This window comes from Dyadobacter endophyticus (genome assembly GCF_014641595.1).
In the GTDB taxonomy this organism is placed as follows: Bacteria; Bacteroidota; Bacteroidia; order Cytophagales; family Spirosomataceae; genus Dyadobacter; species Dyadobacter endophyticus.
Window position 1 is genome coordinate 1499459 of the sequence record NZ_BMIA01000002.1, and the last position, 57671, is coordinate 1557129.

At 49.5% G+C, this 57671-nt stretch carries 46 protein-coding genes (2 of these 46 running past the window's edge); 26 read left to right on the plus strand and 20 right to left on the minus strand.

What is annotated here, in order from left to right; all coding sequences use genetic code 11:
* The 12 genes from IEY24_RS18315 to IEY24_RS18370 form a co-directional block, all read left to right on the plus strand.
* Positions 1 to 50, plus strand: the end of a protein-coding gene (locus IEY24_RS18315) for a LacI family DNA-binding transcriptional regulator (protein ID WP_188934669.1). Its footprint begins 1009 nt before the window's first position; 50 of the gene's 1059 nt are visible here — the last part of the coding sequence; its start codon lies beyond the left edge, outside the window; its stop codon occupies positions 48 to 50.
* A gap of 295 nt (positions 51 to 345) precedes the next feature.
* Positions 346 to 1284, plus strand: coding sequence for a Gfo/Idh/MocA family protein (locus IEY24_RS18320; RefSeq protein WP_229222716.1), 939 nt, complete (start codon positions 346 to 348; stop codon positions 1282 to 1284).
* A 33-nt stretch (positions 1285 to 1317) separates the two neighbouring features.
* Positions 1318 to 2709, plus strand: coding sequence for a DegT/DnrJ/EryC1/StrS family aminotransferase (locus IEY24_RS18325; RefSeq protein ID WP_188934673.1), 1392 nt, complete (start codon positions 1318 to 1320; stop codon positions 2707 to 2709).
* On the plus strand, positions 2706 to 4073 hold the full coding sequence (locus tag IEY24_RS18330) for a neutral/alkaline non-lysosomal ceramidase N-terminal domain-containing protein (RefSeq protein WP_188934676.1): 1368 nt from the start codon (positions 2706 to 2708) through the stop codon (positions 4071 to 4073). The genes IEY24_RS18325 and IEY24_RS18330 overlap by 4 nt, the downstream gene beginning before the upstream one ends.
* A gap of 47 nt (positions 4074 to 4120) precedes the next feature.
* Positions 4121 to 5419: a hypothetical protein gene (locus IEY24_RS18335; RefSeq protein WP_188935255.1), complete on the plus strand. Its 1299-nt coding sequence runs from the start codon at positions 4121 to 4123 to the stop codon at positions 5417 to 5419.
* Between the two features lie 22 nt (positions 5420 to 5441).
* Positions 5442 to 6815, plus strand: coding sequence for a Gfo/Idh/MocA family protein (locus IEY24_RS18340; protein ID WP_188934678.1), 1374 nt, complete (start codon positions 5442 to 5444; stop codon positions 6813 to 6815).
* Positions 6816 to 6986: 171 nt separating this feature from the next.
* Positions 6987 to 8309, plus strand: a complete 1323-nt coding sequence (locus tag IEY24_RS18345; RefSeq protein WP_188934680.1) for a sugar MFS transporter — start codon at positions 6987 to 6989, stop codon at positions 8307 to 8309.
* A gap of 254 nt (positions 8310 to 8563) precedes the next feature.
* Positions 8564 to 9754: an N-acetylglucosamine-6-phosphate deacetylase gene (nagA, locus tag IEY24_RS18350; RefSeq protein WP_188934682.1), complete on the plus strand. Its 1191-nt coding sequence runs from the start codon at positions 8564 to 8566 to the stop codon at positions 9752 to 9754.
* Positions 9755 to 9764: 10 nt separating this feature from the next.
* Positions 9765 to 10541, plus strand: a complete 777-nt coding sequence (locus IEY24_RS18355; RefSeq protein WP_188934684.1) for a glucosamine-6-phosphate deaminase — start codon at positions 9765 to 9767, stop codon at positions 10539 to 10541.
* A 46-nt stretch (positions 10542 to 10587) separates the two neighbouring features.
* Positions 10588 to 11973 carry a putative oxidoreductase C-terminal domain-containing protein gene (locus IEY24_RS18360; protein WP_188934686.1) on the plus strand — a complete coding sequence of 462 codons (1386 nt, stop codon included), beginning with the start codon at positions 10588 to 10590 and terminating at the stop codon, positions 11971 to 11973.
* Positions 11974 to 12028: 55 nt separating this feature from the next.
* Positions 12029 to 12334, plus strand: coding sequence for a hypothetical protein (locus tag IEY24_RS18365; protein WP_188934688.1), 306 nt, complete (start codon positions 12029 to 12031; stop codon positions 12332 to 12334).
* A gap of 43 nt (positions 12335 to 12377) precedes the next feature.
* The gene (locus IEY24_RS18370) at positions 12378 to 12896 is read left to right on the plus strand and encodes a hypothetical protein (RefSeq protein ID WP_188934689.1); all 519 of its coding nucleotides are present in this window, start codon (positions 12378 to 12380) and stop codon (positions 12894 to 12896) included.
* A 19-nt stretch (positions 12897 to 12915) separates the two neighbouring features.
* Here the strand turns inward: IEY24_RS18370 and IEY24_RS18375 are convergent, their stop codons facing one another.
* On the minus strand, positions 12916 to 13062 hold the full coding sequence (locus IEY24_RS18375) for a hypothetical protein (RefSeq protein WP_188934691.1): 147 nt from the start codon (positions 13060 to 13062) through the stop codon (positions 12916 to 12918).
* 202 nt (positions 13063 to 13264) lie between these two features.
* On the opposite strand from IEY24_RS18375, the gene IEY24_RS18380 reads away from it, so the two are divergent.
* The 3 genes from IEY24_RS18380 to IEY24_RS18390 all read left to right on the plus strand — a co-directional run bounded on the left by IEY24_RS18380 (position 13265) and on the right by IEY24_RS18390 (position 14115).
* The gene (locus IEY24_RS18380; RefSeq protein ID WP_229222596.1) at positions 13265 to 13579 is read left to right on the plus strand and encodes a HigA family addiction module antitoxin; all 315 of its coding nucleotides are present in this window, start codon (positions 13265 to 13267) and stop codon (positions 13577 to 13579) included.
* A gap of 28 nt (positions 13580 to 13607) precedes the next feature.
* On the plus strand, positions 13608 to 13760 hold the full coding sequence (locus tag IEY24_RS18385; RefSeq protein WP_188934695.1) for a DUF8506 family protein: 153 nt from the start codon (positions 13608 to 13610) through the stop codon (positions 13758 to 13760).
* A 61-nt stretch (positions 13761 to 13821) separates the two neighbouring features.
* On the plus strand, positions 13822 to 14115 hold the full coding sequence (locus IEY24_RS18390; RefSeq protein WP_188934697.1) for a DUF2695 domain-containing protein: 294 nt from the start codon (positions 13822 to 13824) through the stop codon (positions 14113 to 14115).
* A gap of 22 nt (positions 14116 to 14137) precedes the next feature.
* On the opposite strand, the gene IEY24_RS18395 is transcribed toward IEY24_RS18390, so the two are convergent.
* Complete coding sequence (locus IEY24_RS18395; protein ID WP_229222598.1) at positions 14138 to 14404, minus strand: hypothetical protein; 267 nt, start codon at positions 14402 to 14404, stop codon at positions 14138 to 14140.
* 177 nt (positions 14405 to 14581) lie between these two features.
* Here IEY24_RS18395 and IEY24_RS18400 point away from each other — a divergent pair, with 177 nt between their 5' ends.
* Positions 14582 to 15004: a helix-turn-helix domain-containing protein gene (locus tag IEY24_RS18400; protein ID WP_188934702.1), complete on the plus strand. Its 423-nt coding sequence runs from the start codon at positions 14582 to 14584 to the stop codon at positions 15002 to 15004.
* Positions 15005 to 15020: 16 nt separating this feature from the next.
* Here IEY24_RS18400 and IEY24_RS18405 read toward each other — a convergent pair whose 3' ends face one another.
* The 16 genes from IEY24_RS18405 to IEY24_RS18480 form a co-directional block, all read right to left on the minus strand.
* The gene (locus IEY24_RS18405) at positions 15021 to 15806 is read right to left on the minus strand and encodes a DUF2290 domain-containing protein (protein WP_188934704.1); all 786 of its coding nucleotides are present in this window, start codon (positions 15804 to 15806) and stop codon (positions 15021 to 15023) included.
* Entirely contained in the window at positions 15796 to 18066 is a 2271-nt protein-coding gene (locus tag IEY24_RS18410) for a DEAD/DEAH box helicase (RefSeq protein ID WP_188934706.1), read from the minus strand. The genes IEY24_RS18405 and IEY24_RS18410 overlap by 11 nt, the downstream gene beginning before the upstream one ends.
* A 214-nt stretch (positions 18067 to 18280) precedes the next feature.
* Positions 18281 to 19993, minus strand: a complete 1713-nt coding sequence (locus IEY24_RS18415; protein WP_188934708.1) for an FAD-dependent oxidoreductase — start codon at positions 19991 to 19993, stop codon at positions 18281 to 18283.
* Positions 19994 to 20086: 93 nt separating this feature from the next.
* Positions 20087 to 20983 carry an anti-sigma factor gene (locus IEY24_RS18420; protein WP_188934710.1) on the minus strand — a complete coding sequence of 299 codons (897 nt, stop codon included), beginning with the start codon at positions 20981 to 20983 and terminating at the stop codon, positions 20087 to 20089.
* The gene (locus IEY24_RS18425; protein ID WP_026350556.1) at positions 20980 to 21525 is read right to left on the minus strand and encodes an RNA polymerase sigma factor; all 546 of its coding nucleotides are present in this window, start codon (positions 21523 to 21525) and stop codon (positions 20980 to 20982) included. The genes IEY24_RS18420 and IEY24_RS18425 overlap by 4 nt, the downstream gene beginning before the upstream one ends.
* Positions 21526 to 21767: 242 nt before the next feature.
* The gene (gldF, locus tag IEY24_RS18430; protein WP_188934715.1) at positions 21768 to 22496 is read right to left on the minus strand and encodes a gliding motility-associated ABC transporter permease subunit GldF; all 729 of its coding nucleotides are present in this window, start codon (positions 22494 to 22496) and stop codon (positions 21768 to 21770) included.
* 31 nt (positions 22497 to 22527) lie between these two features.
* Positions 22528 to 23043 carry a DUF4199 domain-containing protein gene (locus IEY24_RS18435; RefSeq protein WP_188934717.1) on the minus strand — a complete coding sequence of 172 codons (516 nt, stop codon included), beginning with the start codon at positions 23041 to 23043 and terminating at the stop codon, positions 22528 to 22530.
* An 8-nt stretch (positions 23044 to 23051) separates the two neighbouring features.
* The gene (locus IEY24_RS18440; protein ID WP_188934719.1) at positions 23052 to 23615 is read right to left on the minus strand and encodes a DUF4199 domain-containing protein; all 564 of its coding nucleotides are present in this window, start codon (positions 23613 to 23615) and stop codon (positions 23052 to 23054) included.
* Positions 23612 to 24895 (minus strand): dihydroorotase, encoded by a 1284-nt coding sequence (locus IEY24_RS18445; RefSeq protein ID WP_188934721.1) that lies wholly within the window; start codon positions 24893 to 24895, stop codon positions 23612 to 23614. Before IEY24_RS18445 ends, IEY24_RS18440 begins: the two co-directional genes overlap by 4 nt.
* An 81-nt stretch (positions 24896 to 24976) precedes the next feature.
* Positions 24977 to 25357 (minus strand): glycine cleavage system protein GcvH, encoded by a 381-nt coding sequence (gcvH, locus tag IEY24_RS18450; RefSeq protein WP_188934723.1) that lies wholly within the window; start codon positions 25355 to 25357, stop codon positions 24977 to 24979.
* A 76-nt stretch (positions 25358 to 25433) separates the two neighbouring features.
* Positions 25434 to 32630, minus strand: coding sequence for a T9SS outer membrane translocon Sov/SprA (gene sov / locus IEY24_RS18455; RefSeq protein ID WP_188934725.1), 7197 nt, complete (start codon positions 32628 to 32630; stop codon positions 25434 to 25436).
* Positions 32631 to 32729: 99 nt separating this feature from the next.
* Positions 32730 to 33320: a Holliday junction branch migration protein RuvA gene (gene ruvA, locus IEY24_RS18460; RefSeq protein WP_188934727.1), complete on the minus strand. Its 591-nt coding sequence runs from the start codon at positions 33318 to 33320 to the stop codon at positions 32730 to 32732.
* Positions 33321 to 33353: 33 nt separating this feature from the next.
* Positions 33354 to 34925: a lytic transglycosylase domain-containing protein gene (locus IEY24_RS18465; RefSeq protein WP_229222607.1), complete on the minus strand. Its 1572-nt coding sequence runs from the start codon at positions 34923 to 34925 to the stop codon at positions 33354 to 33356.
* A 316-nt stretch (positions 34926 to 35241) separates the two neighbouring features.
* Positions 35242 to 36666: an Asp-tRNA(Asn)/Glu-tRNA(Gln) amidotransferase subunit GatA gene (gatA, locus tag IEY24_RS18470; protein WP_188934729.1), complete on the minus strand. Its 1425-nt coding sequence runs from the start codon at positions 36664 to 36666 to the stop codon at positions 35242 to 35244.
* A gap of 92 nt (positions 36667 to 36758) precedes the next feature.
* Positions 36759 to 36959: a Sec-independent protein translocase subunit TatA/TatB gene (locus tag IEY24_RS18475; protein ID WP_015813903.1), complete on the minus strand. Its 201-nt coding sequence runs from the start codon at positions 36957 to 36959 to the stop codon at positions 36759 to 36761.
* Between the two features lie 70 nt (positions 36960 to 37029).
* On the minus strand, positions 37030 to 37446 hold the full coding sequence (locus IEY24_RS18480; RefSeq protein WP_188935257.1) for a YkvA family protein: 417 nt from the start codon (positions 37444 to 37446) through the stop codon (positions 37030 to 37032).
* Between the two features lie 208 nt (positions 37447 to 37654).
* On the opposite strand from IEY24_RS18480, the gene mdh reads away from it, so the two are divergent.
* Both mdh and IEY24_RS18490 read left to right on the plus strand, forming a co-directional pair.
* Entirely contained in the window at positions 37655 to 38581 is a 927-nt protein-coding gene (gene mdh / locus IEY24_RS18485; protein ID WP_188934731.1) for a malate dehydrogenase, read from the plus strand.
* A 172-nt stretch (positions 38582 to 38753) separates the two neighbouring features.
* Positions 38754 to 41546 (plus strand): TonB-dependent receptor, encoded by a 2793-nt coding sequence (locus IEY24_RS18490; protein WP_188934733.1) that lies wholly within the window; start codon positions 38754 to 38756, stop codon positions 41544 to 41546.
* Between the two features lie 40 nt (positions 41547 to 41586).
* On the opposite strand, the gene IEY24_RS18495 is transcribed toward IEY24_RS18490, so the two are convergent.
* A complete protein-coding gene (locus IEY24_RS18495) occupies positions 41587 to 42963 on the minus strand; it encodes a hypothetical protein (protein ID WP_188934735.1) in 1377 nt (458 codons plus the stop codon).
* 84 nt (positions 42964 to 43047) lie between these two features.
* On the opposite strand from IEY24_RS18495, the gene IEY24_RS18500 reads away from it, so the two are divergent.
* The 8 genes from IEY24_RS18500 to IEY24_RS18535 all read left to right on the plus strand — a co-directional run bounded on the left by IEY24_RS18500 (position 43048) and on the right by IEY24_RS18535 (position 57366).
* Positions 43048 to 45948, plus strand: coding sequence for a triple tyrosine motif-containing protein (locus IEY24_RS18500; protein ID WP_188934737.1), 2901 nt, complete (start codon positions 43048 to 43050; stop codon positions 45946 to 45948).
* 166 nt (positions 45949 to 46114) lie between these two features.
* Entirely contained in the window at positions 46115 to 49147 is a 3033-nt protein-coding gene (locus IEY24_RS18505) for a SusC/RagA family TonB-linked outer membrane protein (RefSeq protein ID WP_188934739.1), read from the plus strand.
* 13 nt (positions 49148 to 49160) lie between these two features.
* Positions 49161 to 50654 (plus strand): RagB/SusD family nutrient uptake outer membrane protein, encoded by a 1494-nt coding sequence (locus tag IEY24_RS18510; protein ID WP_188934741.1) that lies wholly within the window; start codon positions 49161 to 49163, stop codon positions 50652 to 50654.
* Between the two features lie 20 nt (positions 50655 to 50674).
* Positions 50675 to 51517, plus strand: coding sequence for a LamG domain-containing protein (locus IEY24_RS18515; RefSeq protein WP_188934743.1), 843 nt, complete (start codon positions 50675 to 50677; stop codon positions 51515 to 51517).
* A complete protein-coding gene (locus IEY24_RS18520; RefSeq protein ID WP_188934745.1) occupies positions 51517 to 53187 on the plus strand; it encodes a glucoamylase family protein in 1671 nt (556 codons plus the stop codon). The genes IEY24_RS18515 and IEY24_RS18520 overlap by 1 nt, the downstream gene beginning before the upstream one ends.
* 28 nt (positions 53188 to 53215) lie before the next feature.
* Positions 53216 to 54595 carry a glucoamylase family protein gene (locus IEY24_RS18525; RefSeq protein WP_188934747.1) on the plus strand — a complete coding sequence of 460 codons (1380 nt, stop codon included), beginning with the start codon at positions 53216 to 53218 and terminating at the stop codon, positions 54593 to 54595.
* 125 nt (positions 54596 to 54720) lie between these two features.
* Positions 54721 to 55701: a Kelch repeat-containing protein gene (locus tag IEY24_RS18530; RefSeq protein ID WP_188934750.1), complete on the plus strand. Its 981-nt coding sequence runs from the start codon at positions 54721 to 54723 to the stop codon at positions 55699 to 55701.
* Between the two features lie 21 nt (positions 55702 to 55722).
* On the plus strand, positions 55723 to 57366 hold the full coding sequence (locus tag IEY24_RS18535; RefSeq protein ID WP_188934752.1) for a M1 family metallopeptidase: 1644 nt from the start codon (positions 55723 to 55725) through the stop codon (positions 57364 to 57366).
* Here IEY24_RS18535 and IEY24_RS18540 read toward each other — a convergent pair.
* Positions 57361 to 57671 carry the final stretch of a thiamine diphosphokinase gene (locus IEY24_RS18540; protein ID WP_188934754.1) on the minus strand. The gene runs 355 nt beyond the window's last position, so the window shows 311 of its 666 coding nt (coding positions 356-666); its start codon lies off the right edge, out of view; its stop codon occupies positions 57361 to 57363. The genes IEY24_RS18535 and IEY24_RS18540 overlap by 6 nt on opposite strands.

Genomic DNA, 57671 nt, shown 5'->3' on the forward strand with positions numbered 1-57671 from the left:
TGCCGATCGATATTGTGACGAAGGAGAACCAGGCGTTTTATCAGAATTAACATTGGTGCAAATCTTGAGATTTGCACCAGCTCGCGCGAGCGCCCCCACGCATTAATATTGCATTGACACCAAACGGCAACATTTAATCTCAAACATCCCTCTCATCACAAAATATCTTGTAAACAATAACTGCGATTACTTGTAAATTAAAATATGTGTGTATATTTACGGGTACGTACCCGAAATCAAAACGGGCTGACTATTCCTGAACTCTTTTCCCCTTGTTTTATGCATTCGCTTAGCAGACGAAAGTTTATCTTCCAATCGGCAACCGCCGGTATCGGCCTGGGTTTAATGAATCAAATGTCGGCACTAGCGAGGCCTGCGGAAGGTAAAAGAGTCGGCATCATCGGGCTGGACACTTCGCATGCCATTGCATTTGCCAAAGCATTGAATGCCGCGCAACCCGATCCTGTGTACGACGGCTATAAAGTGATAGCCGCCTATCCTTATGGCAGCAAGGACATCGAGTCGAGCACCAAACGCATTCCGGGTTACATCGAAGAAGTGAAAAAGATGGGTGTCGAGATCGTCGGCTCGATCAAGGAGTTGCTGGGCAAAACGGACGTGATTTTGCTTGAAACCAACGACGGTCGTTTGCATTTGGAACAAGCGCTGGAAGTTTTCAAAGCGGGAAAAAGAATGTTTATCGACAAGCCTGTCGCCGCTTCGCTTTCGGATACCCTGAAAATTTACGAGGCTTCGAAAACGTATAATATCCCCATTTTTACAGCCTCCTCACTGCGGTATATCAAAGGGATCGAAAGCATCGACAAGAAGAAAGTGCTGGGCGCAGATACGTATAGCCCTGCCGTTCTTGAAAAAACACACCCTGATTTCTTCTGGTACGGCATTCACGGCGTGGAGACGCTGTATACGGTGATGGGCACCGGTTGCAAAAGCGTAACGCGCGTGAACACGCCTAATACCGACATCGTGGTGGGCATCTGGGGCGACGGCCGAACGGGCACATTCCGGGGCACGCGCACAGGCAAACACGACTACGGTGGCACTGTTTTCACCGAAGATGGTAACAAAGTTTTAGGCCCTTATGGTGGTTATGAACCGCTTTTGGTCGATATTATCAAGTATTTCAAAACCGGTGAAGTGCCGGTTACCCCCGAAGAAACCATTGAAATATTCGCTTTCATGGAAGCAGCCGATGAAAGCAAACGCCAGGGCGGGAAGAGCGTAACGCTGGAAAGCGTGCTCGCCAAGGCTGGCAAAAAATAGACTCCTTAAATCAACCCATAACCTGTTTGTCCCATGAAAGCATTCAGCTCCAGATTGTCGCGAAGAACGTTTTTGAAACAGAATTCACTGGCAGGGCTGGGTGTGGCCCTTGCTTCCTCACCGGTGGCAGCGCTGCCGGTAATCGGGTCGAAGTCGGCGCAGGTGCCAGCGATATTGGGTGGGCCATCGGCCTGGGCGGAGGTAAAATGGCCGGTCTGGCCGCAATGGAACCCGGAAACGGACGAAAAACAGCTACTGGAAGTGGTACGGAGCGGCGTCTGGTCACGGGCGGATGTGGTAACCCAGTTTGAAAAGGAATGGGCAGCGGCATTGAATGTTAAAAGAAGTCTTGCGGTGGTCAACGGCACCAATGCACTCGTCATCGCTATCAATCAGTTGGGTATCGGGGCGGGGGATGAAGTATTGGTGCCACCCTACACGTTTATCGCTTCGGTCTCCTCGATTTTGTCCAATGGCGCGATGCCGGTTTTCGTGGATATCGATGCGGAAACGTTCCAGATCGATCCCGCAAAAATCGAGGCTAAAATCACCCCGCGGACCAAAGCCATTATGGCGGTGCACGTGCTGGGGCTACCTGTAGATATGGACAGGATCATGACTATTGCCAAAAAGCATAAGCTGTTGGTGATAGAGGATGCGTGCCAGGCCCATTTGGCTGAATATGATAAAAAGAAGGTCGGCACGATTGGCAACGTGGGCTGTTTCAGTTTTCAGAACTCCAAAAATCTACCCATTGGCGAAGGTGGGGCTATTGTGAGCAATGACGAGCATTTTATGGATTTGTGCTATTCTTATCACAATTTCGGGAATCCATATGGCACAGCTGTCGGCTCGGTGAGTACCGGCAGTGTGATGCAGGGTACAAAACTGCGCTTTTCGGAATTTCAGGCAGCCATTGGCATCGCACAGTTGAAACGGCTCGATGCCCAGACAACCACACGCAATGAGAACGCCGAGTACCTTAAATCGCAAATCAAGGATATTCCGGGTATTGTTCCGTATAAATTATACGACAAGGTCAACCGCGGTGCTTTTCATTTGTTTGCTTTCCGTTACCAGAAGGATGGGTTCAAGGGGCTTTCCCGCGAGAGCTTTATCAAGGCTGTAAAAGCCGAAGGCGTACCGTGTATGAGCGGCTATTCGCCCCTTAATACGCAGCCATTTTTGCATGAAACCTTTAAATCGGAGAACTACCGGAGAATGTATCCGAAGGAAATGCTCGACATTAATAAGTACAACGAGCAGAACAAATGCCCGGTGAATGATAAGATTTGTAACGAAGAAGCGGTCTGGTTCACCCAAAACATGCTGCTCGGCACGAAGGATGATATGAAAGCCATTGCTTCGGCGATCGAAAAAATCCACAGCAACGTCGACAAGATCAAAACGCTCGGACAGAAATGAGGAGAGCCGCTACAATATGTTTGCTGTTTCTGACCTTGCTCCCCGCACACGCGCAGGGCTGGAAAGCGGGAGTTGCCAAAGTGGCGATTACCCCGGCTGAACCGATGTGGATGGCCGGGTTCGCGGCCCGTACGCATGAGTCCGAGGGCAAGCTGCACGATCTTTGGGCGAAAGCATTGGCCATTCAGGACGCCGATGGCAAGCAGGCGGTACTGATTACCACTGATTTGCTGGGTTTTCCAAAAGCGATGTCTGATGAGATTAGGACCAAAATCAATGACCGCTATAAACTTTCCAAAGCACAGATTATTCTCAATAGTTCGCACACGCATTCTGGACCCGTGCTCGGGGCCGCATTGTCGGATATTTATCCTTTGAACGAAGGGGATCAAAAGAAAATCGATCAGTATTCCGCCAGGCTCATTGAGCAGATCGTGACTTTAACCGGCGACGCATTGAAGGCATTGCAACCCGCCACAATCGAAACCCGCAATGGGGTAACACGCTTCCAGGTCAACCGCCGGAATAACAATGCCTCGACGTTGGAAAGATTAACCGAAATCACCGGCCCCGGTGACCCGGCCGTACCCGTACTGAAAGTGTCCGATGCGAAAGGTAAAATCATCGCGATTGCATTCGGATATGCCTGCCATCCTACCGTTTTGGACGGTTACCAATGGTCGGGCGACTATCCCGGCTGGGCGCAGATTGAGCTGGAAAAGCTATATCCGGGCGCTACCGCCTTGTTTTTCCAGGGAGCAGGGGCGGATCAGAACCCATTGCCCCGGCACACCGTGCCGCTGGCTATTCAGTATGGCAAAACGCTCGCTGCGGCGGTGGAACGTGTATTAAGTGAGGAAATGAAGCCGCTGGCGCCACAGCTCTCTACCGCTTACCACGAAGTGACACTCTCAATGACTACCGCGCCCACCCGGGAGCAACTTTCGGCAATGGCCGAAAAAGCGACCGGTTTCCAGCAAAAATGGGCCAAACGGATGATTGCGCAGATCGACGGGAAGAAGCCATTTCAGACCTCCTACCCTTTCCCGTTGCAGGTATGGAAACTCGGCGACCAGGCGATAATGACGCTCGGTGGCGAGTTGGTGGTGGATTATGCGATTAATTTGAAAAAGATATTCGGTCAGGATACATTCGTAATGGGCTATTCCAATGATGTGATGACCTACATACCGAGCACCACCATCCTGCGCGAGGGCGGGTACGAGGGCGAAGTGGCCGCTATCGTGTATGGCCTGCCCGCAACCTGGGCGTCGGATGTCGAAATTGAAATATTGAACGGGATGGTGCAACTGGCGAAACAGGCCGGGGTTGTCAAACCGGAATCGAAGGTTATCAAGAATTAGTGTTTATCCAAAGTCTGCCCCTACCCGTGAACAGTATCGATTACTCTATGACTTTCGAGCCGCTCGCAGAGCCTAAACCTTTAATCGCAAAGCATTACTACTCCGGTTTTTCGCGTGCGCATGACACATATAACGCGCTCTCGGCTGCGAGCGACGGGAAGATTTACTATCTCCTGTCGTCGGATAACCATGAAATAGGGGGGCAAATGTTTGTGTACGACCCGGCTGCCGACAGTACCAAACATCTCGGCGACCTGACCGAGATTTGCGGCGAGAAGGATCTGAAAGCCATTCCGCAGGGCAAAAGCCACGTCCGTTTTTACGAAAGAAATGGAAAGCTCTATTTCTCTACGCACGTCGGCTATTACCAGCTCATCGACGGCATGGACCGCCTTCCCGAGCAAGCGCCCGAAGGTTATGCATTATATCCGGGCGGCCATTTTCTTTCCTATGACCTCCGAACCGGTGCATTCGAAGACCTTGCCTTGGTACCTAATGGCGAAGGCATGGTATCGATGACAATGGACCGCGACCGGGGTCATTTATATGGCATTAGCTGGCCGTACGGTCATTTCATCCATTTCGATATTGAGAAACGAGTATTAAAAAACCTCGGCCCCATTTCGCACAAAGGTGAAGCAGGCACGCCGGGTACCGATTTCCGGTCGCTATGCCGGTCGTTGTTTGTCGATGCAGAACTGGGAGATGTATACTTTTCAACCGCCGACGGAGATATTCTGACCTACAACCCTGAAACCCGAATTTTACATAAACTCGAAAACGTAGACCTCCGCCTGGACTATTTCGGCAAATACGACCCGACGCGCCCCGGCAGCATGTGCTACAACTGGCGGAAGATATTCTGGCATCCCAAAGAGCAGGTGGCTTATGGTGTGCACGGCAATTCGGGTTACCTATTCCGGTTCGACCCGCGTGCGGAGAGAATCGAGCTGGTGGAGCGCATTACTTCCGAACCTTCGCGCAAAAGCGGCATGTTCGACCAGTTCAGCTATGGTTACCTCGGTTTTCAGCTCGGTCCGGATGGTGAAACAATCTATTACCTTACCGGTGGACCTATTTTTGAGGATGGCAAGCGCGTCAAAGGCGAGGATCAAATTGCAAAAGGAGCAGCGCGCGGACTGGAAAATCTGCATTTAATTACGTATCATTTACCTACCCATACATATAAAGACCACGGGGCCATCTTTTATGATGACGGCGAGCGGCCTACTTATGTGAACTCCATTGCCGTCGGTGCCGATGGTAGTGTTTATACATTGGCCCGTTTCGAGTATGAGGGCAAGATTATCCAGGATCTTGTCAAAATCCCTAACCCGTTTCAATAACCAGATATTAACTCTTTTCTCAATGGAAAACCTAAATAACTCCCACGGCGATAGCGGCAACGACCGTCGTGACTTTATCAAAAAATCATTGGCTGGCAGCGCATTACTCACTTTCGGAGGCGTACTGCCCGGTTTCAGTCCGAAAAGCTATGCCAAAATCATAGGCGCGAACGAAAAAGTGCGCGTAGGCATGATGGGCGTGAACAGCCGCGGGCTCGCGCTGTCAACTAACTATGCATTGCAACCCAATTGCGAGGTAATATCCATTTCCGACGTCGATACCCGCGCTGCCGAGAAATGCATCGGGATTGTGAACGACACGCAAAAGTCCAAACCTGCCAATATTCCGGACTTCCGCAAGGCGCTCGAAAACAAGGACATGGATGCGCTCGTCGTTGCCGCGCCCGATCACTGGCACGCGCCGGCCGCCATTCTGGCTTCCAAAGCAGGTAAGCATGTGTACCTCGAAAAACCTTGCAGCCATAACCCGCACGAAGGCGAACTGCTCGTCGCGGTCGCGAAAAAATACAAGAATGTGATCCAGATGGGCAACCAACGCCGCTCCTGGCCGAATGTGGCCGCGGGGATTAAGGAGGTGCACGATGGCGTGATCGGCCGGCCGTATTTTGCCAAAGGCTGGTATACCAATAATCGCGCGTCCATCGGCATCGGTAAGGAAACCTCCGTGCCTTCCTGGCTCGACTACGAACTGTGGCAAGGCCCGGCCCCACGCCGCGCATTTAAGGACAATATTGTCCATTACAACTGGCACTGGTTCTGGAACTGGGGCACGGGCGAGGCGCTCAACAACGGCACCCACATGCTCGACCTTATGCGCTGGGGCTTACAGGTTGACTTCCCGACACGCGTTACTTCTTCCGGCGGCCGTTTCCGCTACAAAGACGACTGGGAAACGCCAGACACGCAGGTGATCAACCTAGAATTTGCGAACAACACAGCCATGACCTGGGAAGGCCGCAGCTGCAATGGACGGACGATCGAAGGTAGCAGCGTGGGAGTTGTTTTTTATGGAGAAAAAGGCTCGTTGCAAATCGGCGAAGGCAATAATTATAAAATTTACGACCTTGATAATAAGTTAATCAAGGAGGTAAAGAACGACCTGGTGATCGATCCGCGCAATAAGATGAACCCTTCGCAGAGCCTAGATGCATTTCACATCCAGAACTTCTTCGATGGTATCAAGAAAGGCGCGCCGCTGGCGGCGGAGATTGTTGGCGGGCATCAGAGTACTTTGCTGGCGCAGCTGGGTAATATCGCTATCCGCTCGGGTGAGACACTGAATATCGATCCGACGAACGGGCATATCAAAGGCAGCAAAGCCGCCGAGAAATTCTGGAAGCGTGAGTATCAGAAGGGCTGGGAACCTACGGTATAGGCTCGTACGACACCCTTGGGTTAAAACCCCTCATACAGCATCGCCCGGCCTCCTAACCCAGGGTTTAAACCCTGGGTTCCCAGCCAGAAGCTAACCGCCATATAGCATCACTAGGCCCCCATAACCCAGGGTTTCAACCCTGGGGATAGAGAGCCAAACCCTGAAAACTCAATGAAAAGCGAAGCCATTGCCATTAAAGTAGAAAACCTGACGAAGCGGGAAACGACGATCTCGATCTTTCTGATCGGCCTGATGTTCTTCATTTTCGGTTTTGTGTCCTGGGTCAATTCCATATTGATCCCCTATTTCAAGATCGCCTGTGAACTGACTAGCTTTCAGGCTTACCTCGTCGCATTTGCCTTTTACATTGCCTACTTCGTGATGTCGGTGCCTTCGTCTTACCTTTTAAAGGCAGTAGGGTTCAAAAAGGGAATGATGATAGGGTTCTGGGCGATGGCTTTGGGAGCGTTCATATTCGTGCCGGCTGCCCTGTCGCGGACTTACGAGATATTTTTGATGGGCCTTTTCACGATCGGAATCGGCCTGGCGATCCTGCAAACGGCCGCCAATCCCTACATTACCATCCTGGGCGCCAAGGAACGTGCGGCTCAGCGGATCAGTATCATGGGGATTTGTAACAAAGCTGCCGGGATCCTGTCCCCTATTGTCTTCGCGGCGGTGATCCTAAAACCTACCGACACGGACCTTTTCGCCCAGCTAAGCTCCATGACGGACGTGGAACGCAGCACGGCCCTGGACGAACTGATCAGGCGGGTAATCAACCCGTACATAGGCCTTGGAATCTTTTTGTTCACATTGGGCATCCTCGTTTTTAAATCCCCGCTCCCCGAAATCGATACCGAACATGAAAGCCAGGAAATTGCTTCGGCCAATGCAGGTAAGAAGAGCATTTTCGACTTTCCGCACCTCATTCTTGGAGCATTAGCGATTTTCCTGCACGTAGGCACGCAGGTGATTGCGATCGATACCATTATTGGTTATGCCAATTCAATGGGCATTGATCTGCTGGAAGCGAAAGTCTTTCCGTCCTACACGCTGTTCTGCACCATTTGCGGGTATCTGATCGGCATTACGGTTATTCCTAAATACATCAGCCAGGTAAATGCGCTGCGGATATGCACGCTGCTGGGCACCATTTTTACATTACTCATCATTTTCGCGCATGGAGAAGTGAATTTCCTCGGCCACACTACGGACATTTCCATCTGGTTTGTCGTGCTGCTCGGACTCGCCAACTCACTCGTATGGGCAGGTATATGGCCGCTCGCGCTCGACGATCTGGGGCGCTTTACTAAGCTCGGCGCGTCGGTCATGATCATGGGCCTTTGCGGAAATGCGATTATGCCGCTTTTCTACGGCCATTTCGCGGATGTTGTGAATGTGCGGGAGGCTTACTGGGTGTTGCTGCCTTGCTATTTGTATCTGGTGTTTTATGCGGTAAAAGGGCATAAGTTTAGACGTTGGGGGTTTTAAGGGGAGGAAGGGAGGATGGAGGAAAGGGAGGAAGGAGGATGGGATCCTTAGAAGTCGGATATGAAAAATGTCAGTCTTAGAATTGTCATCCTGAGAGATGTCAGCCTGAGAGATGTCAGCCTGAGCGTAGTCGAAGGCAGTCCTTACCGAAAAATGTAAGTGTCATCATGCATGCGCTTCGACCGCCCGGCGGCCCGGTTCGCTCAGCGTGACAAATGTGCCGAATAGGCAACATCAAACATTAGAATTAACGAATGAAAGTAAAAATCATAAACGGAACCATCATCACCCCATACCGCTACATCCGGGACGGCACCATTTTGATTGAAAATGGCATAATCATTGGAATCGAGACACGGGACATGGATTTCCCGGATTCGGATGTGATCGACGCCGAAGGACATTATGTGGCTCCCGGCTTTATCGACCTGCATATCCACGGCGGCGGTGGGCATGATTTCATGGATGGAAGTGTGGACGCGTTTTTGAAAATTGCCGAAACACATGCGCAATACGGTACCACCGCAATGGTACCGACTACATTGACGGCCGAAAAAGAGCATTTGCTCGAAACTCTTGATTTTTATGAAAAGGCCAATGCAGCCAATGCCAATGGCGCGCAATTCCTCGGAATGCATTTGGAAGGCCCCTATTTCGCATTGAGCCAGCGGGGAGCGCAGGACCCGCGGTACATCCGCAACCCTGATCCAAAAGAGTATGAGGAGGTTTTGGCATACTCCAATTCCATTACACGTTGGAGCGCCGCACCAGAGCTGCCGGGGGCTATTGAATTTGGAAAAAGATTAAAACAAAAAGGCATTCTGGCGGCGGTAGCACATACGGATGCCATTTATGAGGACGTGCTGGAAGCCTACGAAAACGGCTACACGCTCGCGACGCACCTGTACTCGGCCATGTCGGGCGTGACGCGCCGGAACGCTTTCCGGTACGCGGGCACGATCGAGAGCGCCTTTTTGCTCGATATGGATGTGGAGATCATCGCCGATGGCGTGCATTTGCCCGCACCGTTGTTGAAACTCATTTATAAAATAAAAGGTCCCGACCGCATTGCATTGATTACCGACGCCATGCGTGCCGCAGGAATGCCTGAGGGCGAAAGCACGTTGGGTTCGCTCAAAAACGGCTTGAAAGTGATCGTCGAGGATGGCGTAGCCAAGTTGCCCGACCGCACTTCATTCGCCGGAAGCGTTTCCACTGCCGACAGGCTCGTGCGCACGATGGTGAATATGGCCGATGTGTCCCTGCTCGACGCTGTGCGCATGGCCACTGCCACGCCCGCGCGCATCATGGGCGTACACGATCGCAAGGGCACATTAGTGGCGGGCAAGGACGCCGATATCGTGATTTTCGATGCCGACATCCGCATTCAAAGGACCATTATCAAAGGAAAAACCATCTACCTAAACGCGATACCCCAAATTTAACTAACACAAAATGAAAGTCGACCAACTGGAAATCAACATATCCGAAACCCGACAGCAAATGGGCGAAGCCGCGGCCAAAGCCGTTGCCGGGAAGATCCGGGAAATTCAGGATACCAAAGAATTTGTGAATATCATCTTCGCCTCCGCGCCTTCGCAGAACGAGTTTCTGGCGACGTTGAAGGACGAGCCGGGCATTCAATGGGAGAAAATCAATGCATTTCATATGGACGAATACATCGGCATCGCCGCCGATGCGCCGCAGAATTTCGGGTATTTCCTGAAAGTGCGGTTGTTCGACCATGTGCCCGTGCGTTCAGTTTCCTACCTCGACGGTAACGCTACCGACCCGCAGCAGGAATGCGACCGGTACGCGAAACTCCTCCGCGAGAACCCGATCGACATTGTATGCCTCGGCATCGGCGAGAATGGACATTTGGCATTCAACGACCCGCATGTGGCGTTTTTCGATGATCCATTGGAAGTGAAAGTCGTGGAGCTCGACGACGCCTGCCGCCAGCAGCAGGTCAACGACGAGTGCTTCGACACCTTCGGCGAAGTACCGCAAACCGCATTGACCCTCACCATTCCCACATTGATGAAGGCCAAATATGCCTTCTGCATCGTACCCGGCGAGAAAAAAGCGCAGGCCATTTACCATACCGTGGCCGAGGATATCCAGGAAGCCTACCCGTCGACCATCCTTCGTAAGCACCCGCACGCGATCCTGTTCATCGACCAGGCCAGTTCAGGGAAGCTCAAAGAAATTTCGTCATACTCGCAGGCATAGTTCCGCACCGGAGCTATCTTGCAATGTATTACCTCAACCCATTCAAATGAGAAAAGAACTCTTGACAATCGCTTTATTGAGCGCAATGGTATTCAATCAGGGATGTAATTCGAAGAAGGAGGAAGCAAAGAATGAGGAGAAGAAACCGCTGAGCCTGATCGTGGTGGAGCCCGGCCACTTCCATGCGGCGCTGGTCCAGAAATCCATGTATGCCGACGTTGATTCCGTCGTGCACGTGTACGCGTCCGAAGGCCCGGATGTGAAGGCTTACCTCGACAAGGTGGAGAAATACAACACCCGCCCCGAGGACCCGACGCATTGGAAAGAAGAAGTATACACCGGCCCCGATTTCTTTGAAAAAATGATTTCTGAGAAAAAGGGTAATGTGGTGGTATTGGCCGGTAACAACCAGAAAAAGACTGATTTTATCAAAAAATCCGTCGACGCAGGCCTGAACGTCCTCGCTGACAAACCGATGGCGATCGACGCGGCGGGCTTCGACAAGCTGAAAGAAGCATTCGCCAGCGCCGACAAGAATAAGGTGCTCCTGTACGACATCATGACCGAGCGTTACGAGATCACCAACACCCTGCAACGCGAGCTAGCATTGCTGCCCGAGATCTTCGGTGAACTGCAAAAAGGCACGCCCGAGAACCCCGCGGTATCGAAAGAAAGCGTTCACCACTTCTTCAAATACATTTCCGGCGAACCGCTGGTACGTCCTACCTGGTTCTTCGACGTAAACCAGCAAGGCGAAGGCATGGTGGACGTAACAACCCACCTCGTGGACCTCGTGCAATGGAGCTGCTTCCCTAATGTATCCCTCGATTATCAAAAGGACATTCAACTGCTCTCCACGAAGCGCACCGCTACCCAGCTTACGCCGTCGCAATTCAAACTCGTCACCAAAAGCGAAACTTACCCTGATTTCCTCAAAAAGGACATTAAGGACACTTTGCTGAATGTGTATTCCAATGGCGAGCTGAACTACACCCTGAAAGGCGTCCACGCGAAGGTATCCGTGATCTGGAACTTCCAGGCTCCCGAAGGCACCGGCGACACGCATTACTCGATCATGAAAGGCTCGAAAGCCAACCTGATCGTCCGCCAGGGCAAAGACCAGAAGTATAAGCCGGTTCTTTACATTGAAACTACCGACAAGAGCAAGGCTTATGAAGATGCTGTTACGGCAGCATTCAAATCAATTCAGGACAAATTCCCCGGCGTGGAGCTGAAAAAGATCCCTGCCGGTTGGGAAGTGGTGATCGATGCGAAATACGATACCGGCCACGAGTCGCACTTCGCGCAAGTGGCTAACAAGTATATGGAGTATCTCAAAGCAGGGAAGTTGCCTGAATGGGAGGTGCCGAATATGATTGCCAAGTATTGGTTGACGACGTCGGCGTTGAAGCAGGCGAAGGAGAAGAAATAACAAAATGGAGGTCGTTGGAATTCGTGCCAACGACCTCCATTTTTATACACATACTATGGCACTAGATTTTCACCGGCTTGAAGACAAGAAATATTTGTTCAGCCTTTCCGATAAACAATACATTGGTTTACTAGAAATATTCCAGGCTTTCAAAACCCAAACGGGCATTGCAATTGACCCGCACCGCGATGCTCGTCTGACCCTCGAAAATGTCAGATCACTAATTTTGCTAATTGACGACATCTTAATTGATCCAAAGATCAACGACGTCAGAAATAACTTGACACTGATTTCTGAATTTAAGGAACATTTGCGCTCATGTTTGGCAAAAAACCATGAGATTCAAATCTATGGTGATTAATGGTAATAGTTTAGGCAAGTCGTTGATGTCCTTAAACCTATCCATGTTAAAAATCGCGGAAATTCTTGTCGGCGTATGGATCATGCTGACAATACTTCTCATCGCCTCCGATTTGCTCAGCTTACCGGACACCGATTTTCGCGGCGATCCCTTCTACGCTTACAGACACAACCCGGTCATTATCAACATCTCCATTGCGTCGCTGGTGTTCAGGTTAGCATTTGTGGGCTTACTAATCTATTCTAACATTAAGCCTCACCATCAAAAAGGCAAAACCCCATGGTACGCATTCTTCATTTCGGGTTTCGCTGCGGCCTTCCTGCAATGGTATGAGCTGTATTACGGCTCTACGTTCTATTACGGTGAGGTTAGGGACAAGCAGGGCTTGATGTTCCCATTACTGGCTTCGTTCATAGCCACGCTTATGATCTGGAAATTCCCTGCTCCGATCAATGAGCAACGGAATCTGATTTGGAAGTTAATCCTAACAGCCCTTGTAAACATAGGATTGTACATTTTATGGCTGAATGTCTATGAACCATGGAATCTATTTCAATCTTGATAGATTTCCTATTGGCGAACTAAGATGGCGTGATGTGTGCCTCCGAATTAACGCTATTGTAGAATCCGCCAATGGCCTTCTTCAAGGCCAACTTCATTTCTTTCACCTCGGCGATAATATCTGCGGGCGGGCGGATGGCGATGATGTAGCGGATCGGCTGGTTCATTTGTGAAAAGCACTTATTTCTTGTGAAAAGTAATTATTTATGGAGTGTTTTTGTGAAAAACGATTATTCCAAGGCCGCCCCATTCTACCTCAATAAGGGACGCGAATATGAAATTTTTACCGTTCGTATCTTGTTCCCTACCGAAAAATCATTCCCCAAGTAAATGTGCCTGTCTTGCTGTTTCTTGTCTTTAAACGAAGACGTGAAAAGAAGAATGCGGCCATCCCATCCAGGCGCAATTTTGAAAGAAATCATCAATGGGCTGCAAGATGATTCGGGGCGTAAGATTACGCTTACGATGGTCGCAAAGGGACTTGGCATCTCCCGCAAGGCTCTTTCCAATATCCTGAATGAGCGACAGCAAATCGGCGCAGAGACGTGCATCCGGTTGTCTGCGGCGTTTGGAATGAGTGCCGAATTCTGGCGTGACGTCCAGATTAACTGTGACCTTTGGCATGCGGAAAGGAGTGTAGATCGGAAGTCGGTTCGACGTTTCTGGCCGCTGGAAATTAAATAGATAATACAATCCTAGACGCGTAGCTTATATGAAAACGGTTGAAGAACAATTGGAATTTAGAGACAAGCTTTTGGCCGGTCTGGCAAAAGCCTACGAAAAACTCATAGAATACAAGAAGCAGAAAAACAGCGTGCTCGTGGTAATGAGAGATGGCAAAATCACGCACGTCAAGCCGGATTAATATAGTTGCAAGTAGATATTTCAGCATGGTTCGTTATTCCTTATAAAACACCAATCCATCTATGAACAAAAGTGAGAAAGAGCTTCGTAAACAATTAAAAGCCAATTTACGTCAAAAAGCTGCTGCCGACTTCGAAAATAGCCTTCCTATGAGCAGGGAAAACTTTCGCCTCCTGTTTGACTTCCTGGACGATGAATTACAAAACAATGAATGCGACAACCTATTGACAATCACCATTACTTTCCTTCAACACCAGAATATTTCAAATCCAGAACAGGTGATGAGTTGGTTGGCAGACCACGGGGGATATTGTGATTGCGAGGTACTTGCTAATGTTGAAGAGCATTTTAATTGACTCATCAGACGGCTACTGCGCATCATTCGGTAGCAGTTGCGACACCCCCTCTCCCAACCCGCTCCACATTCTCAAAAAACGCAACCAGCTCCTTAAACGAAAAGTAAGTATCGCAAAGCTCCGGCGCGGGGCCTTGTTCTTTGAGGGAGATGATGTAGCCGGTGAAGATCGTCCAGAGTTCGTCGCGCCAGCATTCGGCGCTGCTGCTGCTCAGGAGCTTGCCTACCTCGCGGCCATAGGCCAGCAACATCGCATCCGTGCATTCGATAGGGTGTGTTTCTGTGTTCATTTTGTGGATATAAGAAGTGTGGGACAAACCGTGCATTTACGTTTTCCGTAAAGCACGCATTCGTGCAACCCGTACCCAACCCGCGCGCCCCGTAACTTACGCCGAAATACCTGTAAATTACCGGAACACTTCCCGATGGATTTATATAAATTGCCTTTTCAACGAAATAGCCCCGGTATGACACATACTACCTCCAACCCGAAGATCCACGAAGGCCGCAACGTGAAACGGTTCCGCGAAATGCTCGGAATCAAGCAGGACATGCTGGCGTTCGAGCTCGGCAGCGATTGGAACCAGCAAAGAATCTCCACGCTCGAACAGCGCGAAAAGATCGATTCCGACATTTTGGAACAAGTAGCAGCGATATTGAAAATACCTGTGGAAGCGATTCGGAATTTTGATGAGGAAAAAGCGGTGAATGTGATTTCTAATACATTCAATGACAATGCTATGCTTAATGCGGTAAACAATAATCCAACTTTTCATCCTATCGATAAATTAATGCAGCTTCATGAGGAGAAGATTGCTTTGTACGAGCGGATGTTGAAGGAGAAGGATGAGATGATGGAGCGGTTGGAGAGGTTGATAGGAAACAAATAGGGGTTATAACGAAACTCTACATATGCTTCAAGAAGATATTTTTTTCTTCGAATGACGGGATCAGGACAGACTTACTTTTTGAAACCGCTAGACCGGATTCATAAGCCGTGCCTCCTAATATTGCTTGATGTTTGGTTTGATCTATGTTCTTGATTATAAAATCACAGAAAGTAAATGGGCTAATAATTTGCTCCATAGGCAATCTGATATTGTTGATTCCGCCCATCTGAATTTCACACTTATGGTGGCTTTGAACATTCATATCATAATCAATCCGAATGTGAGATGAGTTAGTAAATTTATATTTATCCTCAAAGCGACCCAATATCAGGCTTTCATTACCTTCAAAATTACCAATCTGCCTTGCCTTATCCATTAATTCTCTAAGAGCATTGTCGGCAATCTTCAACTCAAATTGATGGCTGAATAAATTATATAGGTCATAGTAGTATTCGCCAATAATTTCATCATTATAGTCTGCCAACTGATTCTCAACGTCGTCGGAAGTCATGTTAATGCCGACTGGATATGGATAGTAGCACAATCGCATCTTCCCAAGTTTTCCCTGTTCAAAATAGAAATAGAATTGAATGCACCCCAAATTCTCTTTGAATAAAAAACTATATTGCCGATTTTGAATAATACGCTCATACTCCTTGGCATATAGGCTTTTGAAAATACCAGGAGCATAATTAGGCCAAGAAATAACATTTGCCTCCTTCAAATAATTAGTCGACAAAATGGAGGAACGAAAAACCTTTTCCGCTAGTTTAATATTCTCAACAACGTCATCAATCCCCATTTTGCTCAGTCTTATTTAGGCCCGCAATATCTTTGACTAACTCAGGATTTTGCGCGATCTTTTCTATCAGTAGCGCTCTAAAAGTGTCATCTGACAGCAAGGCATCGATCTCCTTATCCGCCTTCTCCACATTTTTGGTACTTTGTATTATAACTAGTTTACGTTGTATTTGCGCTTCATTTGGAAAGATAAATTTAAAAGCGGGAGAGTCTTTAACTATCTGCGTAATCTCTTCTTCTAGCTCATCCGTTCCTCTACCATTGCCGGACAGATAACACCATCCTCTTGAACGGGTAATTGATACGAAAATCGCATTACGCATTCTTGCCGTTAAATCGTTAATGACACGCTGCGTATTAATAATAAAGACAACATTCGCCTCATTCCCTTTAGCTCTAAATGCCGTACTTAGTGTCACAAACCCGGGCTCTTTAAAAGAGTCGGTAGACTCGATATAGCCAGGAGTGATAGCTTTTATATTTTTAATATCAAGTTGCTGCCTGATATACTCAAAATTCCTCTGAGAATTCTTCTTATCTAAATCAATAACAATAATCTCTTCAGGCTCTACTTTCTGTACATTGATCAAATTTTCAATCTTGCTAACCACCTCTGTCAGTTCAGTCCCAACCCTATCAAACTTCTTAAAATCAACAAGTTTAGCCTCTGGCGAGTCGGCATCCCTTAATAACCTTTCAAGTACATTCTTACTATATTTTTCTGGTCTCTCGACATGCACAAAGTCACCTTCAACAAATTTTTGAGTTGCCGGACTGTTTACTTGGTATCCACGTGCAATCCAATCACCACGGTCATCCATTGGCACCTTTGAATCCTTTGAATAAAGTCCAAGAGCGAGTCCATGAGCGACTAACAAATTGATCCTAGGATTACGATAGGAGTTCGGCAACACGAAATCTTTATCGATATTTCCCTTATAGCTCCCTTCCAGTACGCTATTCGGCATATTAGGGATGCCGTTACTACGTTTTCCAAATAGCTCCTCAGGCTGAGCAATCTTCAACTCCGTAAGCGATTGGAATTCATCATATGCCCAAATTATTTTCCTGTGAGTAGGATCAGAGTCAACAGGCTTAGTCAAGTAAAAGATTGTTTCAAAAAAGGCAGGCGAAAAATCTTGCGCCTCGTCAATTAGCACCATATCATAATAAGGTACAATCTTGTCCTTGGCTGTGTTAATAAGGTCCGAATAAACAGCATCAAGTGGATTTTCGCTTCCCTTAACATTCATGAAGTTTAACACCCTAGCGCCAGCCGCATTAGCCGTGTTATAATATACGCCTGGCTTGTTACTGCCTCCCCAAGCATGGAACACGTGGAGGTTATTCCAGTTTGGCATCGCCTTCGCTATATTAAAATAGTATTCGGTTATTGCCGCTTTTACCTGATTATACATACTTTGAGTATTGAACACAAATAAGATTTTATGATCAATACCGTAGTCAGTCAACGTCTTATGAGCAATGGCAGCCTTCATACATAATATGACAGTCTTTCCCGTACCAGCCAATCCCCTAATCCTTTGCGGTCCAGATGGAATCTGTAAAGCTACCTGTCTTTGAGTCTTATCAAGTTTAAATGTATAGTCGAGAGATTTCTTAATAAACTCGTTCATATTTGAAGGGGCTGCCACGACCTTCTTACGAATAACCTTACTAAAAATATTTGATCCTTCAAGAACAGAGTCAATAAGATCTATTGTAGATTCTGATAGACTTATGTCGCCTGATGAGATTATTTGGTTCAATTCCGTACTCAGATCATCCAACAACCACCTCGAATTAACCAATGGATTACCATTCGAACTCTCTAATTCTGCAATCTCTTCATCGGTATTATCAGCAAACATCAAAATTTTCGATATCACAATATCATCATTCCATTGTTCAGTTCTAATATTGAAAAGAGTTGGATTCTTCTTTAATGAATTCTCTAATTCTTTTGAATAAATATTTAGACTCAAATCCCTAGAATAAATATACTCCTCATCGGTTGTTTTCCAGAACTCGTTATCCTCATCAAATTCGATAACTTTTTCAGTAACTAAATCTAAGATTAAAATTCCAAAGCTCTTCGATCTTACAATGAATGAGGGTATTTCATTTTCCTTAAATCCTAAGGACGGAATTTTATAGCCAAGAATTCCTTCATAAGGCTCGAAAATAGTACAAAGCGAATCCCAAACCGTTTTTTCAAAAGGATTATCTGCTGACTCTATATTTCCCGCAAGAAATTCCATAAAATATTATTATTATATTAAAAAAGCCTAATCCTCCATACCAAATTTACAGAGACATACCATAAACTAGCCAAATAGCTATACCAACAGAAAACTAAGGGCAAACGAGTCCCTTAGAATTAGGGAGCGCGATATTCAGAAAGGAACCAGAGTAGATTCACAAACGTACGAATAAATTTCACTTTATCGCAAGATCTTTTCGGCAAATGCGATCTCACCCCTTCCACTCGGTCTCAATCCCCTCCCTTCGAACAAATTTTTGAAAATCCTTCAAAAACTCCTCAATATCTCGCACCGTCCGCGGAGATACATTCTTGTCAGTCGAGTATTTCACCAACAACCCCACAGCCTCCCCAATACTCCACTCCACCGGATGCAGCCTGTAACACCCATTCGTAATATGCGTAGTCCCAATATTCTTATTGGCAGGCAGAATATTCTCCATCCGCACCGGCAGCAGCGCCCCCAACGGAATCTGAAACGGCAATGACCCGAAATCAATGTAATTATCCCCTCCGGTGCTCGGATGCAAGTCAATATGGTAATAACCAATCCCAACGCTATCTTCAAAAGCAGCGGCTTTCACACCCGCAGATTGCCCGGTGATGCTCGCGCGTTGCTCGGCGCCTACGTGTTCTTCCTTGATAGTGAAAAGGGCCTTAATGCGCCGCGATTCGCGGACGTAGGGGTATTTGGCGAGGCCGTCTTCGGTGCCCATTACGTCTTTGCGGAGGCGGATGCCGGGCCAGCCTTTGCCGCCGTCGGGGCGTGGGGCCTCGGTTTGGAGCCAGTACAGGAGCGAGAGGCTGAGCTGCTTGCCGCGTTCGAAATGCTTGTCGAAGTCCTTTTCGCTGGCGCCGATGAGGTTACCGAGGGTGTAGTCGTTTTGCGGCCAGTTTACGATGGTAATGTCGCCGGCGTAAGTGCCGGGCGCGAAGTTGGCTTTGTTGATAATGCGGCGGTAGAGCCAGAGGTTGAGGTTATTGCCGGTAGGGATGCCTTCCGGGTGGAAGCCGAGCTGTTTCGGTTCCAGGGTTTTGGGGTTGGAATACGAGAGGTCCAGCAGCCTGCCCGACCATGGTTTGGCCATTTTGGGGACGTAGTTCTTCCAGAAATCATATTCCCGCGGTTTTTCGATCACGTGGTTTTCGCCCGGGCGGTAGTCGATCGCGTAGCAGACGGTGAATGCCTGTACGTTTTCGGGATCGGCTTTTTCGGGGGCGTGGAATTCGCCGGTTTGGGCTTTGGATTCGGCGCCGGTCACGTATTCGGTGCCGGTCATGGGCAGCAAGTCGCCGAGCTCGGTGGCGTCCGCAAAATAGGGCGCGGTGAGGGTTACCTGGGCTTTGTTGCGGCGGTTCTGCGCGGTGAGGGCTTGTACTTTGTTGCCTTTCACCTCGGCGGCCACGATTTTGTGCTCCAAAAGCAATGTGAGCTTGCCGGAACTGAGGTATGGATTGAGCAGGTCGGTGAGCACGGCTACGGCTACACGTGGTTCGTGGCAGAGCTTGGATACCGAGCCGTCGCCGGGGTTAAGGTTTTTGCGGGTTTTGGCTTCGGCGGTGAGCGGGTAGTTTTTCTGGTAATACTCGCGGACGGCGGTGCGGAATTGCCGGTAGGCCTTCGTGGCGCCGTGCGTTTCGATCCACTGGTGCTCGTCGGGCGGCACGCCTTGCTGGGAGATCTGCCCGCCGATCCAGTCGGTTTCTTCGGTGAGGATTACCGACAGGCCATTGCGCAATGCGGCCAACGCGGCCGCGCAGCCACCGAGACCGCCACCGGCGATGACGAGGTCGGCGGTTAATGTAGCGGGTTTAGCGATGTTTTGCTTTCCGGAAACAGCATTTCCGGCTTCCGGGTTTTCGAAAGGTGCCGAAAGCAGGCTTCCGCCGAGGGTGACGCTTCCGATAAAATTACGGCGTTTCATAAGGTTTAAGGTATTTAGGTGATTAACAAAAAGAACGCTCATTGCAAGGTATCTCCCCCGCAATGAGCGCGTATCATCTTACAAATCAATATGCTAACTCACTTTCCCCATCACATACATTTCCTCCATCGTCGGGGTTGGGTTGCCGCCTTCTTTTTCCAATGTAATGGCAAATGCGGCGGAACCGGCTTTGGTGTTTTTCATTTTCAGGACTTTGCCGGTAAATGCATTATCCAGCATTCCAATATCGACAGGCTTGCCGTCCACGATGCTCCAAAGCTGGTATTGCTTGCCCTGGGGCGCTGCGGGCAGGTTTTGCACGTCGAGCAACACCTCGTTCGTTTGCGTGTTCCAGAATGCGGATACCGCACTTTCGGGCGACTTCGGCAGACCAGCCAAATGGATGTGCTTGTAAGACGGGCTGCGGAACAATGCCGCCAGCGACTGGTTGTATTCAGCCTGCCCTTTGATCGCCGCCATATCGGCCTGCATGCTCTCCACTTCGGCCGTCAGTTTGTTGTTGGCGCTCTTCATGTCGGTCATCTGCATGGCCGACCAGCCGGCGAACAATGCCAGCAATACCGAAGCCGCAATGGCCAGTTTCGCCCATACAGGCGTCACTACCTGCGTTTCCACGCGGTCGAATGCATGGTCGATCACACGTGCTTCCGGCTCCACGGGTTGCGCGGTAGCGGTGGTGTCAGACAAAGAAACGGTCTTCTCTTCTGCTATTTCCCCGGCCTGGGTTTCTTCTTCCGCCGGTGCTTCGAAATTCATTTGTGCAAAAATCGACTCTTTCAATGAAGGCGGGGGCGTTGCCTGGTGTTTCAGTGCATATTCTTCCAATGCACTTTCGGTACGCAACAGCTCTTCCTTGATTTCAGGGTAAATATGCGACATACACTCCACCTCCTGTTTCTCCTGGGGAGTAACAGTGCCCAATACATATTCCTCCAATATACCGGACTCTATATAGGCTTGGATATTCATACTGCAAAGTATTGTTTTAACTCTTGTAATGCGGTCCTTATCCGCGATTTCACGGTGCCCAGCGGTATACTCAGCTCCTCGGATATTTCCTCATGCGTGTAACCCTGAAAATAGGCCATATCGATGAGTATTTTCCGTTCGGGCCGCAGCATGTCGACGATCGCCTTCATGTCCGAACTGACTGTCTGTGAATCTTCGTACGTATCCTTCTCATTAAGGACCACCGTGTTTTCAATATCATCCATCGCCGGTTTCCGGCCCTCCGCTCTGACTGCGTCTATCGCTCCATTACGTGCGATATTCATAATCCATGTAAACAATCGCCCTTTCTCCGGATTGTAGGAAGCGATATTCTTCCAAATCTTCAGAAAGCTCTCCTGCAACACATCTGCGGCTTTCTCCTCGTCCTTTAACGTTTTCGAAATGATATTAAACAAAGCTCCCGAGTAATGGTCGTACAGGAATTCGAAGGCGTTTCGCTCGTTCCGTTTGAGCGCTGCCACCAATTCCTCTTCCGAGTATTTTACCTTGCCTGTCGCCAAGAGTTGCTTAATAGTTAATTGTAAATTACTTACCGGCAATCTAATAAAATTTCCCTTATAGCGTGGCGTGCTATACCAAATTATCGCCTCGTTTCTCTCCAAAAGGGATACTACTAAAGAGGGGGGTATCGACGGCGCCCCGAACCGCATGTTTGATCTGGTCATCGTAGTGTGCTTTTAACTATATACGAACAAACCTGTCAGCTTGGATTAACGGCTCCTCAGTTGTTTGTCCGCGAGTCTTATTTCCGGAGACTTTCTACACGCCAGAGTGTCAGGAAGATGAAGAAGATGATCAGGCTGAGCAGGTAAATCACATTGCGGGAGTCGATGAGACCTTTACCGAGCGCCTGGTACTGAACGTCTAGGGCTATACCTGAGAGCAGATTCGCCGCAAAACCATCACCGAACATGCCGGAAACGGCGCCGAAACCAACATACCAGATAAATGCCAGAAAAACGCCGAGGATGAATGCGACGATCTGATTATCATTCAATGAAGAAGCCCATATGCCCATCGCTACCAGCACACCGCTGAGCAACAGCAGGCCAAGATACGATCCCGCTACAGCGGCCGAATCGACGTCGCCGACCGGATTACCGAGTTTGTAAATACTATAATAATAAATGAGCGTCGGCAGCAATGTAAGAACCACCAGCATCCAGTTTGCGAAGAACTTTCCGAGTACCAGATCGATATTGCGGATGGGTTTGGTAAGGAGCAATTCCAGCGTTCCATTCCGCGATTCCTCGGCTATTGAACGCATGGTAATAGCCGGAATCAGGAAGATCAGCACATAGGGTGCAAGACCGAAAAACGAGCCGAGGTCGGCATAACCGTAGTCCAGGATATTTGAATCCGGGAAAACCCAAACGATCAACCCGATAGCCGTCAGGAAGACCGCCATCACGATGTAGGCGATCAGTGAGTTGAAAAAACTGGCTACCTCTTTTCGAAAGATTGCTAACACTATTCGGGGATTAAATACTTTTCAGGAATGCTTATTCGAAAACCGGTTTTTCTTTACGCATAATGGCCGCGATAATCAGCGAGAAGATGAAGCCCATGATCAGGTACCCCAAAATCACCGTCACGAACATAATACCTGGCGACATGAATTTCTGGGACATTTCGATCGCCTGTTCGATCTGCGCATCGTCCATTCCTTTTGCTTCGAGCTCTTCGCGCATCTGATCCAGGCTTTGCGTGAGCATATTCGCGTCGATAAACTGGATATAAAAGATCGTGAAAGCGGAACTCAGCAACCCCAGTACCGCCGACGTAAGCGAGCCAAGCCCGAGCCCTTCGCCATAGCTGATAAAACCTCCATTCTTCTCGCGAAAATCCTTCATGGCCAACACAATTGCGACGATCATAAAAATGTACGTCAGCGACGCCAGCAGTTTGTTCGCTCCGAACCCCGCAACATTCAGGATCGTCGAATATACCATCGTAACAACGGCAACCAGAACGCCATATTTCAGGGCAACACGAGCGGTAGAGGTTTTTTCTTCCATGTGAAGGTTTAAGATTTGTTGTTGTGAAGAATGCTGTAATCCTGTTTTCTCAAAATCAGCGAAATCACCAGGATCGGGATGATCGCCATGACTGTCTTTTTACCTACTTCATCCATGATGATTTCCGAGGTAGCCATTTCTCCCACACCATTATACATCTTCTGAAACTCGGCCTCCCCGATATTCTTGACGAGCTCGGCTTTGCCTTGCAGCATCAGGTCCTTCATCTGGGCAATGTATGCCGTAAAAACAGAAGGATCGATGTAAGTTACAAAAAAATAGATCAGCCAGCCGGCGATCAATGCACCAACGGTATTTACAACGTAACCGATGGTTAATGCTTCCCACAAATGCAGAAAGCCATTTCCGACTTTCTTGCGGTAGTACCAGCATGCCCCTGCGATGAAGATCACGTGAATCCCGATGTCGAGTACCTTGTTGTTGCCGAGCGGTACAATACCCATCGCATAAAGGCCCAGAAAGAATGCAAAGACCAATATGCCCAACACCAGCCCGAACAGCAGCGAGAGTTTTAAAATAGGTTTATTAAAATATGCTACAATCGAATTCATTTGAACCACTCCTGTTTACCATTGTTGATCACCCCTCTTACCTTCCCTCTGAGCGTCTGTCCCAGGAACGGTGTATTTTTTGATTTGGAATAGGTTTTACCAAAAACCCACTCCGCATGCGGATCGAAGAACGTCAGGTTTGCTGCCGAGCCTTCTTCCACACCTGCCGCCGGAAGCCGCAGGATTCTCCTTGGCTGCACGGTTAATTTCTCGATCACATCTTCCAAAACCAGCCCGCTGTGCATGACCGACAGTGCAAATGCAGTTTCCAGACCGGTAATACCAAAATCGGCATGGTCGAATTCGAGGTTCTTGCTTTCTTCGTCGTGCGGGTTATGGTCCGAAACAATGGCGTCGATAGTACCGTCTGCCAGACCCTTGCGCAGCGCCTCATTATCCTCGGTCGAGCGGAATGGCGGATTTACTTTCAGGTTGGTATCAAAGTCAATCAGGTCCTTGTCTTCAAACGCAAGCTGATGCGCTGCAATATCGGCCGAAACCGGCAGGCCTTTCGCCTTCGCTTCACGGATCAGTTCGACGCCCCGCACGGTCGATAGCAGCGAAATGTGCAATACCGGCGCGGAGGTGTCGTAAGTATTTTTCTCTAATGCGTATTCAAGCAGTTTCAAGTCGCGGATGAGCATCATTTCCTCCGCCAGCGATGGCATACCTTTCATGCCCACGAGCGTGCTCGTTACGCCCTCGTGCATTTGCCCGTACAGCGTGAGCTCGCGGTCCTCGGGGCGGTTGATGAGCAAAGCATTGAGCGGCCGCAAGTAGAGGATGGTTTTCAAAAGCAAGTCCGCATTCTGAACCGGGTTTTCACCGTCTGTAAATGCAATGGCACCTGCCTGGTGCAGATCCATCATTTCGGTGAAGTCCACGCCTTCGGTCTTCTTCGTGACCGCCGCCGCAGGATGCAATGTTACCAGTCCGCCGAAGCCGCTGTGGCGAATGTAATTGAGGGTATCCTTGGTATCGACCACCGGCTGGGTGTTCGGCAGCAATACAATCTCCGTAAACCCGCCACGCGACGCTACTTCCCGGACCGAATGCAAGTCTTCTTTATGCTCAAACCCAGGGTCGCGCCCTTGCACACGCATATCGACCCAGCCTGCGGATACATGCAGGCCTGTACCGTCGATCACCTGCGCATCACCTGCGCCGAGGTTGTCGCCAATTTGTCTGATCTTCCCGCCTTCGATCAGGATATCTTTCACCTGACCATTGAACGGCGATTTTTTATCAATTACCCGAACCGAGCTAACTAACAATTTCATATTTATTTCAAACTATACACCGGGGATGCAGCTTTGCACCGGTTTCAAAAAAAAAGCTCCGAATGGAGCTTCAACTTAATATCAGGCACCTATGAATTCCTGGTACTGTTCTGCGGAAAGCAAGCCGTCTTCATCGCCAGGGTTAGCCAGGCTGATCTTGACCATCCAACCGCGACCGTAAGGATCGGTGTTCACAAGTTCGGGCTCGGCATCGAGTTCTTCATTTACTTCAAGCACTGTACCTGCAACCGGAATGAAAAGGTCGGATACTGTTTTCACAGCTTCAACCGAACCGAAAACATCTCCTTTGCCTAATGCTTCTCCTACGGTGTTAATGTCCACATACACAATGTCACCTAATTCATTCTGGGCATGCTCGGTGATGCCGATAACCGCTGTATCTCCTTCAATACGAATCCATTCGTGATCTTCTGTGTATTTGAGTTCTGATGGAAAATTCATGATAAAATCAGGTAAGTAGTGAACATCTTTGGAGCGCAAATTACAGGATGTAAGCTGTATTTTCCAAATCAAAATGTTATTCAGCCAAATTGAACTTCAGCTGGACGCCACCGGCCGTGCTGGCGCGATAGAATGAGTTGGAAACGAGCGGGTCGTTGAAGGTACGGTCGAAATAAAATTGCACGCTCAAACGGTTGTTGACCATGTAATTCACCGTCGGCCGCAGCTGGAAGTTGATGTTTCCGGCGATCGGGATATTCTCCCCGTCGAACTTCCGCTGAATCGAGCGGGTATCCCGGAACGTCATCGCGAGCTGCATCGTCATATCGTTTTTAAGCTTTTTCTTCACCCCGTTGATCTTGAATGGCAGCGGCACATTGTTTTTTGTAAAGCCAATGTTGACAGTAATGTCCTGGTTGAAGAGCTCGGCCACCTGCGAGTTCGAGAGATTCAATGCAACGGTGCGGTCGCGGTTATACTCAACGCGTGCGGTTATGCGGCTCTGCGTGCGCATCTCCACGCCCACGAGCGGCTGGAATTTCTCCGAAAGCGTAATGGTACTCATTGCAAATACCGGAATGTATTGCCCCAGATCATTTAGCCTCGACGACAACGGATAACCCGTTACCGCAAGGTTCACATAAAGCGCCTCGTAATCGAGCGACGAGGTGAAGTTACCTACGCTGTAATTGGACATATACTTATGCCGCAAGGTAAACGAGCTGAACAACCGCTTGAAGGCCGGGATCGATGAAAGACCATTATAGCTCAAATCCCAGTTAGGCATCGGGAATTTCAGGAATGGATTGGTACGGACTGTGTTCGGATCTTTCCCGGTATAGGCTGCGAAGAATGACGAAATCAAAACGTCCTGCGATGTTTCGTTATATTCGCCGCCACTCGTGTTTTCGGCATTCAAACGGTCCCGCAGAATGGCACGATAAGCCCTGAACTTGTCGAATACCGGCGAAGAATTGTCTCTCCGCATTTTAGCAAAAGCAGTCCTGAACGACATGAACGACATACTGAACTGACCGTTCCGCAGCGGACTTTGGGAAACAAAATTACCCTCCGAATCCGGCCGGTAAAATTCCTGATAAGCGTCTTGCCTAGTCAAACGCGCCTCGATGATCAGCCTGAAATCCTTGAAAGGTTCCAATGTGGTATTGGCTGAGAAGTTCTTGGCGATGGTTTGCTGGAAAGGCATATTCTGTTGCTCACTTCTCGTGATCCAGCCCTTGTCCGCAGCTTTCACCTGGAAGTTTCTATCCTGCTGGCCCAACACAAAACCCAGCCCCGGCGCATTCGCATTGTCGAGCCCGAAATATTTTGGTGCCCGCAAATACCCCGGTAATGCAGTTGTTTCCAAAACCGAGTAGCTGAAATTGATACCACGAACGGTCATCAAAACCCTCGTAAGGTTCTTCACAAGATCGGTCGTGCGCATATCGATTTCCTCGATATCCCCTGGGCTGCGCGCAAAGTTTTTCCTCACGGCCGACGGTGTATTGGCAAATTTCAGGTAGCGCAGTTTGTTGTAAAGCAATACAAAGTCCACCTTTCCGGTAACACCCCGCTCGCGGCTGTTGCGGATAATGTCCCCGAACGGCAAGCCCGTCGTATCCTTCAAGCCTAATGCATTTGCCTGGTAGTTGTACCCGATTGAGTGTTTGTAATCTGCCGACATCCAGTCCAGAACAGGGATTTTGTCGAGCGGCAGGCGATAAGTAAGGTCAATTTTCTGGTCAAAATTCTTGATACGACCCAACTTTTTAAAATTGCTCCAAAGCGAATCCTTTTTCGCCCCTGTATTGATATCACCTTCCGGCTCATCGATGATCGAGTTGGCCGTGGCCGCGTAGGTCAGCGTCATGTTGCGCGTCAGGTTCCAGCCGAAGTCGTAGTAGCGATTGAACCAGAAATATTTTTCGAACAATGGCTGCATACCGTCGGTCGTCAGATCGGCATTGCGCAATTGAGTTTTCAGGAAGCGGCGGTCCACATCGGTGCGCAGGGAAACCATGTTCGGCAGGAGCGTCACATTGAATTCCTTGATAAACTCCGCCCAACGGCCCGTCGCCTTCCACTTCTTGAATGGCTCTATGGCTTTCGGCTGGCTGGCATACATGTAGGAAATACCGGCCCGGTAAGCCCGCTGGTTGTACTCCTGCGTAAGGATATTCCGTCGTTTATCGTCGCTGAAAGCGTAGGTAAACGAGAAGTTTTCAAAGTCGTAGAAATGATTTCTCGCCCCCGGCTTCATCTTGATCTTTCGGACGTTCGAGAAGTTGAACCCTCGTTTGACGGCATTCTCTTCCACCATCCGCCGGTAACCATTTCGTTGTTCGTCGGTAAGCAGGTTATCCAGCGAGGTACTCAACGGCGTGTCCGGGTCGAGCGGGTCGAAGTGCGGCTTCACATTCCTCCGGTCGTAGCTTACAAACAGCGGTATCTGGAAGCCCCAGTTGGCGGGAAGCAATTTATCCAGTGCAATATTGGAAGAGAAACCATATTCCGAAGTAAAGTTACGCGAGCGCTCTCCAATGCGCTGCTGCACGGATCCAAAACCGAACGTCTCGATCCGACCGGAAGCGGTTAATGTCGCGAAGTCGGCCAGTTTGGCGTTCAGTTGTGCAATCGCAGCTATACCTCCCGTGTCATCGAACCCTTCTACGTGCATTTCATCCACCCAGATACAAAATGTCTTCGAGCGCTCATCCACCGATTTCGGGTTTCGCATACCGATCATCATCACCTTCACAGCGCTCAAATCGGGGTTACCTACCACGGTCAGTTTATATCGTCCGTCTGCCGTTGTAATGGTATAAGGAACGCTCAGATTCTTGTCGAGCTGCCGGTTACGCTGTGCTTTTGCATTGATCAGATCCGCCAGGGCGATATTGATCTCGTTGCTTTCCGGCCAGACTTCCGTGTCTTTAGTGGCAGATGGGCTTGTCGCTTTCAGGGCCGAGAGATCGATCTCATAATAGTTCTGGGTGAGGTCGGTTCCAATGCGCATAAACGCGCCTACCATGTTGTTCTCACTTTGCTCGTTCTGCATATGCACATACATGCGCAGGCGCTTGCGGAAGAGCAGGTCGAGGTTCACATTTTTGAAAACTGCACGGGAATCGCCATCACGAAGATCGGTAACGCAAAGGCTCATCGACTGTTCGTTCAGCTGCAACGGCGGGCGTTGCGTATTGTCCAGGTCGCGTATCCAGCCCGGAGGGATGGTGTACACATATTTGTTGGTAGCATTATTGGCCTGGCTATTTTCTTCGATGCTTACTGTTCCAACCGTGAATTTCGCGTCGTAAGGCTCAGGTACTTCCTGCAAGCCCGGCGCATCGAGGTTATAGGTATACTTCCGGTATTGCTGGCCCACCATTTGCAGCTGGGCAAAACGAAGCACGACAGGTTGCTGGAAGTCCGTGAGGTACATCCGCATGAAACGGATCGATTTAAAACCGTTCATATTCCCTACTATGCCCGAAAATTCCTTGATAGGGACACGGAAAAGGTACCAGTTCTGGTTATCCTTCGTATTTACTGTTTTATCTACAATATAACCCTTGCCCACTTCCAGCTGACCGGGTTTCAAATCGATCTCATATTCGTAGTACGATTCGTTGTCGTTAATGGTATTATCGACATTCATGTCTTCACCGTCGGGAATGTTGGTCGACGCCGGTGTCACATCCACAGACCGCCCCTGACTTTCGGGCGAGTTGTTCTCCATCCCGAGGTAGTTTTTGTAGCGTTCCAGTACTTTCAGGTCGGCACTGTCAAGTTCAGCTCCGAGAAAAAACTTGAAATCGTCGCCGGAAGGGTCGGCAAGTATTTTCGCGCGTGCTTCGGCCGTAAGGTTAGCAGGAAGGCGGTCGATGAAGTTTTTGAAGAAAGCACGTTCTTCCTCATTTGTCAAACCATCCAAACCAACATCCTGTTTCTGACGCGCGCCATTTTCATTGCTGAATGCATTGATCAGGTATTGCGATTTTGTAGCATACCCCCAAGCCGTTGAATCGACATTGACGCCTACTTGCTTAGGCACAAGCGGCAAACCGTTTTCAAAGTTGTAGCGTTCGTCGGGAATTACATCCTCTGAAATATCGCCCAGGTTGAATACCAGCTTTCCACCCGTTGTATTGGGCAGATCTGAAAACCCGTCTCTTACTGCTCCTTTATCCTTATCATTAATAAACGGATCCAAAATCCAGAACTCGATACTCTCGATGTTGGCATTATCAAAGTCGTTATCCGAAGTAATAGCACGGCTCAATGCTCCGAAATTGTTTCTTGGGGTCTTCATACGGCCATTCTGGTCCAGGTCCGTATTGTAGTTGTACATACCACGCTCGCTCGGAAAATAGGCGATGTCGAGTATTTGCTGTGGATAAGTTACCAAGCCTGCAATAGGACGCCTGGGGAAAATGTCGGTAGGGAGATAAAGTCGCTCGTAATAGTTCAGTCGATCGGCTTCGTCGAAGTTCGCTGGTGGCTGATAGCCTCCACCCAGCCCTTGTGCCCCGCCGAAGATATTATCGACGGTATAGGCCGAAATTTTGGCACGTTTATAGCCGTAGTTCAGGTTTTTACCGTCAAACCCATCTCTGAACTTGCCCGGCACCGCCGCCAGACGCCATTTTTGTGGCTGCCGTGAAAGGTCGTAAACCGTCCTCGCCGCTTCGAAATCGTCCACCAGCGACCGGTTGTTCACGTCCTTCGAAACACCCGGAAGTAATTTGGCAAATTCCCCTTTGAACTGGATCGTCGACATTTCCTTGGTTTGGATAAGCGGCAATGCGTCCAGCCATTTGGTCAGGAAAGGGGCATCCTTGCGGAAATTCACATCGAATCCGAGCATGGTATTATTCACAGGCTCATTGCCGATAGACACCCTGGAAAGGAAGCCAGCGGTACGTTCCTTGTATTTCATGGCCGTCAGACCGACACTCAGATTCCGATTGACAACGTAGTCGAGCCGCGTTCCTACCAAAGTCCTGATCTGGTTCTGGAACATATCCGGGCGCTCATATTCGATCACGATCTCGCGCCCCGAAGCAAGTACGCTGGCATTCAAAATCCGCACGCGGCCAATCTGCGCTTCCACGATATAATCCGAGCCCGGAGAAAGCGGCACGCCGCCGGAAGTCACGGTTACAGAAGTTTCCAGCACACCGAATGGCAGTTGAACCTCGGCCCCGCCGCTCGATTGGTAAGCACCTTTAATGTAAAACTTGTTGCGCTCCGAAACCTGCTGTGCATCGATCATGGTCGTGCGGTACAGCTCGTTGAACACATATTTGTTGCGGTACACGTCCTCGCCCGGACCGAATTTCTTGGATAGGTTGCTGCCAAACGGTTCCAGCACCGGGAATATAATGCGCCCGGTCTTGCTGTCCATCGTAATCCCGTCCACAAAGTCGAAGTTACCGTCGGGTTGCAGGTCGTTAACCGGGTTTAACCGGTCAAGGCCGGATAAGCGGATCAGCGGGATGTTGGCAATGCTACTTTCCTGCAAATTGGGGTTATCGATACCCGTCTGGTCGTCTTTGTAAATAACCCTTAACTGAAATCCTTGCTTGTCGATCTGGCTGGTACCGAGCGAATAGATGTTTTTCATCATCAGATCCCACATCGGCAACTTGGTGTTGTTACGGATCGTCGAAGATTTCAACAATTTCAAAGCGATTACTTCATTGTCTTTCCTGGCCTGGTAATCCTCGGTAAGCTCCCCTACCTTGAAAGCGCGGCCATTCAAAGTATATTCATAGGAAACCGCAAGGACTTCGTCGTTGCGGAGCGCGTTGGTCAAAGAGATGTATCCGAGTTGCGGATGGAAGGTATAGTCACGGTCGACGATCAGTCGTTTCGCACCGCGGAGCAATTCGTAGTCGACTGTCTTTTCAAGGCCGAGGCCCGTTACGGCAGTATTGGTATTGTCGACCTGCCTGAAAGCGTTGTTCCCGGTCAGTGTCTTATAAAGGCCGTTGGCGTCGTTGGCGGCTGGCGACGTGGATCGCACTGGCTGCAAGTTCGGGTTACCAGCGCGGTAGGGAGCAGGCTCGCCCAAATCGGCAAAACCGACTACGTTCCGAAGCGACTCGGTTGTTGTCGTGCGGTTAGTAACATACACCTCAATACGTGTTACGGTCACGCCCGAGGTGATGGTCGGCGTGTTCTGCAGCGAACTTTCGTAAATGTTCCGAAAATATTGGGAGAGGAAAAAGTTGCGGTTCTCGTCGTAGGTATCCGCCCTCAATTCAAAATCCCTGCTTTGTGCACCGCCGCGAAGCGTGATCCGCTCTTTGCTGGATTTTTGTTGCGACGCGACGAAAGTGGCGCTCAGGCGGCCAAACTGGAAATCCGTTTTTAAACCAAACAAATTCTGAACACCGGGAATGAGCTGGCTGTTGATGGCCCAGTTGATATTACCCGCCTCTATTTTCCTGATAAAGCTCTCCTCGGGATTTTTATAGTTCAACTTGATCGCATTCTCGAAGTTGAAGTTGGCCTTGGTGTCAAAGTTGGTCTGAAAACCAAGCTGGTCACCAAGCTTGGCGTCAAAGTTGATATTGATCTGTTCGTTGAAAATGAACTGGGTATTCTTGCGTTGGCGGATCGGAATGGCCGGGTTGTCCAGGAACTGGTGCATAAGCCCGAGGTCGAGCGATACAAAACCGGTTGGCTTGAAATTCACAAAATCATCCCCCAGCAATTTGGTAAGCCCTGGCGGAAGGTCGAGCTTGGGCAACAGCCCGCGTGCTCCCATGGCGCTATTGCCGTCCTGCCTGCCCGCATACTCGCGCAGGAGACTTTTGAATGCGCGGTCCTCCTGGATCTTATCGTAAGTTGCAAGGTCCATCCGCTCAGGCAAGCGGTAGTTCAATGTATTGCCGGGCGTCGCCACGCCGGGCGCCGCCAGACCGGGCGTTTGAATTTTCTCGGTTACTGCAATTTTTCCTGCACTGTCGAGCGTAACGTTTGTAGAAATATTGGCTGGATCACGCAGGTAGAATGGCGAACGCGGGCGTGGTTCTGTAATACGGTTGGAATAATAATCCTTCCATCGCATGATCAGTTGCGAGCCCGACCTGTCGATGTTTTTCTTGGTGGTATCTTCTTTAAGCGTGTCTGCAAGAATGGCCCATGCCTGTGCCTGCTCCGAATATGGTTCACCCTTGCCGCCTGAAACGTTCACGAGTAACACCGCTCCGGCCGAAATGCTTAATACCTTAAAAAGAAATGAGTAAATCGTTGATGACAAGGTAATATACTTATTTAGAGAAGGTTGTATTTACAAACAAATCCATCAACACGATTCTACAGTTGTAAAATTTTTCACCAAATATCATTGCTGTTCCGGTTAACGTAACGCCAGTTTGATAAGATTTTCAACGCTAATAGATTGCCCCTCCCGCTTGATGATGGCATCCAGACTTTTCTCCGCCGTCGCTTTGGGAATACCCAGCGTAACGAGCGCAGCCAATGCTTCACTCCGGAGAGTGCCCGACGACGTTTCAGCAGATTTGGGACCTGTTGAAACGAGCTCTTCCTTTCGAATTTTGTCTCTTAGTTCGAGGATTACGCGTTGAGCAGTCTTGGATCCTATGCCTTTGATCGACTGGATCAGGCGCAGGTCTTCATCAATGATCCCCTGCCGAATTTCTGAGGAGGAAAGTGAGGAGAGCATTACGAGTGCTGTCGACGGCCCTATTCCTGAAATACTGGTCAGATCCAGAAACAGCTTTTTCTCATCACTTCCACCAAAACCGTACAGGACGTGGGCATCTTCCCGTATATTGAGAAACGTTACCAGCTTGCACCGGGCACCAATGTCGGGGAGCGAAGTATAGGTCTGCAATGAGATCCTGACCTCGTAACCCACTCCGTTGACATCAATAATAGCGTACGCTGGGTCTTTATAAGTTACAATCCCGTTAACGTAGGCAATCATAAAAATAGTATGTGTATGTTGAAGCGTTAATTTCTAGGCAGAAATAATCAGTTTTTGACCAGGCTTGATCGAGTTGCCCCTGATCTTGTTCCGCTTTTTCAACTGACCGATTTCCAGACCGTAGCGCTGCGAAATAATCCATAATGTATCTCCTTTTTGTACGGTATGATAACGTTTCCGGGTATGACGCTGCTGTTTCGCCAATTGCTCCTCGTCCCGCTGTGGCTTTGCCTTGCTTGCAATGCGCGTTGCTGGTACGGTCTCCTTCACTTCTTTGTAGATCACCAGGCGTTGCCCTCTGCGGATATTGTTGCGGCGAATGTGGTTCCATTTGCGAAGCGATACTGCCGATACCCCATATTTCCGCGCAATTCCGGCTACATTGTCGCCGCGACGAACGGTATAGGACACGCGTTTGGTACGGTTACGCTGAACCACTTCTTCCTCACCATCTTCTTCATCATACCCTTCGTCATCCGATACATTCTGCACATTCGATGCAAGCACGTAAGGGAACGAGCCATTGCCGCCCAATGAATCCGTTCTGGTACTGTCGGCTTTGGCCACCATTACACCGGAAGAAAGATATCTTCTTGTGCAGGAGTCCATGATGGATGCGCGGTTGCTCATCAGGTAGGTGAACCGAACACTGGGCACCTTCAAAATAAAGTCGCGTGTTTGGTCGGGAAGGATCTTTTTGGTGATCTGCGGATTCAGCTTTTTGAGGACTTCGAAATCGATGCTCGCATTGTCACAAAACGTAGCAAGATCAATGTAGCCGTTGATGTGAATGGTATCGTTCGGGATCTGGAACTCGGTATTTTCGGGAAAAATGCCGTGGTCGTAGCCATAGTTCATCATGTAGTTCATGGCTACATACTGCGGTACGTACGAACGGGTTTCGCGGGGAAGGACATTGTAGATCGTCCAGAAGGTAGTCCCGCGCGAGCGGCGCATGGCACGCTTCACATTGCCCGGGCCTGTATTATACGAGGCCAATGCAAGCTCCCAGTCGCCGAAGATATTGTAAAGTTGTTTGAGATACAGACAAGCCGCTTCGGTTGCTTTGGTGGGTTCGAAGCGTTCATCGATGTATTTATCCTGGTAAAGACCGAATTCCCGTCCGGTCGCCGGCATAAATTGCCAGAGCCCGCCCGCTCTCGCGTGGGAAATAACTGTCGGGTTCAGCCCCGACTCGATCATCGAAAGGTATTTCAGTTCGGTAGGTAAGCCGTGTTTGGCAAGTGCTTTCTCGAAGAGCGGGAAATAGAGCGGCATGCGCTCCATCATGGTCTGCGTGAATTTTGCTTTTTTGTAGATAAAATACTCTACGAATTCGTGCGAAGACTTGTGATAGGTAAGCGGAATCGATTTTTCAAGCTTTGCAAACCGTTCTTTCAAAAGCCCCTCCGGCACAGCGGGATTGGCTCCGATTTCTTCCACTTCCGGGAGAGACGGCATCAAATCATTTTCGTCCTGAGCAATAGTCTCAACTGTATCCTGCCCGGATGTCAAACGCTCCTGTGGAACCATCGCCTCAACGGACGCATTCCAAAACCCTGCACACATGGCTCCGAGCCACAATACTCTTTTCGAAATCCTCATTAATAAATGTTTTTTGAAGGTTAATCAATTCATGGTTTTCAATGGCTTATACCTGTTGATGATCCACTTACAGATAGAAGAATCCTTTTGGGTTTTGAACTGGCCAGATGAATCAGAATAATCTCTAATACATTTTATCTATTCACGCAACATTCTCATACAGAATAACGTAACCTGGTTGCCTGTTATTCTGGCACGATAATTTCCTTTAAAACTGTGGTTGTAAATACAGTCCGGGTCTCATAAATGAGCGCAAAAAAAGGGAAATTTCCCTCTGAATGCACTGGTTGCTCCGGTTGTATGCTACGATCCCTTCCTAATTTAGTCCGGTGAGGTAGTTGGCAAACGCCAGCATTTTTTCCTCCCCGAAATAAGGGGCCATGATCTGAATCCCGATCGGCATTCCCTGGTCATCCAGTCCATTTGGAATGGATACCGCAGGATTACCCACGACATTCGCCTGCACAGTGAAAATGTCCGCCAAATACATTTGTAACGGATCTTCCGTTTTTTCACCGATTGTAAAAGCTGTGGTAGGTGTTACCGGGGAAATCAGGAAATCGAACTGCTCGAAGAACCGGCCCGTTTCCTCCCGTACCAATCTTCTAACGCGTTGCGCCTTGGTATAGTATGCGTCGTAATAATTTGCACTTAATACGAAAGTACCCAATAGTATTCTTCTCCTTACCTCATCACCAAAACCTTCTGTACGAGTCTTCTTGTACATGCTTTCCAAATCTACGGATTCGGGGCTGCGGTAACCGTACCGCACGCCGTCGAAACGCGACAGGTTCGAACTTGCTTCGGCAGTGGTAAGAATGTAATAGGTTGGTAAAAGCGAATCCAGCAACGGCATATCGATGCCTACCACTTCATGCCCCTCCGCGCGCAGGCGGTTGAGTACTTCCGAAGTCTGCCGGCGGATTTCCGGGGCAATGGCTTCGTTCTCCACCGCACTTCGGATATACCCGATTTTGGCTTTGCCTTCCCATTCCAGACCGGCGGTGTAAGCAGGAACGGGCCGCTCCGAAACCGTACTATCGAAATCATCGGCACCAGACATTACTTCCAGGATCAGTGCGGCATCGGCCACACTTTTGGTGATAGGACCAATGCAGTCAAAAGACGAAGCATAGGCGATAAGTCCATAACGCGATACGCGTCCGTACGAAGGTTTCACACCAATCACCCCGCAGAATGCAGCAGGTTGACGCACCGAACCCCCGGTATCGCTTCCCAAGGAAGCATGGCAAAGCCCGGCCTGAACGGCTACTGCCGATCCGCCGGATGATCCGCCCGGGACTTTGGCATTATTAATAGCATTCAGCACCGGTCCGAACGAGGAATTCTCATTCGAAGACCCCATTGCAAATTCGTCGCAGTTTTGCCGACCGATGATGATCGCGTCTTCATCGATGAGCCGCTGCACGGCGGTTGCAGTGTAGGGTGCTGTATAATTTTGAAGGATCTGGCTTCCAGCCTGCAGGCCGTGGCCAGTGAGTGAAAGCACATCTTTGAGACCGATCACCATGCCCGCCAGCTTTCCGGCGGTATCATTGGCGATTTTTGCATCTATGGCCAGGGCGGCCTTTTTTGCTTCCTCTGTATAAACTTCAACGAAAGCATTGAGATGCTTGTTCGCCTCAATCTTTTCCAAATAGTGATCAACCAACTTGACGCACGTCAAACCTTCTTCACGTAGATCTCTCTGAATTTCGGCCAGCGTCAGATACTCTTTCAAGGCAATTTTTTTGTGGGGTTGTAAATAAAGAATCAGAGCCGTTAAGTGGTAGCTTAATGGCTCTGTATCAAACCTTCAATAAGATGGAAGCGTTATTTGGGGTCTTCCATACTTTTTTCAATATTTTCCTTAACGTCTTTAGTAGCGTTCTTGAACTCATTGATACCCTGCCCCAAACCGCGCATAAGTTCTGGGATTTTCTTTGCTCCGAAGAAAAGCAACACGAACAGAGCAACCAGGAAGATCTCCTGTCCGCCCAACCCCATAATTCCTAAAACGGTTATTGATTCCATATCTGTTTCTTTTATTAATGTTTACAAAAATAACTATTCTTTTTTATAACAACCAGACCTGCGTCCACTTTTATCCGATATTAATTGTCTTCGCGGCCTTCTCCCAATCGGCAAATTTCCGGATATCGTCGCCTAACGTCTTGATGAGCCACAGCACCAGCGCCACGTCGTCGGTAATGCCTATAACCGGCAGGAAGTCAGGAATAAGGTCTATAGGAGATACGAAATAAATGAGCACAGCGACTATCGACACCAAACTTTTCCAGGGAAGCTGCTTATATTCGCCAGAGGCGTAAGCTTTCACCATACGGAGCAGCAGCTGGACGCTCGACTGGAATTCGGCGAGATTTCCTTTAAAGCCCACCGTCTGGAGTTTCCCCAGCACCTCTTTGCCAAGTTCAAACAAGCGGGTGGAGTTTTTGGCGTAGCGTCCTGCTTTTCCTGTGGCCTTCTTAAAAAATACTGAATGTAAAATCCGCGAAATCATTGACTGGTCATTCATTGTACAAAGCAGGAAAAAGTGGTTTATAACGCCATTATAACTATCAACTTACGGAAAAAATTGCGTTCCGGATGGCAGCCGGATGATTTGCGGCAAAAAATCAATTTCCGCTTGGTTTAAACAAATTATGTATCATACTTTTAGGAAAAAATATAAAAAGCATCAATTTCTATACAATTAACCATATTTCCCTATGAAGATTACTGTGGTAGGTGCGGGTGCGGTAGGCGCAACCACTGCCGATAATATCATTCGTCGTGAGCTTGCAGAAGAAGTGGTGTTGCTGGATATCAAAGAGGGTGTCAGCGAAGGTAAGTCACTGGATATGTACCAGACAGCCGCCTTGCTGGGATTCAATACCAAGCCCATCGGCTCGACCAATGATTACGAGAAAACCAAAGGCTCGGATGTGGTTGTGATCACTTCGGGGCTGCCTCGTAAGCCGGGAATGACCCGCGAAGAACTGATCGGCATCAATGCAGGAATCGTAAAGGGAGTTACAGAAAATCTTCTGAAATATTCGCCGAAAGCGATCGTGATCGTGGTTTCCAACCCGATGGACACCATGACTTACCTGGCTTTGAAAGAATCGGGCATTCCTAAAAAACGTCTGATCGGTATGGGCGGGGCATTGGATAGTGCGCGTTTCAAGACTTACCTCGCGCTCGCAATGGATGTATCGCCGCTCGACATCCACGGGATGGTAATCGGAGGCCATGGTGATACTACCATGATTCCGCTGACCCGACTGGCGACGTACAACGGTATCCCCGTAAGCCGCTTCCTTTCGGCCGACCAGCTCGAAAAAGTAGCTGCCGACACGATGGTTGGCGGAGCTACACTCACTAAGCTGATCGGTACTTCGGCGTGGTACGCACCGGGTGCAGCGACGATGATGCTCGTGGAAAGCATTGTCCGCAACCAGAAACGCATTGTGCCTTGCAGCGTATACCTCAATGGCGAATATGGCCAGAAAGACATTTGTATGGGTGTGCCGGTAGTCCTGGGCCGCAGCGGCTGGGAAAAGATCGTCAACCTGCGCCTCAGCGATGCCGAAAAAGCGGCGTTTGAAAAGTCAGCAGAAGCCGTTCGTTCAATGAATGCGGCTTTGAACTTGTAAACAAAGCGTAAATAGCTAAAATACAGGCCGGTCCGGGTTCCCGGGCCGGCTTTTTGTTTGCCCTCGTATTTGGTTTTGATAACTACTTGTTTTAACTTATACTTAAATAGTATAGTAATTTGTCAATTTAATACTATTTATCAACAAACATTTTAATTAAAACACACGAACTATGAGAACAACGCTATTATTCCTCATCTTTATTTCTGCCTCGTTCGGCGCATTCGCGCAGTCTCTCAAAGGGAAGGTCACAGACGAAAAAAATGGATCGGCACTGCCCGGCGTGTCCATCCTGGTACAGGGTACGAACACGGGAACCGTGACAGACCCCGACGGAAACTTCGCATTGAGCCTCGCCGATGGCAACTACAACATCGTTATCTCGTTCATCGGCTACACACCCCAGATTATCCCGGCGACCGTCAGCGCAGGACAAGCCGCGCCCTTGAACATTGCGCTGGCAGAATCCTCAGAAGTACTGGGAGAGATTGTTGTGACCGGCTCACGCAGCGGTGGCCGCTCGCGCATCGACTCTCCGGTCCCGGTTGATATTATCCCCGTTTCGCAGATCACCAACAGCGTCGGCCAGGTTGACATTAACCAGATCCTCACCTACGTCGCTCCTTCCTTCCAATCGTCGCGACAGACGATCTCCGACGGTTCCGACCACATCGACCCCGCTCAGTTACGCGGTCTGGGGCCTGATCAGGTATTGGTGCTGGTAAATGGCAAAAGGAGGCACCAGTCGTCGCTCGTCAATGTAAACGGGACGGTCAACAGGGGAACTGTTGGTACGGATTTGAATGCGATCCCCGCGACGTCGGTAGAGAAAATCGAGATACTCAGGGATGGTGCAGCGGCGCAATATGGCTCGGACGCGATTGCCGGGGTGATTAATATTATTTTGAAAAGCCGCACCGGGCTGAGCGGAAATGTGTCGTACGGCCAGAATGTGACCAGCTACGACAAGAACTACATTATCAACAACAATAAAGATGCTTCCGTCAACATTTCGGACGGCGGCACGACGCAGATCGGGCTTAATTACGGTCTAAAAATTGGCCAGAAAGGCTTCGTAAACATTACCGGCGAATATGTACACAGGAATGCTACCAACCGCACCGGCACCTACACCGGCCAGATTTTCCCGGCAGTCGACGGCACCGTGGTAGATGATGACTTGCTAAAACAAAAAAACCTTACGCGAAATGATTTCGATATGCGCATCGGCAACTCGGAGGTGAAGGGCGGTGGTATCGTGATCAACGCGAGCATCCCGCTTTCGGAGCAGATGGAACTGTACGCGTTTGGCCAATATAACAATAAGAAGGGCAATGCGGCCGGTTTCTACCGCTATCCCAATGGCGTGCCTGCGGTGGTCAGGCCCAATGTATTTGCTGTGTATCCCAATGGATTTCTGCCGGAGATCAACAGCGATGTGACCGACATTTCCGCCGCGGCAGGCATCCGTGGCAAGTTTGGGGAATGGCGGTACGACCTTAGTAACACGTTTGGAAAGAATGATTTTGACTATTTCATCAGCAATTCGGTCAACTACACGCAGGCGATTTCAAATGCCAATTTCCAGCGCGAATTCAATGCGGGTGGTAATGCGTTTCTTCAAAATACGATCAACCTTGATCTCGGACGAAAGTTCGAAGTCCTGCAAGGGCTCAATGTAGCGCTCGGGGCGGAGCAGCGCACCGATAAATATACGATCACGGCAGGTGAAGAGGCTTCCTACAAAAATTATGATATCGCAGCGGGTGTCGCCGCCGGCGCGCAGGTGTTCTCCGGGTTCTTCCCGCAAAATGCAGGATCGCATTCGCGGCACGGTGTAGCCGGTTACCTCGACCTCGAGCAGGACCTTACCAATGCCTGGGTAGTGAGTGCAGCGCTTCGTTTTGAAAACTATTCAGATTTCGGAAACACGCTTAACTACAAATTTTCAACCCGCTACAAAATCACCGACGGCATTGCGGTGCGGACTTCGGCGAGCAGTGGCTTCCGGGCGCCGTCGATGCAACAGCGGTATTATGCCAGGACGAACACACTCTTCGTGACCCAAAACGGCCAGCAGGTAGCCCAGGAAAGCGGCACGTTCACCAACGACAGCAAACCCGCAGAAATTCTGGGAATACCAAAGCTCAAACAGGAAACCTCGCAGAGCTATACGATCGGTACCACCATTCAGATCAGCAATGCATTTGAACTGACTGTGGATGCTTACCAGATCTATATCCACGACCGGATCGTATTGACCAACAATTTCAATGACGGTGGAAATGCCGATCTGAAAGCACAGCTCGCAGCAGCTAATGCGACAACGGCGAATTTCTTCGCCAATGCCGTCGATACGCGATCGAGGGGAATAGAAGGGGTATTATCCTACAATACCAAATTTGGCAAAAGCCAGTCGCTTAGGGCCGTGCTGGCAGGGACATTTATTCAAAACAGGGTAAAGAAAGGGGCGGACGGCAAGCCGGAAATCCACGCTTCCGATATACTGATCCAGACCAAACAGGTAAATTCCTATTTCAATCGTGAAGATTTAAGCCGATTTGAAATAGCCAGCCCGCGTAACAAGCAAAGCCTGACCATTAATTACAAGGCAGGGAAATTCGGGGTAATGCTACGCGGGGTTAGGTTCGGCGAAGTTACTTATTGGGACCCGACAATCGACCCCAGCAAACCAGACTCGTGGCCGGTGAATACACTTACCGGTAACAAGGAGACACTCGACCAGACCTTCGGGGCCAAAATCGTGACGGACCTCGCATTGAGCTATGATCTGGTGAAAGGCGTCGGCGTGACGATCGGGTCAAACAATGTGCTGGATGTTTACCAGGACAAGCACACGCATTCGGGCAATGTCAGCTCGGGCCGCTTCGTGTATTCACGGCGCGTTCAGCAAATGGGCTTTAATGGCCGCTACTTGTTTGCCAGACTGAGTTTCACATTTTAGGACAATTCCAGGCCAGCCGGGCCCGGAATGCCCGGCTGGTTTAAATTGAAATCTGATATTGCAAAGTCCAGCTACCACGCCGGCCGTCTTTGGCAAGCTCATTGGCGACCGAAGCCGTTTTGTAAACGGGGCGGTTCTCATAATTAAGTGATAGTTTGCCGTTATGTCCTTTCATCAGCCAGTTGATGCCCAGGTTATACACATTCGCCGCATCCTGCAAACGGTCATAATCGCCCCGTTGCAAAGATGCATAAGGCATTAACGTACCCTGATCGCCCAGCAGGCCTTCTTTCAACTTATAACCGGCCTGTGCGTAAATCACATTCCCTGTCCCAAACATAGGGTACGCATTCCCGTGCGTGCCGCCCACGCCCACGATGGGCTGAGTGGTGCCCGTGGCAGGGTTCATAATGCCGTTGTAGCGTAGATAACCTTTTCCGTAATCTGTTCCGAAATAACCAAGATAGGCCGACAATGCAGTTCCTTTTTCAACATTCAAGGGCATATCCAGGTAAGCCGCTACCGACCAGAGCGTCATATTGCTGTAAAGCGTATCGACCGACTCTTTTCGCCAGGTCGCATTCTTTTGGGAAGTAATGCCCGCTTCTATGTTCAGGACTTTACGTTTACCCAGATAAGTACCGGTCATATAACCGGGTGTCGTGTTGTCTTCGGTATCGAAAATATTGTAAATCAATAAGCCCTGGAATTGTTTACTGTTTTTGCGTTGCGAGAAAACCGCATTCTGGTTGAGCGCCGCCGGTGTGGAACCGCTCGTTTCCACAGGAAATGGATCGGATACCCCGACGCGGTAGTTGAGCTTACCGATCTGCCCTCGGCTGTAAATGGTTAGTTTTCGGGAAAACTGGTCGGTCTGGTCAACCGTGGCCTGGGCAAAAACAGGCACATCCATCGTCATGATCGTACCAATGCTGGGTTGCGAAAAGCGCGAGAAGCCGCTCACGATCGTAAGACCGCCACCGAAGCGGATGAAGTTGCTGCCTTTGCGCTGCACTTCATATTCCCCGACGGCATCATGGAAAAACGCCGCGATCTTGCGCTGGCTGGGCGTGCCGGCGGTATTGTAGGCCGGAAATGCGCTGACCTTATTGAAATTGTTCATTCCAAACTGCGTGTAAAAAAATATCCGGTCGGTGAGCTGACCAAACAACTGCATGCGCGTGCGGCGAAGGCCGATATCGAAAGTGTTTGTTTGTCCATCACTCAAAACGGTGGTTCCTGGATTGTTGTCGTTCAACCGCAGCCATACCTGATTCGTGAATGTGAATTTCACATAATGTGAACCGGATTCGTTAAGATTGTAGCGGATATCATTTCTCTTGTTGTCGTTTTGCGACATGACGGGCTCTGTGACGGCAGACGTGCCGAGGAGCATGAGGGAAAGGATTTTTTTCATTTAGAGTACTATTGAGTTACATGTACTAATATCGCAACAAACCCTCCTTAAAGAGCTAAAAACGAGATTAATAGTTAATTGAAAATGATATTGAATACGGCAGAAAAACGACTCGTAAAAAGTCATTTACCCAGCCGGGCCTTCAAATATAAGGCGGGCTGCTGTACTGCCATACTATTGCTGGTTACAATCTTTCGTCCCTCTCTTGCCCAGGAAACCCCTCCGCTGATCAACTATCCGGCCTCTCTTTACAAAGCCCACAATCAGAATTGGGACATGAGCCAAAGCGCCGACGACATTATCTATTCTGCCAATTCGGATGGCTTGCTGGAACACGACGGAGCGTCATGGAAGCTCTATCCCCTGCCCGACGGTCAGATCGTTCGTGCAGCACTTTACGACGAACATACATCAGAACAGCCCGGTGGAAAAGTCCTGAACCGGAGCGCTCAGGCTGAGCAACGCATTTATGTGGGTGGTTTTTCGGAGTTCGGATATTGGAAAAAAGAAGCGGATGGCCAGCTGAAATATTATTCTCTAAGCAAAAAAGCAGGTTTCGTGAGTCTGAAAACGGAAGAAATCTGGCATATCCTTAAAACGCCCCGATACATTTACTTCCAATCCTTCTCGGTGATTTACCGGTACGACGGTAAAAATCTGAAAGAAATCAAAAGTCCGGGCAACATCATGTTCATGCGGTTTGTCCGTAACCGGGTGTTGGTCCAGTCAATCGGCCGAGGTATTTATGAGTTAAAAGGAGAGCAATTTGAACCTTTGACCGGCACGGAAAGCCTCTCTCCTACCATTATATCCTCCATATTACCCTTTTCCAACGGCGGAATCCTGATTTCTACGACGAAACACGGGCTATTCATCTGGCAGAACGGCACGCTCATCCCCTGGAACATCGCCATTTCAGAAGATCTGAAAAGAAACATCGTCAATCGTGCGATCGTCATGAGCCGCGATAGCAGCATCGTGTTCGGGACGATCCAGAATGGGGTTTATGTGGTTTCCAAGAATGGCGTATTGAGGTATCAGTTCAACAAGGAAACCGGGCTGCAAAACAACACGGTGCTGGCCCTGAAAGAGGATGCGCGGCAACAGCTCTGGATCGGGCTGGATCAGGGAATCGATATGGTCAAAATGTCGTCTCCCATCATCGCTTACCAGACCAGCGACAATCCGCTCGGCTCCACCTATGCAGCGGCCATCTGGCGCGGAAATCTTTATGTAGGCTCGAACAAGGGTGTATTTGTGAAAAAATGGCTTTCTCCCGAGCCATTCCGGCCCGTCCGGGGGCTCGAAGGCCAGACCTGGGCGCTTAAAGTACTCGATGACCAGCTCCTGTGCGGTCATAACGATGCTACCTACCGAATTGAAGAAAATGGCATTACCAAAATTTCGAATATCAATGGCGGCTGGATCTTCCTGCCCGTCAAATACGGTCGGGATACGCTTCTTTTACAGGGCGCTTATGTGGGATTGCATGTGTATAAAAAGGACGCAAAAGGCGTGTGGACTTACGCTTACCCCGTCAAAAATTCGGTACCAATCCCGATCCGCCAGATCGTGCGCGACCATGCCGGTACATTCTGGCTCGGGCATGCGTACAGGGGTTTATTTCAGACTAAACTCACACCCGCACTCGACTCGGCGCTGCTATGGAAAGAATTTAAAGCGCCGCAGGACCTTCCCAGTGAATTTTCGGTGGAAGTAGTGCAATGGCTCAACGGGCAGGTACGCGTGCGCTCCGGCAATGCGTTTTTCCAGCCCGATCCTTCCGGTAAGCTCATTACAAGCAGCGACTTTTCAAAAGAAGAAGATAATTACAAAGTGCGCACGGGACTGCATGGCGACTGGTTCAAAGTTTTCATCAACCGCGTGGCATTCTATCAGCCGGGCAAAGAAACGAGAATCCTCCCGCTCTCGCTCGTGCGCAACAGCGAGACCGTCGTCCCGCTTTCGGAGGATTACTATTTCTTTTGCCTCGACAACGGCTATGCGCTATACAACCGAAAGACGCGTGACGAGCAGAACGAAGCGGCCGGTCCGCCGGCGATCCGCAAAGTTGCTAACCTGCGCAACCTCAATGAAACATTCGCCGTTTCGGGAGCTCCCTCGCTGCCCGCGGAGGTGCGCTCGCTGCGCATTGCATTCGCATTACCCGTTTATGGCCAGAATGTGCAATATAAATACCGGCTCAAAGGCCTGACCGATCAATGGTCGGAATGGACGGATCAGAGTTTCGTCGAATTCACAAACCTGGAATCGACCGACTACATTTTTGAGATAAGGAGCAATCTCAACGACACCATCGGCACTTATCATTTCGGAGTGAAGCCTTACTGGCGCGAGACGTTGTTTGCCAAGATCCTTTTCGCCGTGATCATTGCCGTGGCACTGGCAGCACTTATCGTTTACCAGGAGAAACGGCTTGCGCGCCACCGCCGGAAGCTGATCGAAGAGCAGGAGGAAAAACTACGCCAGCAACGCCTTTCCAGCGAACGGCGGATCATGCAGATACAGAATGAAAAACTTCAAAGCGACATTCAGAGCAAGAGTCAGCAGCTTTCGAATGTGGCGATCAACGTGGTGAAGAAAAATGAAATTCTGGAAGAGATCCGCGACGAACTGAAACAGGTGAAAGCCGAAATGGGGCAGCAGCTTCCCAACATCCATTATCAAAAGCTCCTGCACAGTATCGAACGCAACGTGGCCGGCAAGGACGACTGGGTTTTGTTCGAACAGAACTTCGATGAAGTACACGAACAGTTCTTCAAACGGCTCCGGCAGATATACCCGACCATCTCCCCCTCGGAGCTGCGGCTTGCGGCATGCCTTCGCATGAATCTTTCCACAAAAGAAATGGCTCCCGTTCTGGGGATTTCCGTACGCGGTGTGGAAATCAAGCGCTATCGGCTTCGTAAAAAGCTCGGTTTGGACAACGATGCCAATCTGGCCCAATTTATGATGGACATTTGACCCGATTGCATTAATCCGCTATCAAACTCCTTTTGTTCAGGCAAACCTTGCATTATTCCCATTGATGTAGTGGTGATGTAGTGCTTTTTTTGATTCCTCCCCCGCTTGGAACTTAATTTTGAAGTCAATAAATTCTTATAATAATTCAATCACCAATTTGAAACTGATGAAAACTATTGTACGATTACTGTACATGCTCGTTTTCCTGGCACTGGGGAGTTTCTCTTACGCGCAGGAAATAAATGTGACCGGGAAGGTCACTTCGAGTGCCGACAATTCGGCGCTGCCGGGCGCCAGCGTGCTCATCAAAGGCACTACTACCGGTGTACCTACCGATGCCGATGGTACCTTCACCATAAAAGTTCCGTCACCACAATCCGTCCTCGTATTTTCGATGATCGGAATGGTTACCCAGGAAATCACCGTAGGCAACCAGACTACGCTGAACGTCGCATTACTGGAAGATGCCAAAGCATTGACCGAAGTGCTAATCGTAGGTTATGGTTCGCAGAAAAAACTCGACGTTACAGGAGCTATCACGCAAATCAAAGGAGCCGAAATTTCGAAGCAGCCTTCTATGAACGCCGTCAGCGGTTTGCAGGGCAAGGTTGCCGGCGTACAGATAAACAACTCTGGTAAGCCTGGTGAGGCGCCTCAGATCCGCATCCGCGGTGTGGGAACCGCATATGGCAGCGCTAATCCATTGTACGTGGTCGACGGTGTCTGGTTCGACGATATCAGCTTTCTGAACTCAGGCGATATCGAAAGCATGAACATCCTGAAAGATGCGTCCAGCCAATCCATTTATGGTGTAAGGGCGGCAAACGGGGTGGTTTTAATCACTACTAAAAAAGGAAAATCCGGACAGCCGGTCATCGATTACAACGGCTTTGTAGGTTACCAGAAAGTGACCAATCAGATCAAAATGGCGAATGCGAATGAATATGCCACGATGATCAACGAATTGAGCCGTGTCAATGGAAAAACGGATATCCTTGACCCTACGCAATTTGGCGAAGGCACCGACTGGTACCACCAGATCCTGCGCAATGCATTCGTAACCAACCACCAGCTTTCGATCAGTGGCGGCGGCGAAAAATCAACTTACAACTTCTCGCTCGGCTACCTGAATCAGGATGGTATTGTTGAAAAGAACAATTTCAAACGCTACACAGCCCGTTTGCAAAATGATTTCCAGGTTTTGAAAAACCTGAAAGTGGGTTACTCGGCAACCGGTTCTTTCAGCAAATCGAAAGATGAAGCGGGCGGTATTTTCCGTCAATTATATGCGGCGGGCCCCGTTGTGCCGGTTTATTATGCCGACGGCACTTATGGTGATCCTACTGATTACAATCTGGGTGATGGTAACAACTTCAACCCGCAGGTTACGGTTGATTTCTATAACCAGAATACCAAAAAGACACTTCTTACCGGCAATGCATACGCGGAGCTCTCGCTATTCAAAGGCCTTACATTCCGCACCAGCCTCGGCGGACGCTACGGACAAGACGAAACCCGTACTTATGTGCCGCAGTATGTTGCTACTTTCAAACAGCGCAACACAACAAGCTTCCTCGAATTCGTACGGCCGCAAACGCGCTACTGGATCTTTGAAAATACTTTGACCTACACCAAAGAATTCGGCCAGCACAGCATTACGGCGCTTTTGGGCCAGTCCGCTCAGCGTGACCAGTCGTACAAACTAACCGCCAATGCATTGAATGTGCCTTTTTCAAACGAGGGCGACCTTTACCTGGCATTGGGCAGTGCGGACGGACGTAATGTGAAAGACGAAGGCGATCTCGGAACGTATGCCTCCTACTTTGGTCGTATAAACTACTCTTTCGGAGAACGTTATATGTTGAACGCTTCTCTCCGTGCGGATGGTTCGTCTAAATTCTTCGAGGGTGGTAATGCCTGGGGTTACTTCCCTTCTGTGGGTGCGGGCTGGGTGATCAGTAATGAGAACTTCATGAAAGGCCAGACGATTTTCGATAACCTGAAAGTCCGCGGTAGCTGGGGTAAAATCGGCAATGCATCTGTTCCTTCCAACTTATCGACGCTCACAGTGGCTACCGGCGGAGGTCTGGCGGCTATCTTCGGCGGCCAGCTGAATACGGGTGCCAGCATCAACTCCATCATCCCTCCCACTACTTACTGGGAACGTGGTGTGGGTACCGATGTAGGTATCGAGGCTTCCTTTCTGAAATCGAGATTAGCCGTTGAACTGGATTATTATATCAAGAAAACGGAGCGTGCGATCTTCGACATTCCGGTGTTGACTTCCATTGGTACGAGCTCGGGCCGGATCGTGGGCAACCAGGCCGATTTCCAGAACAAAGGCTTCGAATTTGCATTGAACTGGCGTGACGATATTACCGATGGTCTTTCTTACAGCGTCGGAATCAACGGAGCGGTCAATAATAACAAAGTTCTTTCCGTGTCGTCGGGTGCTAACCCTATTTATGATGGCGGTGTTGGCCTCACAAGCGGTGCACTTGCAACCCGTACCCGCGTAGGCGACCCCATTGGCTCTTTCTACGGCTACATCGTGGACGGCATTTTCCAGAATGATGAAGAAATTAAAAATTCGGCCCAGCCGGGTGCGAAACCAGGTGACTTTAAATACCGCGATATCAGTGGAACCAACGGTGTGCCGGACGGAAACATTTCCGGTCTCGACCGCCAGGTAATCGGGAATCCCAACCCGAAATTCACCTACGGTATCAACACCAGCTGGACTTATAAGAGCGTCGACCTCATGCTCGATTTCCAGGGTGTTGCCAAAGTGGATATTTACAATGCCAATATGGGCTGGCGCTATGGTAATGAAAACTTCACCAAGGATTTTTACGATAACAGATGGCACGGAGAAGGTACTTCGAACACCTATCCTTCGGCCAACATCGGCGGAGGCCAGAACTACCTGCCAAACTCATTCTTTGTACAAAGCGGCAGCTATTTCCGGGTCAGAAATGCGCAGATCGGCTACACGTTCCCGCAGGCTTTCAACGAAAGGCTGAAAATCCGCAAGTTGCGTCTGTATGCAAATGCACAGAATCCTTTGAACTTCTTTAAATACAAAGGACTGTCACCCGAGGTAAGAGCCAACGAAAACAAACCGACTCAAGCCGGTATCGACGCCAATGTGTACCCGCTTTCAGCGACATACAACTTTGGTATTAATGTCACCTTCTAAGATCACAAGCGATATGAAAAATATAAGTTTTAAAACCAATTTGAGGCAGAAAGGGCTATATCTCGGGCTTGCAGCACTCCTGATCGTCCCTTCCTCATGCAGCGACAGCTTCCTGGATGTTGATCCGCAAGGCAAGCAGGCCGGTGCCGTTTTCTGGGAAAGCGAAGCCGATGCGACCAAAGCCGTGAATGCAATGTATGCCAATTTAAGAAGCTGGAACAACACAGCTTTCGGGGCCATCGCGCTGGAAAGTATCGGCTCGGACGATGCTGAAAAAGGGAGCACGCCGTCGGATGCGACTTTCTTCAACCTGTATGACACTTTCACAGTAGGCTCCACGGATGGGCAGCTTGGCGGATTTTGGGAAGGACAATACCAAAACATTAACTATGCCAACCAGGTGATCAGCAATATCCCGGCGATCAGTATGGATGAGAGCTTGAAAGCGAGGTATCTTGCCGAGGCGAAATTTGTACGCGCGTACTCGTATTTCAGGCTCGTGAGGGCATTCGGAGACGTGCCATTGCGCCTTAGCCTGCCCAAAGACGCGACTGAATACAACCTGACACGCACACCCAAAGCGGACGTGTATGCAGCAATCGAAAAAGACCTGACCGAAGCTGCGGCTGCATTGCCACAAAACTACGGCGCCGCCGATCTCGGTCGCGTTACTAAGGGTGCCGCGCAGTCGCTTCATGCCAAAGTTTCGATGTACCAGGCCAAATGGCAGCAGGTTTTCGACCTTACCACCCAAGTTATCAACTCAGGCCAGTATTCCCTGTTTTCCGACTACGAGGCATTGTTCCGTGTGGCCAACGAAAATTCAAAGGAGTCTATCTTCGAAATTCAGAACGAACTGATACCTTCCAACAAGGACGCATCTAACTCTCAGTACTCTCAGGTGCAAGGCGTTCGTGGTGTAACTGGCGGCGGCTGGGGCTTTAATGTCCCTACCGAAGCACTTTCGAAGTCATTTGAAGCGGGTGACCCCCGCAGAGATGCAACCATCATTTTTCGCGGCGAAACTACGCCCGCCGGAGATGCTATTCCTGCAACCGGCGATAACCCGATGTACAACCAGAAATCGTATGTACCGTTCAAGCTGTACGTAACCGGGTTCAACGAAGGGTCCCAACAGAATGTGCGCGTGATTCGGTATGCGGAGGTCCTGCTGATGAATGCGGAAGCTGCCAACGAAGTCGGCAACACCACCCAGGCACTCGCTTCGCTTGAACTGGTCCGTGCACGTGCGAGAGGCGCTAGCAAAACCATCCTTCCAAAAGTTACCACTACCGACAAAGCTGCATTGCGCACGGCGATCTGGAATGAACGCCACGCCGAACTGGCCATGGAATTCGACCGCTATTTCGACGTCATCCGCCAGGGACGCGCTGCCGAAATCTTCGGCCCCAAAGGCTGGAAAGCCGGCAAAAACGAAGTTTGGCCGATCCCTCAGAACGAAATCGACCTTAGTGCAGGCGTGCTCACCCAAAACCCAGGTTATTAATCTCAAACCACGATCTATCGATGAAAACTTTTAAGAATAAACTGACCGTGGCATTGTGTGCAACAACCATGCTCGGGGTAACATCCTGTTACGAGAAGTTCGATCCCGAAAGCTACGCGCCCAGCGTGTCGATCGGGGGTTTTACCAGTTCCGACGAAATTGCGAAGGCCAACCTGGTGGCACATTTCCCTTTCGATGGCACATACAGCGATGTTATTTCCAACACCGCGGGTACCAACACCGGTACCACTTTCGCAAACGGACTCAAAGGCCAGGCGATGAAAGGTGCAAAAGACGGCTACGTGCTTTTTAACCCAACTGCGGCCATTCTCGGATTGAAGAGCTTTACCATGACCTATTGGGTGAACAGCCCATCGACCAAAGTGCAGGGTGGTATCATCGGGCTCGTCGGCTTATCCCAGACAAATGGTTTCTGGGGCAACATAGAGACGTTTTTCGAAAACGGCGGCACGGAAACCGACGGTGTTTTCAAAGCACACATTCAGAACGACAAGGTGGATGCCTGGGTAGCCAAGGAAGGCATTGTGAACCTTTACAATTCCTGGACGCACCTTGCGTTGTCGTACGACGCCACGTCGTCAACTTTCAGTATTTATGTGAATGGCTCCAAAACAGCTACCACTACGGTCGCCAATTTTGGAGAGTTGAAATGGAAAAGTCCGGGTAAAATGGTGTTCGGTACCGTTCAATTCCAGACCAAACCCAGCCTGACTTCCGAATCGGGGGCGCAGGATTGGGCAAGCTACCTGACGGGCCTGCTCGACGAAGTGCGGATTTACAACGTTGCTTTGAAAGATGCCGAAGTAGATGCGCTGGTTAAATTGGAATCAAGAGGGAAATAATGCCTTTCAGACACCTCCTTTTTCTGTGTTCCATCATCTGGCTCGGGGTTTCCTGTAAATCGGAAAAGGAAACCCCCGGGCCATCCAATCCCGGAATACCGGCCTCATTCGGTTTCAATAGCCTGAAAGTGAATGGCGCCTATTCCGGGCTCAAATACAAGGATGTAAACCTGAAACCTAAAATCAGGTTTACATTTTCCTCCTCACTCGACAATGCTACCGTCGCCAACGGGGTTACTTTCCAATCCGCCTCCGGGGAGATCGTTGCATTTACCGCTGTCCTGGAAGGCGGCGACAGTTCGGTAGTGATCACTCCCTCAGCCGATTTAAAATACCTCACAAGCTATTCGGTTGTTGCTACAAAGGGATTGAAGTCCAAAGCCGGCGGCATGCTGCTCAGTGAGGTAAAAGTAGAATTGATCACGGCGCTCGACTCTGCCGACAAGTTCCCTGCGATCAGCGACGAAGCATTGCTAACCCTGGTTCAGCGGCAAACCTTCAAATACTTCTGGGATTTTGGGCATCCCGTGAGCGGGCTCGCGCGGGAACGCAACACTTCCGGCGACGTGGTAACCTCAGGCGGCAGCGGTTTTGGAATTATGACCATTCCGATCGCCATCGAGCGGAAGTTCGTCACCCGTGCACAGGGCCTGGAAAGAATGCAGAAGATCGTCGGCTTTCTCAAAAAGGCGCAGACATTTCACGGCGCTTACCCGCATTGGCTCAATGGCGCTACGGGTGTGGCGGTACCATTCAGTGAGAAGGACAATGGGGCTGATCTGGTAGAAACTTCCTTCCTCGTTCAAGGCCTGCTTACGGCCCGTCAGTATTTCAATGAGGGTAATGCGGCTGAAACTGCTTTGCGGGCTGATATCAATGCGATCTGGGAAGCAGTGGAATGGGACTGGTTCCGGAAAAACAATGAAAACGTACTTTACTGGCATTGGAGCCCTAATTACGGCTGGGATATGAACCACCAGATCCGAGGCTGGAACGAATGCCTCATTACCTATGCATTGGCCGCCTCTTCGCCTACCCATGGCATCGATAAAGCGGTTTATGACAATGGCTGGGCAGGCAACAGCACATTTACGAACGGGAAAGCGTATTACGGCATTACATTACCGCTCGGCGAGCCGTTTGGCGGGCCGCTGTTCTTCTCGCATTATTCGTTTTTAGGTTTAAACCCCACCGGTCTGACCGACCGTTTTACCAATTATTTTACCCAAAACAAGGCCCATACCCTCATCAACTATAACTATTGTAAAGCCAACCCGCAGCAATATTACGGGTACAGCGACCAATGCTGGGGCCTTACCGCTAGCGACATCCCGAACGGGTATAATGCCAACTCTCCAGGTAATGACAAAGGGGTGGTCACGCCCACAGCCGCACTATCCGCATTCCCGTACGCGCCCGCGGAATCGATGAAAGCATTGAAATTCTTTTATTACAAATTAGGCGACAAGCTATGGGGAGAATATGGCTTTCACGATGCATTCTCGCTGGATCAGTTGTGGTTCGCCGATTCCTACCTGGCCATCGACCAGGGGCCGATCGTCGTAATGATCGAAAACCATCGAACGGAATTGCCATGGAAGCTTTTCATGAGCAGCCCAGAGGTTAAAACCGGCCTGAAAAAGCTCGGGTTCAACAGCCCGGCGCTTTAATATACTACCATTAAAATATCACTCGACTATGAAGCTATACTTCCAATTACTGTTATGCCTCACGCTATTCGCCGGTTCCCACGCGGATAGCGTAGCACAAAAGAAAAAATCGGCAGCTGCAAAACCTGCTGCCTTCAACCCGGCCGACCGGCCAAAGAACCTTTCGGATACCGCATTGCTGGAACTTGTTCAAAAGCAGACGTTCCGGTATTTCTGGGATTTCGGCCACCCTGTGAGCGGCCTGGCCCGCGAGCGCAGCAATATTGCCTTCGACTACGGCGACGAGGTTTGTACCATCGGCGGAACTGGTTTCGGCGTAATGGCGATGGTAGTAGCAGCGGAGCGGCAATGGCAACCCCGCGACTCAGTGGCTGCGCGATTGTTGAAAATGGTGAAATTCCTTTCGAAAGCGGACCATTACCACGGCATTTTCCCACACTGGCTCAATGGCGCGACGGGCAAGATCATCCCATTCGGCCGGAAAGACGACGGTGGTGATTTGGTGGAATCATCATTCCTTTTCCAGGGACTACTCGCCGTAAGACAATACTTCGACCGCGATACCGACCTCGAAAGAGAGCTCCGCAGCCGCATTACCTGGATATGGAACGAGGCTGAATGGGACTGGTATACCCGCGGCAACCCCAACCAGCTTTACTGGCATTGGAGCCCTAACAACGGCTGGGCGATGAACTTCGAATTGCGCGGTTACAATGAGACTTTGATCACCTACATCATGGGGGCAGCTTCCCCACGCTACCCGATTACCCGCCAGGTGTACGACAAATGCTGGGCGCAAAGCGACCATTTCCGCAATGGGAAGGAATATTATGGCGTAAAGCTGCCGCTCGGTTTCGAATATGGCGGGCCATTGTTTTTTGCGCATTATTCATTCCTGGGACTCGACCCGCGTCATTTAAAAGATCAGTATGCCGATTACTGGGAGCAAAATGTGAACCATTCGCTGATTAACTACAAACATTGCGTTGCCAACCCGGGCAAATTCAAGGGTTATGGAGAAAACAACTGGGGCCTGACCGCCAGCGATACTTACAATGGTTACAACGCGCATTCACCGACCAACGACTTCGGTACGATTACGCCTACCGCCGCATTATCATCGTTCCCGTACACGCCAGAGCAGTCGATGAAGGCCTTGCGTCATTTTTATGATGATATGGGAGATAAAATCTGGTCGGAATACGGCTTTACCGACGCATTCAACGAATCGCAGAACTGGTATGCCAAATCGCATTTGGCCATCGACCAGGGGCCAATTATTGTGATGATCGAGAACTACCGGACGGGTTTGCTCTGGAAGTTGTTCATGAAGGACCCCGAAGTACGGGAAGGCCTGAAAAAGCTGGGATTTGAAAGTCCGGCGTTGGGCGTATCCAGCAGAAATTAACCGCTTTTTAGCTAATATTCGCAGGAAGACCGGCCGCAAGCTGGTCTTTCTGTTTTATGGAATATAATTGTACCTTGATATCGTTTTTGAAAAGCAAATAATGCGCCATTCCAAACGTAATCGATATGAAACCACTCTATCATAAAGCTGCATTACTGATTGCGCTGCATGCATTCGCATTGCAGGGATCGGCGCAGATATGGACGGTCTCCGAACCGGAGAATTTGCCCGAAAAACGGCATGAAAACGCCATGGCCACCGCGAATGGGAAATTGTATTTGTTGGGAGGGCGCGGTGTTAAGCCGGTTGATGAATACGACTTCAAAAAAGATTCCTGGAAAAACCTTGCGCCGTCGCCACTCGAAATGAGCCATTTTCAGGCGGTTAGCTATAAAAATGAAATTTATGTACTGGGCGCATTCACGGGCGGCTATCCGCACGAGGTGCCTATTCCGGACATTTATATTTTCAACCCCATCAAAAACGAATGGCGCAAAGGGGCTGCCATTCCCGAAAACCGCAGACGCGGCGCGGCTGGTGCATTTACATTAAATGATAAAATCTACCTGGTATGCGGCATTCAGGACGGCCACTGGGACGGCCAGGTTACCTGGTTCGATGAATTCGACCCGGCGACCGGCACCTGGAAAACGCTCGCCGACGCTCCACGCCCGCGCGACCACGTACAGGTAGCGGTGCTGGACAACAAGCTTTACGTTGCTGGCGGACGCCTGTCTACGGCGCGTATCAACCAGGTTTTGAACACCGTTATCAAGGAAGTAGATGTTTATGATTTTAAAACCGGCAAATGGACCACGCTGGATGCTTCCAATAACCTTCCTACCCTCCGCGCCGGCAACACTGCCGTTGTTTTCAACAACAAAATACTCATAATAGGCGGCGAAAGCGATGCGCACCAGGAGGCACACAACGAAGTGGAAGCATTTGATCCACAAACCCAGAAGTGGGAAAAGTTGCCTTCGCTTCACCAGGGGCGGCATGGCACGCAGGCTGTTTCGCTTAACAGGAAAGTATATATTGCAGCTGGCTCAGCCAACCGCGGCGGTGGCCCGGAGCTGAACGATATGGAAATACTCGATAAATAATACACTTCATTGTTAACTCAAATGCTCAGAAAACTCGCCGGTATCTGTTTACTTTTTGTTTCACTCGCTTCTTTTGCACAAAAGAAAGTATTCACCCACGCCGACACGCTGCGGGGCTCTATCACACCCGAACGGGAATGGTGGGACCTCGGCTATTACCATCTCAGCGTTAGGCCCAACGACAAAGACAGCACGCTTACGGGCAGCACTGCCATCAGCTACAAGGTTTTGAAACCATACCAGACCATGCAAGTGGACTTGCAGGAACCCTTGCAGGTAACCAAAGTAATTCAGGACGGTGAGACGCTCACCTACCGCCGCGACGGCAATGCATTTTTTATCACATTGAAGAAAAAGCAGGAAACCGGCAAAACTGAATCCGTTGAGGTTTTCTACGCAGGCAAGCCACGGCTCGCGAAACGCCCGCCATGGGACGGCGGTGTGCAATGGGTACCCGACGGAAAAGGTAATACGATCATTTCTACCTCATGCCAGGGACTCGGTGCAAGCGTATGGTGGCCCTGCAAAGACCATATGTACGACGAGCCCGACAGCATGCTCATCAGCATAACCGTCCCCAAGAACATGACGGACGTTTCGAATGGAAACCTGCGCTCGCTGATTGAGAACAGCGACAATTCCCACACATTCAACTGGTTCGTCAAAAATCCGATCAATAACTATGGTGTGAATATGAATGTGGCCAACTATGTGAGCTGGAAAGAGACATTCAAAGGCGAGAAGGGCGATTTGCAACTCAGCTATTATGTATTGCCTCAAAATCTGGAAAAAGCGAAAGAACAGTTCAAGCAAGCGCCCAAGATGCTCAAAGCGTTCGAACATTGGTTTGGTCCTTATCCTTTTTACGAAGACGGCTACAAACTTGTGGAGGTGCCCTACCTTGGAATGGAACACCAGAGCTCCGTAACGTACGGCAATGACTACAAAATGGGTTACCGCGGCAAAGATCTTTCAAATACCGGCTGGGGCCTGAAATGGGACTTTATCATCATCCACGAGAGCGGGCACGAATGGTTTGCGAATAATATTACCTATAAGGACGTCGCAGATATGTGGGTACACGAAAGCTTTACCAACTATTCGGAAAATCTTTATACGGAATACTATTACGGCAAAAAAGCGGGTGAGGATTATGTCATCGGCACCCGAGAGCTCATCGCGAATGACATTCCTATTGTAGGTATTTACGGGGTTAATCAGGAAGGGTCGAAGGACATGTATTACAAAGGCGGAAACATGCTCCATACCATCCGTCAGGTGGTCAATGACGATGAAAAATGGCGTCAGATCCTCCGCGGACTAAACAAAACTTTCTACCATCAGACTGTCGATGGTTCTCAGATCGAAAATTACATCAGCGAACACGCCGGAAGAAATCTCTCCAAAGTTTTCGATCAGTACCTGCGGGATGTAAGAATTCCCGTTCTGGAATATGCTTTCACGGGCAAAGGATTGCAGTACCGGTGGATCAACACGATTGAGCACTTCGATATGCCGGTAAAAGTGAAGCTCGCAAGCGGAAAAGAGGAATTCCTCTACCCCACAAACGATTGGAAAACGTTGAAAGTAAAAGGCGAGAAATCGCTGACTGTCGACCGGAATTTCTATGTGGAATCCAAGGAAACCAAACAGGCTTCCTTATAAATCCCAGCATTCCATAATCAGAAGGTCGCCCTTCTGTGCGGAAACCCTGACCATGCCATCAGCCTCGGCTTCATTACTGCTGCCAGTTCTGTGGCCCATTGTCAGGGTTTCATTATTTAAATTGTATTTCAAGCCAGATGTTTCAATGCCATCAACGGCGCCTACCGGTATCAGCGAAATGGGTGTGCCGGCAGTGTACCACTTTTCGAATGTGCCTGTAAGCGGGAATATCTTGGAATAGTCATCCAGCAGCACCAGTTTGATTTTATCCTTATAACGGACCAAATCCGTGATATTGGTAATGG

Bases quoted from the DNA above. Each gene is read 5' to 3' on its own strand.
- IEY24_RS18320 (WP_229222716.1), top strand. From the start codon at position 346: ATGAATCAAATGTCGGCACTAGCGAGGCCTGCGGAAGGTAAAAGAGTC.
- IEY24_RS18325 (WP_188934673.1), top strand. From the start codon at position 1,318: ATGAAAGCATTCAGCTCCAGATTGTCGCGAAGAACGTTTTTGAAACAG.
- IEY24_RS18330 (WP_188934676.1), top strand. From the start codon at position 2,706: ATGAGGAGAGCCGCTACAATATGTTTGCTGTTTCTGACCTTGCTCCCC.
- IEY24_RS18335 (WP_188935255.1), top strand. From the start codon at position 4,121: ATGACTTTCGAGCCGCTCGCAGAGCCTAAACCTTTAATCGCAAAGCAT.
- IEY24_RS18340 (WP_188934678.1), top strand. From the start codon at position 5,442: ATGGAAAACCTAAATAACTCCCACGGCGATAGCGGCAACGACCGTCGT.
- IEY24_RS18345 (WP_188934680.1), top strand. From the start codon at position 6,987: ATGAAAAGCGAAGCCATTGCCATTAAAGTAGAAAACCTGACGAAGCGG.
- nagA (WP_188934682.1), top strand. From the start codon at position 8,564: ATGAAAGTAAAAATCATAAACGGAACCATCATCACCCCATACCGCTAC.
- IEY24_RS18355 (WP_188934684.1), top strand. From the start codon at position 9,765: ATGAAAGTCGACCAACTGGAAATCAACATATCCGAAACCCGACAGCAA.
- IEY24_RS18360 (WP_188934686.1), top strand. From the start codon at position 10,588: ATGAGAAAAGAACTCTTGACAATCGCTTTATTGAGCGCAATGGTATTC.
- IEY24_RS18365 (WP_188934688.1), top strand. From the start codon at position 12,029: ATGGCACTAGATTTTCACCGGCTTGAAGACAAGAAATATTTGTTCAGC.
- IEY24_RS18370 (WP_188934689.1), top strand. From the start codon at position 12,378: ATGTTAAAAATCGCGGAAATTCTTGTCGGCGTATGGATCATGCTGACA.
- IEY24_RS18375 (WP_188934691.1), bottom strand. From the start codon at position 13,062: ATGAACCAGCCGATCCGCTACATCATCGCCATCCGCCCGCCCGCAGAT.
- IEY24_RS18385 (WP_188934695.1), top strand. From the start codon at position 13,608: ATGAAAACGGTTGAAGAACAATTGGAATTTAGAGACAAGCTTTTGGCC.
- IEY24_RS18390 (WP_188934697.1), top strand. From the start codon at position 13,822: ATGAACAAAAGTGAGAAAGAGCTTCGTAAACAATTAAAAGCCAATTTA.
- IEY24_RS18395 (WP_229222598.1), bottom strand. From the start codon at position 14,404: ATGAACACAGAAACACACCCTATCGAATGCACGGATGCGATGTTGCTG.
- IEY24_RS18400 (WP_188934702.1), top strand. From the start codon at position 14,582: ATGACACATACTACCTCCAACCCGAAGATCCACGAAGGCCGCAACGTG.
- IEY24_RS18405 (WP_188934704.1), bottom strand. From the start codon at position 15,806: ATGGGGATTGATGACGTTGTTGAGAATATTAAACTAGCGGAAAAGGTT.
- IEY24_RS18410 (WP_188934706.1), bottom strand. From the start codon at position 18,066: ATGGAATTTCTTGCGGGAAATATAGAGTCAGCAGATAATCCTTTTGAA.
- IEY24_RS18415 (WP_188934708.1), bottom strand. From the start codon at position 19,993: ATGAAACGCCGTAATTTTATCGGAAGCGTCACCCTCGGCGGAAGCCTG.
- IEY24_RS18420 (WP_188934710.1), bottom strand. From the start codon at position 20,983: ATGAATATCCAAGCCTATATAGAGTCCGGTATATTGGAGGAATATGTA.
- IEY24_RS18435 (WP_188934717.1), bottom strand. From the start codon at position 23,043: ATGGAAGAAAAAACCTCTACCGCTCGTGTTGCCCTGAAATATGGCGTT.
- IEY24_RS18440 (WP_188934719.1), bottom strand. From the start codon at position 23,615: ATGAATTCGATTGTAGCATATTTTAATAAACCTATTTTAAAACTCTCG.
- IEY24_RS18445 (WP_188934721.1), bottom strand. From the start codon at position 24,895: ATGAAATTGTTAGTTAGCTCGGTTCGGGTAATTGATAAAAAATCGCCG.
- gcvH (WP_188934723.1), bottom strand. From the start codon at position 25,357: ATGAATTTTCCATCAGAACTCAAATACACAGAAGATCACGAATGGATT.
- ruvA (WP_188934727.1), bottom strand. From the start codon at position 33,320: ATGATTGCCTACGTTAACGGGATTGTAACTTATAAAGACCCAGCGTAC.
- IEY24_RS18465 (WP_229222607.1), bottom strand. From the start codon at position 34,925: ATGAGGATTTCGAAAAGAGTATTGTGGCTCGGAGCCATGTGTGCAGGG.
- IEY24_RS18475 (WP_015813903.1), bottom strand. From the start codon at position 36,959: ATGGAATCAATAACCGTTTTAGGAATTATGGGGTTGGGCGGACAGGAG.
- IEY24_RS18480 (WP_188935257.1), bottom strand. From the start codon at position 37,446: ATGATTTCGCGGATTTTACATTCAGTATTTTTTAAGAAGGCCACAGGA.
- mdh (WP_188934731.1), top strand. From the start codon at position 37,655: ATGAAGATTACTGTGGTAGGTGCGGGTGCGGTAGGCGCAACCACTGCC.
- IEY24_RS18490 (WP_188934733.1), top strand. From the start codon at position 38,754: ATGAGAACAACGCTATTATTCCTCATCTTTATTTCTGCCTCGTTCGGC.
- IEY24_RS18495 (WP_188934735.1), bottom strand. From the start codon at position 42,963: ATGAAAAAAATCCTTTCCCTCATGCTCCTCGGCACGTCTGCCGTCACA.
- IEY24_RS18500 (WP_188934737.1), top strand. From the start codon at position 43,048: ATGATATTGAATACGGCAGAAAAACGACTCGTAAAAAGTCATTTACCC.
- IEY24_RS18505 (WP_188934739.1), top strand. From the start codon at position 46,115: ATGAAAACTATTGTACGATTACTGTACATGCTCGTTTTCCTGGCACTG.
- IEY24_RS18510 (WP_188934741.1), top strand. From the start codon at position 49,161: ATGAAAAATATAAGTTTTAAAACCAATTTGAGGCAGAAAGGGCTATAT.
- IEY24_RS18515 (WP_188934743.1), top strand. From the start codon at position 50,675: ATGAAAACTTTTAAGAATAAACTGACCGTGGCATTGTGTGCAACAACC.
- IEY24_RS18520 (WP_188934745.1), top strand. From the start codon at position 51,517: ATGCCTTTCAGACACCTCCTTTTTCTGTGTTCCATCATCTGGCTCGGG.
- IEY24_RS18525 (WP_188934747.1), top strand. From the start codon at position 53,216: ATGAAGCTATACTTCCAATTACTGTTATGCCTCACGCTATTCGCCGGT.
- IEY24_RS18530 (WP_188934750.1), top strand. From the start codon at position 54,721: ATGAAACCACTCTATCATAAAGCTGCATTACTGATTGCGCTGCATGCA.
- IEY24_RS18535 (WP_188934752.1), top strand. From the start codon at position 55,723: ATGCTCAGAAAACTCGCCGGTATCTGTTTACTTTTTGTTTCACTCGCT.